Source organism: Streptacidiphilus sp. ASG 303, assembly GCF_020991365.1.
GTDB lineage: Bacteria > Actinomycetota > Actinomycetes > Streptomycetales > Streptomycetaceae > Peterkaempfera.
Genome location: NZ_JAJLRA010000001.1, coordinates 347,369 through 404,375, shown reverse-complemented (window position 1 = coordinate 404,375; position 57,007 = coordinate 347,369). Strand labels below are relative to the sequence as shown.

At 77.2% G+C, this 57,007-nt stretch carries 49 protein-coding genes and 1 riboswitch (2 of these 50 cut by a window edge); of the genes, 30 read left to right on the top strand and 19 right to left on the bottom strand.

Annotated features, from left to right (window positions below; translation table 11 throughout):
* Positions 1-705, top strand: the 3' portion of a protein-coding gene (locus tag LO771_RS01800) for an ABC transporter substrate-binding protein (RefSeq protein ID WP_374228029.1). 246 nt of this gene lie to the left of the window's left edge; 705 of the gene's 951 nt are visible here — the last part of the coding sequence; its start codon lies off the left edge, out of view; the stop codon is at positions 703-705.
* 70 nt (positions 706-775) lie between these two features.
* On the opposite strand, the gene LO771_RS01795 is transcribed toward LO771_RS01800, so the two are convergent.
* A complete protein-coding gene (locus LO771_RS01795; RefSeq protein ID WP_230647595.1) occupies positions 776-1,765 on the bottom strand; it encodes an aldo/keto reductase in 990 nt (329 codons plus the stop codon).
* Positions 1,766-1,975: 210 nt separating this feature from the next.
* On the opposite strand from LO771_RS01795, the gene rpe reads away from it, so the two are divergent.
* Entirely contained in the window at positions 1,976-2,641 is a 666-nt protein-coding gene (rpe, locus tag LO771_RS01790) for a ribulose-phosphate 3-epimerase (protein ID WP_230647593.1), read from the top strand.
* Positions 2,642-2,914: 273 nt separating this feature from the next.
* Complete coding sequence (locus LO771_RS01785) at positions 2,915-4,354, top strand: GuaB1 family IMP dehydrogenase-related protein (protein ID WP_230647591.1); 1,440 nt, start codon at positions 2,915-2,917, stop codon at positions 4,352-4,354.
* Positions 4,355-4,380: 26 nt separating this feature from the next.
* Here LO771_RS01785 and LO771_RS01780 read toward each other — a convergent pair whose 3' ends face one another.
* Positions 4,381-5,052 (bottom strand): DUF5995 family protein, encoded by a 672-nt coding sequence (locus LO771_RS01780; RefSeq protein ID WP_230647935.1) that lies wholly within the window; start codon positions 5,050-5,052, stop codon positions 4,381-4,383.
* Positions 5,053-5,542: 490 nt separating this feature from the next.
* Here LO771_RS01780 and LO771_RS01775 point away from each other — a divergent pair, with 490 nt between their 5' ends.
* Together LO771_RS01775 and LO771_RS01770 are read left to right on the top strand one after the other, a co-directional pair.
* Positions 5,543-8,113 (top strand): ATP-dependent Clp protease ATP-binding subunit, encoded by a 2,571-nt coding sequence (locus LO771_RS01775; protein ID WP_255743583.1) that lies wholly within the window; start codon positions 5,543-5,545, stop codon positions 8,111-8,113.
* A 175-nt stretch (positions 8,114-8,288) separates the two neighbouring features.
* Positions 8,289-9,497 carry a phosphatidylserine/phosphatidylglycerophosphate/cardiolipin synthase family protein gene (locus LO771_RS01770; RefSeq protein ID WP_230647933.1) on the top strand — a complete coding sequence of 403 codons (1,209 nt, stop codon included), beginning with the start codon at positions 8,289-8,291 and terminating at the stop codon, positions 9,495-9,497.
* Between the two features lie 90 nt (positions 9,498-9,587).
* Here the strand turns inward: LO771_RS01770 and LO771_RS01765 are convergent, their stop codons facing one another.
* A complete protein-coding gene (locus LO771_RS01765) occupies positions 9,588-10,091 on the bottom strand; it encodes a MarR family winged helix-turn-helix transcriptional regulator (RefSeq protein ID WP_230647589.1) in 504 nt (167 codons plus the stop codon).
* Positions 10,092-10,443: 352 nt separating this feature from the next.
* Positions 10,444-10,574, top strand: a riboswitch (FMN riboswitch).
* A gap of 170 nt (positions 10,575-10,744) precedes the next feature.
* Here LO771_RS01765 and ribD point away from each other — a divergent pair.
* The 10 genes from ribD (at position 10,745) to LO771_RS01715 (ending at position 20,000) form a co-directional block, all read left to right on the top strand.
* On the top strand, positions 10,745-11,917 hold the full coding sequence (gene ribD / locus LO771_RS01760; RefSeq protein WP_230647932.1) for a bifunctional diaminohydroxyphosphoribosylaminopyrimidine deaminase/5-amino-6-(5-phosphoribosylamino)uracil reductase RibD: 1,173 nt from the start codon (positions 10,745-10,747) through the stop codon (positions 11,915-11,917).
* A gap of 3 nt (positions 11,918-11,920) precedes the next feature.
* Positions 11,921-12,625: a riboflavin synthase gene (locus LO771_RS01755; RefSeq protein ID WP_230647587.1), complete on the top strand. Its 705-nt coding sequence runs from the start codon at positions 11,921-11,923 to the stop codon at positions 12,623-12,625.
* Positions 12,622-13,269 (top strand): nicotinamide mononucleotide transporter family protein, encoded by a 648-nt coding sequence (locus tag LO771_RS01750; RefSeq protein WP_230647585.1) that lies wholly within the window; start codon positions 12,622-12,624, stop codon positions 13,267-13,269. Before LO771_RS01755 ends, LO771_RS01750 begins: the two co-directional genes overlap by 4 nt.
* Positions 13,266-14,636 (top strand): bifunctional 3,4-dihydroxy-2-butanone-4-phosphate synthase/GTP cyclohydrolase II, encoded by a 1,371-nt coding sequence (locus tag LO771_RS01745; protein ID WP_230647583.1) that lies wholly within the window; start codon positions 13,266-13,268, stop codon positions 14,634-14,636. The genes LO771_RS01750 and LO771_RS01745 overlap by 4 nt, the downstream gene beginning before the upstream one ends.
* 126 nt (positions 14,637-14,762) lie before the next feature.
* Positions 14,763-15,254, top strand: a complete 492-nt coding sequence (gene ribH, locus LO771_RS01740; protein WP_230647581.1) for a 6,7-dimethyl-8-ribityllumazine synthase — start codon at positions 14,763-14,765, stop codon at positions 15,252-15,254.
* Between the two features lie 145 nt (positions 15,255-15,399).
* Complete coding sequence (locus tag LO771_RS01735; protein ID WP_230647579.1) at positions 15,400-15,672, top strand: phosphoribosyl-ATP diphosphatase; 273 nt, start codon at positions 15,400-15,402, stop codon at positions 15,670-15,672.
* Between the two features lie 82 nt (positions 15,673-15,754).
* Complete coding sequence (gene hisG, locus LO771_RS01730; RefSeq protein ID WP_230647577.1) at positions 15,755-16,600, top strand: ATP phosphoribosyltransferase; 846 nt, start codon at positions 15,755-15,757, stop codon at positions 16,598-16,600.
* A 64-nt stretch (positions 16,601-16,664) separates the two neighbouring features.
* Positions 16,665-17,186 carry a PH domain-containing protein gene (locus LO771_RS01725; protein WP_230647575.1) on the top strand — a complete coding sequence of 174 codons (522 nt, stop codon included), beginning with the start codon at positions 16,665-16,667 and terminating at the stop codon, positions 17,184-17,186.
* A gap of 364 nt (positions 17,187-17,550) precedes the next feature.
* The gene (locus LO771_RS01720) at positions 17,551-18,948 is read left to right on the top strand and encodes a hemolysin family protein (protein ID WP_230647573.1); all 1,398 of its coding nucleotides are present in this window, start codon (positions 17,551-17,553) and stop codon (positions 18,946-18,948) included.
* On the top strand, positions 18,945-20,000 hold the full coding sequence (locus LO771_RS01715; protein WP_230647571.1) for a hemolysin family protein: 1,056 nt from the start codon (positions 18,945-18,947) through the stop codon (positions 19,998-20,000). Before LO771_RS01720 ends, LO771_RS01715 begins: the two co-directional genes overlap by 4 nt.
* A gap of 114 nt (positions 20,001-20,114) precedes the next feature.
* On the opposite strand, the gene LO771_RS01710 is transcribed toward LO771_RS01715, so the two are convergent.
* Both LO771_RS01710 and LO771_RS01705 read right to left on the bottom strand, forming a co-directional pair.
* Positions 20,115-22,043, bottom strand: coding sequence for an AAA family ATPase (locus LO771_RS01710; RefSeq protein ID WP_230647931.1), 1,929 nt, complete (start codon positions 22,041-22,043; stop codon positions 20,115-20,117).
* 579 nt (positions 22,044-22,622) lie between these two features.
* A complete protein-coding gene (locus tag LO771_RS01705) occupies positions 22,623-25,646 on the bottom strand; it encodes an AfsR/SARP family transcriptional regulator (protein ID WP_304944747.1) in 3,024 nt (1,007 codons plus the stop codon).
* An 844-nt stretch (positions 25,647-26,490) separates the two neighbouring features.
* Between LO771_RS01705 and LO771_RS01700 the strand changes: the two genes are divergently transcribed.
* Positions 26,491-27,663, top strand: a complete 1,173-nt coding sequence (locus LO771_RS01700) for an acyl-CoA dehydrogenase family protein (RefSeq protein WP_230647569.1) — start codon at positions 26,491-26,493, stop codon at positions 27,661-27,663.
* Positions 27,664-27,820: 157 nt separating this feature from the next.
* On the opposite strand, the gene LO771_RS01695 is transcribed toward LO771_RS01700, so the two are convergent.
* A complete protein-coding gene (locus LO771_RS01695) occupies positions 27,821-28,261 on the bottom strand; it encodes a hypothetical protein (protein WP_230647567.1) in 441 nt (146 codons plus the stop codon).
* Positions 28,262-28,514: 253 nt separating this feature from the next.
* A complete protein-coding gene (locus tag LO771_RS01690; protein ID WP_230647565.1) occupies positions 28,515-29,495 on the bottom strand; it encodes a site-specific integrase in 981 nt (326 codons plus the stop codon).
* Between the two features lie 176 nt (positions 29,496-29,671).
* Between LO771_RS01690 and LO771_RS01685 the strand changes: the two genes are divergently transcribed.
* From LO771_RS01685 to fxsA, 5 genes are all read left to right on the top strand, one after another.
* Positions 29,672-30,112, top strand: coding sequence for an Lrp/AsnC family transcriptional regulator (locus LO771_RS01685; RefSeq protein WP_230647563.1), 441 nt, complete (start codon positions 29,672-29,674; stop codon positions 30,110-30,112).
* Positions 30,113-30,214: 102 nt separating this feature from the next.
* The gene (locus tag LO771_RS01680) at positions 30,215-31,879 is read left to right on the top strand and encodes an amidohydrolase (protein WP_230647561.1); all 1,665 of its coding nucleotides are present in this window, start codon (positions 30,215-30,217) and stop codon (positions 31,877-31,879) included.
* 977 nt (positions 31,880-32,856) lie between these two features.
* The gene (gene lnt / locus LO771_RS01675; RefSeq protein WP_374228045.1) at positions 32,857-34,665 is read left to right on the top strand and encodes an apolipoprotein N-acyltransferase; all 1,809 of its coding nucleotides are present in this window, start codon (positions 32,857-32,859) and stop codon (positions 34,663-34,665) included.
* A 172-nt stretch (positions 34,666-34,837) separates the two neighbouring features.
* Positions 34,838-35,677, top strand: coding sequence for a polyprenol monophosphomannose synthase (locus LO771_RS01670; RefSeq protein ID WP_230647559.1), 840 nt, complete (start codon positions 34,838-34,840; stop codon positions 35,675-35,677).
* 168 nt (positions 35,678-35,845) lie between these two features.
* Entirely contained in the window at positions 35,846-36,460 is a 615-nt protein-coding gene (gene fxsA, locus LO771_RS01665; RefSeq protein ID WP_230647557.1) for an FxsA family membrane protein, read from the top strand.
* A gap of 197 nt (positions 36,461-36,657) precedes the next feature.
* Here fxsA and LO771_RS01660 read toward each other — a convergent pair whose 3' ends face one another.
* On the bottom strand, positions 36,658-37,032 hold the full coding sequence (locus tag LO771_RS01660) for an RNA polymerase-binding protein RbpA (protein ID WP_055585521.1): 375 nt from the start codon (positions 37,030-37,032) through the stop codon (positions 36,658-36,660).
* Positions 37,033-37,348: 316 nt separating this feature from the next.
* Positions 37,349-38,041, bottom strand: coding sequence for a YitT family protein (locus LO771_RS01655; RefSeq protein WP_230647555.1), 693 nt, complete (start codon positions 38,039-38,041; stop codon positions 37,349-37,351).
* Positions 38,042-38,166: 125 nt separating this feature from the next.
* On the opposite strand from LO771_RS01655, the gene LO771_RS01650 reads away from it, so the two are divergent.
* Positions 38,167-39,693 carry a PLP-dependent aminotransferase family protein gene (locus LO771_RS01650; RefSeq protein ID WP_230647553.1) on the top strand — a complete coding sequence of 509 codons (1,527 nt, stop codon included), beginning with the start codon at positions 38,167-38,169 and terminating at the stop codon, positions 39,691-39,693.
* A gap of 365 nt (positions 39,694-40,058) precedes the next feature.
* On the opposite strand, the gene LO771_RS01645 is transcribed toward LO771_RS01650, so the two are convergent.
* Both LO771_RS01645 and LO771_RS01640 read right to left on the bottom strand, forming a co-directional pair.
* Entirely contained in the window at positions 40,059-41,603 is a 1,545-nt protein-coding gene (locus LO771_RS01645) for a hypothetical protein (protein WP_230647552.1), read from the bottom strand.
* Positions 41,604-41,796: 193 nt separating this feature from the next.
* Positions 41,797-41,991: a hypothetical protein gene (locus LO771_RS01640; protein WP_230647550.1), complete on the bottom strand. Its 195-nt coding sequence runs from the start codon at positions 41,989-41,991 to the stop codon at positions 41,797-41,799.
* A gap of 316 nt (positions 41,992-42,307) precedes the next feature.
* Here LO771_RS01640 and LO771_RS01635 point away from each other — a divergent pair, with 316 nt between their 5' ends.
* From LO771_RS01635 to LO771_RS31205, 4 genes are all read left to right on the top strand, one after another.
* On the top strand, positions 42,308-42,649 hold the full coding sequence (locus LO771_RS01635; RefSeq protein ID WP_230647929.1) for an ankyrin repeat domain-containing protein: 342 nt from the start codon (positions 42,308-42,310) through the stop codon (positions 42,647-42,649).
* A gap of 33 nt (positions 42,650-42,682) precedes the next feature.
* A complete protein-coding gene (locus LO771_RS01630; RefSeq protein WP_230647548.1) occupies positions 42,683-43,228 on the top strand; it encodes a GNAT family N-acetyltransferase in 546 nt (181 codons plus the stop codon).
* Between the two features lie 207 nt (positions 43,229-43,435).
* Entirely contained in the window at positions 43,436-44,326 is an 891-nt protein-coding gene (locus LO771_RS01625; protein WP_230647546.1) for a universal stress protein, read from the top strand.
* 226 nt (positions 44,327-44,552) lie between these two features.
* Entirely contained in the window at positions 44,553-45,104 is a 552-nt protein-coding gene (locus LO771_RS31205; protein WP_308188805.1) for a hypothetical protein, read from the top strand.
* 161 nt (positions 45,105-45,265) lie between these two features.
* Here LO771_RS31205 and LO771_RS01615 read toward each other — a convergent pair whose 3' ends face one another.
* The 7 genes from LO771_RS01615 to LO771_RS01585 all read right to left on the bottom strand — a co-directional run bounded on the left by LO771_RS01615 (position 45,266) and on the right by LO771_RS01585 (position 51,434).
* Positions 45,266-46,468 (bottom strand): aromatic acid exporter family protein, encoded by a 1,203-nt coding sequence (locus tag LO771_RS01615; RefSeq protein ID WP_230647544.1) that lies wholly within the window; start codon positions 46,466-46,468, stop codon positions 45,266-45,268.
* A 160-nt stretch (positions 46,469-46,628) separates the two neighbouring features.
* Complete coding sequence (locus LO771_RS01610) at positions 46,629-47,426, bottom strand: exodeoxyribonuclease III (RefSeq protein WP_230647542.1); 798 nt, start codon at positions 47,424-47,426, stop codon at positions 46,629-46,631.
* A gap of 206 nt (positions 47,427-47,632) precedes the next feature.
* The gene (locus LO771_RS01605) at positions 47,633-48,091 is read right to left on the bottom strand and encodes an SPW repeat protein (RefSeq protein ID WP_230647928.1); all 459 of its coding nucleotides are present in this window, start codon (positions 48,089-48,091) and stop codon (positions 47,633-47,635) included.
* Between the two features lie 328 nt (positions 48,092-48,419).
* On the bottom strand, positions 48,420-49,757 hold the full coding sequence (paaK, locus tag LO771_RS01600; protein ID WP_230647540.1) for a phenylacetate--CoA ligase PaaK: 1,338 nt from the start codon (positions 49,755-49,757) through the stop codon (positions 48,420-48,422).
* A gap of 806 nt (positions 49,758-50,563) precedes the next feature.
* Positions 50,564-50,803 (bottom strand): DUF6296 family protein, encoded by a 240-nt coding sequence (locus tag LO771_RS01595; RefSeq protein ID WP_230647538.1) that lies wholly within the window; start codon positions 50,801-50,803, stop codon positions 50,564-50,566.
* A gap of 116 nt (positions 50,804-50,919) precedes the next feature.
* Positions 50,920-51,246: a hypothetical protein gene (locus LO771_RS01590; RefSeq protein WP_230647536.1), complete on the bottom strand. Its 327-nt coding sequence runs from the start codon at positions 51,244-51,246 to the stop codon at positions 50,920-50,922.
* A 29-nt stretch (positions 51,247-51,275) separates the two neighbouring features.
* Positions 51,276-51,434, bottom strand: coding sequence for a hypothetical protein (locus LO771_RS01585; RefSeq protein ID WP_230647534.1), 159 nt, complete (start codon positions 51,432-51,434; stop codon positions 51,276-51,278).
* A 117-nt stretch (positions 51,435-51,551) separates the two neighbouring features.
* Here LO771_RS01585 and LO771_RS01580 point away from each other — a divergent pair, with 117 nt between their 5' ends.
* Positions 51,552-52,181 carry a TetR family transcriptional regulator gene (locus LO771_RS01580; RefSeq protein WP_230647532.1) on the top strand — a complete coding sequence of 210 codons (630 nt, stop codon included), beginning with the start codon at positions 51,552-51,554 and terminating at the stop codon, positions 52,179-52,181.
* A 154-nt stretch (positions 52,182-52,335) separates the two neighbouring features.
* Here LO771_RS01580 and LO771_RS01575 read toward each other — a convergent pair whose 3' ends face one another.
* Positions 52,336-53,967, bottom strand: coding sequence for an FAD-dependent monooxygenase (locus LO771_RS01575; protein WP_230647927.1), 1,632 nt, complete (start codon positions 53,965-53,967; stop codon positions 52,336-52,338).
* Positions 53,968-54,199: 232 nt separating this feature from the next.
* On the opposite strand from LO771_RS01575, the gene LO771_RS01570 reads away from it, so the two are divergent.
* From LO771_RS01570 to LO771_RS01560, 3 genes are all read left to right on the top strand, one after another.
* Positions 54,200-55,471, top strand: a complete 1,272-nt coding sequence (locus LO771_RS01570) for a SchA/CurD-like domain-containing protein (protein ID WP_230647530.1) — start codon at positions 54,200-54,202, stop codon at positions 55,469-55,471.
* 91 nt (positions 55,472-55,562) lie between these two features.
* Positions 55,563-56,003, top strand: coding sequence for a cupin domain-containing protein (locus LO771_RS01565; protein WP_230647528.1), 441 nt, complete (start codon positions 55,563-55,565; stop codon positions 56,001-56,003).
* Positions 56,000-57,007, top strand: partial view of a beta-ketoacyl synthase gene (locus LO771_RS01560; protein WP_230647526.1) — the 5' portion only. 291 nt of this gene lie beyond the right edge of the window; only the first 1,008 of its 1,299 coding nucleotides appear in the window; it begins with the start codon at positions 56,000-56,002; its stop codon lies beyond the right edge, outside the window. Before LO771_RS01565 ends, LO771_RS01560 begins: the two co-directional genes overlap by 4 nt.

Here is a 57,007-nt window from a genome sequence, read left to right as displayed (position 1 = left end):
AACATCGGCAGCCGGGAGACCACCTACGGCTTCGTCAAGAACGGCACGCTCACCGTGCTGCCCGAGTACAACGGCGCGCTCCTCGCCTACCTCGACGCCAAGGCCGCGCCGACGTCGGCGGACGCGACCGACTCCGCCGCCGCCGCGAAGCTCGCCCCCGGGCTCGAGCTGCTGCGGCACGCGGCCGCCGAGGACAAGGACGCCCTGGTCCTCAACGCGAAGACCGCCGCGAAGCTCGGGCTGACCGGCGACTCCTCCATCGGCGACCTGGCGAAGGCCGCCCCGGGCCTCGTGATCGGCGGCTCCCCGGAGTTCCAGACCCGCCAGCAGGGCCTCAAGGGCCTGGAGTCGGTCTACGGGCTGCACTTCAAGTCCTTCAAGGCGCTCGACGCCGGCGGCCAGCTCTCCGAGGCGGCGCTGAAGAACGACGACGTGCAGGCCGCCGACCTGTTCACCACCGACCCCACCATCGCCAAGGAGAAGTTCGTCACCCTGAAGGACCCGAAGAACCTCTTCGGCTTCCAGAACGTGGTGCCGCTGGTCCGCTCCGCCGACCTGCCGAAGGAGGGCGCGGCCGCGCTCGACGCGGTCTCGGCCAAGCTCGACACCGCCACCCTGCTCTCCCTGGACACGAAGGTCCAGACGGAGAAGAAGGACCCGATGGACGTCGCCACCGAGTGGCTGAAGTCGGTCGGGCTGTCCTGACCCGGCCCGGCCCCGCGGCCCCCGCTCCTCCCCGCGGGGAGGACCGGGGGCCGCGGTCACCCGGCGGGCCTCACCAGGCGAACGCCTCGGGCGACGGCCCCGGACCGGGGAAGACCTCGTCCAGTGCGGCCAGCAGCTCGTCGTCCAGCTCCAGCTCCACCGCGCGCAGCGCGCCCCGGAGCTGCTCCGGCGTGCGGGGCCCGACGATCGGCCCGGTCACGCCGGGCCGGGTGAGCAGCCAGGCGAGCGCCGTCTCGCCCGGCTCCAGCCCGTGCTTGTCCAGCAGGTCCTCGTAGGCCTGGACCCGGTCGCGCATGGCGGTGTCGGCGAGGGCGTCGACGGTGCGGCCGCTCGCCCGCCGCCCGCCCTCGGCCTGCTTCCTGATCACGCCGCCGAGCAGTCCGCCGTGCAGCGGCGACCACGGGATCACCCCGAGGCCGTACTCCTGGGCGGCCGGGATCACCTCCATCTCGGCGCGGCGCTCGGCGAGGTTGTAGAGGCACTGCTCGGAGACCAGCCCGACCATGCCCTGCCGGGCGGCGGTCTCGTTGGCCTGCGCGATCTTGTAGCCGGGGAAGTTCGACGACCCGGCGTACAGGATCTTGCCCTGCCGGATCAGCACGTCGACCGCCTGCCAGATCTCCTCGAACGGGGTCCGGCGGTCGACGTGGTGGAACTGGTAGACATCGATGTGGTCCGTGCCGAGCCGCTTCAGCGACGCCTCCACGGCGCGGCGGATGTTCAGCGCCGACAGGCGGTCGTGGTTGGGCCACGCCTCCCCGTCCGGGCCCATGTTCCCGTAGACCTTCGTCGCCAGGACCGTGCGGTCCCGGCGGTCGCCGCCCTTGGCGAACCAGGAGCCGATGATCTCCTCGGTGCGGCCCTTGTTCTCGCCCCACCCGTAGACGTTGGCCGTGTCGAAGAAGTTCAGGCCCGCGTCGAGGGCGGCGTCCATGATCGCGTGACTGGTGGGTTCGTCCGTCTCCGGTCCGAAGTTCATCGTGCCCAGCACGATGCGGCTGACCGTGAGTCCTGTGCGTCCCAGCTGCGTGTACTCCATGGGGCCCAGCCAACGCCCCCGCGTCCGCTCCGCGCAAGAGGACACCGCGCCGGCTCCGCCGTACGGGCCCGGCCGCGCCCCGGCCGCCCCCTCCCGGCGCGCCGCACCCTCCCGCCGCGGCAGGCGGACTGACGGCGCGTCATCCCGGCCCGCCGCCCGCCGCACCCGGGCGGCCTCCTCGGCCGCCGCCCGCCGCGACATACTGAACCCATGGCCGTGCAGATCAATCCGAGCATCCTCTCCGCCGACTTCGCCCGCCTCGCCGACGAGGCCGAGGCGGTGCGCGGCGCCGACTGGCTCCACGTCGACGTCATGGACAACCACTTCGTGCCCAACCTCACCCTGGGCGTCCCGGTGGTGGAGTCCCTGCGCAAGGCGACGGACACGCCCCTCGACTGCCACCTCATGATCGAGGACCCCGACCGCTGGGCCCCCCAGTACGTCGAGGCCGGGGCGGGCTCGGTGACCTTCCACGTGGAGGCCGCCTCCGCGCCCGTGCGGCTCGCCCGCGAGATCCGCGCCAAGGGCGCCCGGGCCTCCATGGCCCTGCGGCCCGCGACCCCGATCGAGCCCTACGAGGACCTGCTGCCCGAGCTCGACATGGTCCTGATCATGACCGTGGAGCCGGGCTTCGGCGGGCAGGCGTTCCTGGACGTCATGCTGCCCAAGATCCGCCGCACCCGGCAGCTCATCGACCGGCACGGCCTGCAGATGTGGCTCCAGGTCGACGGCGGCGTCTCGGCCGCCACCATCGAGCGGTGCGCGGAGGCCGGCGCGGACGTCTTCGTGGCGGGGTCCGCCGTCTACGGCGCGGCCGACCCGGCCGAGGCCGTCCGCGGCCTGCGCAAGCAGGCGTCGGAGGCCTGCCGCCACTGACGCGCCCGGGCCGCCGCCCCGGCCCCGGCCGGAGGGCGGCGGTCGGAAGGCGGCGGCCGTAGGGCGGCCGCCGCCGTTTGGAGGATCGTACGAGCGGCCGCCCGGCGCACGGGCGGCCGCTTGTGTGCTTCCTCCGGACATCGCACGGGGATTGGCGCCGTCCGGTGCGGTACCGGATGATGGACGTTCGGGTGCGGGGCGCCCGAGTGCGCCCGGCCGCAGGCCCGACCGCACCCCAGCTGTATCCCCTTCCAGCCGGAGAGCCCCGTTTCCATGCGCTTCCTGAACGACATCAAGCCGGCCTACGACCTCACGTACGACGACGTGTTCATGGTCCCCAGCCGCTCCGCGGTGGGATCCCGGCAGGGCGTGGACCTCTCCAGCCACGACGGCACCGGCACCACCATCCCGCTGGTCGTCGCCAACATGACCGCGGTCGCCGGCCGCCGGATGGCCGAGACCGTCGCCCGCCGCGGCGGCCTGGTCGCCATCCCGCAGGACATCCCGATCGAGGTCGTCTCCGAGGTCGTCTCGTGGGTCAAGGCCCGCCACCTCGTGCACGACACCGCGCTCACCCTCCCGCCGACCGCCACCGTCGCCGAGGCGCTGTCGCTGCTGCCCAAGCGCTCCCACGGCGCCCTCGTCGTGGTCCAGGACGGCCGGCCGGTCGGCGTGGTCGCCGACGTCGACTGCCAGGGCGTGGACCGCTTCACCCAGCTCTCCGAGGTCATGTCCCGCGACCTGCTGCTGCTGGAGGAGGACATCGACCCGCGCGCCGCCTTCGAGCGGCTCAACGACGCCCACCGCAAGCTGGCCCCCGTCGTCGGCGCCGACGGCCGCCTGGTCGGCGTCCTCACCCGCAGGAACGCCCTGCGCGCCACCCTCTACACGCCTGCCGTGGACGCGGCCGGCCGCCTGCGGATCGCCGCCACCGTCGGCATCAACGGCGACGTCGCCGGCCGGGCCAAGGCGCTGCTGGAGGCGGGCGCCGACGTCCTGGTGGTCGACACCGCCCACGGCCACCAGGAGTCGATGATCAGCGCGCTGCGCGCCGTCCGCGGCCTGGACCCGCAGGTCCCCGTCGTCGCGGGCAACGTCGTCTCCGCGGCGGGCGTGCGCGACCTGGTCGAGGCGGGCGCCGACATCCTCAAGGTCGGCGTCGGACCGGGCGCCATGTGCACCACCCGCATGATGACCGGCGTCGGCCGGCCGCAGTTCTCCGCCGTGCTGGAGTGCGCCGCCGAGGCCCGCCGCCTCGGGAGGCACGTCTGGGCCGACGGCGGCGTGCGGCACCCCCGCGACGTCGCCATGGCGCTGGCCGCCGGCGCCTCCAACGTCATGATCGGCTCCTGGTTCGCGGGCACCCACGAGTCGCCCGGCGACATGCAGACCGCCGCCGACGGCCGCCAGTACAAGGAGAGCTTCGGCATGGCCTCCGCCCGCGCCGTGCGCAACCGCACCGCGGAGGAGTCCGCCTACGACCGGGCCCGCAAGGCGCTCTTCGAGGAGGGCATCTCCACCTCGCGGATGTTCGTCGACCCGGCGCGCCCCGGCGTCGAGGACCTGATCGACTCGATCGTCGCGGGCGTCCGCTCCTCCTGCACCTACGCGGGCGCCGCCTCGCTGGAGGAGTTCCACGAGAAGGCCATCGTGGGCATCCAGAGCGCCGCCGGCTACGCCGAGGGCAAGCCGCTGCACTCCAGCTGGGCCTGACCCGTCCGCGCCGCGGTGCCCGGCCCTCAGCGGCCGGGCGCCGCGGCGCCCAGCGGCACCAGCAGCCGCCCGCCGACCCGGCCGACCGCCTCGTCCAGGCCGGCGGCCAGCGCCGCGTACGCCGGGGGCAGGGCGCGCACCGCCCACAGCGCCCGCGCGCCCGCCCAGGCCGCGTCGCGGGCCCGGCCGACGCCCCAGGCGCCCGCCAGGTGGGCCAGCGGGCCGGTGGCGTCGAGCAGGTCCGGGCCCGGCAGCAGCATCTCCCGGACCCGCTCCTCCAGCCCGGCGAGGACGCCGTCCACCCGGTCGTAGTCGGCGGCCACGTCCTGCGGCGAGCAGCCGCGGCGACGGCAGGTCTCCACCACGGCCAGCGGCAGGTCGTGCCCGATGTGGGCGGTGATCCCGGCGAGCGCGAACTGCACCGGGTGGAGGCCGGGGTGCGCCCGCAGCGCGAACAGCGGCCGCCAGCAGGCCGGGGGCCGCCGCCCGGCGAGGTCGTCGGCGACCGCCGCCAGGTAGCGGGCGGCGAAGACCGCGTCCAGCTCGGCCACCGCCGCCGGGTCGCCGAAGCACGGTCCGGCCAGGCGGTCGCGCACCTCCTCGGTGACCGCCAGGTACACGCGGTTGAAGACCGCCACGCCGTCGCGGGCGGGCAGCAGCGCGTCCAGCTCCCGCAGCCGCGCCACGACGCCGTCCACGGCCGTGCGGCCGCCCGGCCCGTCGCACCCGCCGGCCCCCGCCCGGCCGTCCGCCCCCGCCCGGCCGCCGGCCCCCGTGCTGCCGTCGGCCCCCGCGCGGCCGCCCGTACCGGCGTGCCCGGGCGCCCCGGTCCACGTCTCCACCGCCGCCTCCCGCGCGCCGGCCGCCGGACCCGCTCCGGAGGCCGCGGACCACCCTCGCAGCCCGCCCCCGCGCCCGGCCGCACCCCACGCGGTCCGGCGGCCGCCCGTCACCCGGACGCCGCCGCCCCCGGCCCCGCCCCGCACCCCCGCCCCACCAGCCCCTCCCGCCCCGTCCCGCCCCGTCCGGAACGGCGCCCCGCCGGCATATCGGGTAGTTTCGCCACAAAGGGTCCTCAAGGGGCCGACACAGGTGTATCCACACCCGGGTCGGGCACCCGCGCCCAGGTACGAGCACGCCTACCAGCACAGCGTGTCCCGGTCCGCCGGGACGCCGGAACGGACGGCTATGAGCAGCGGGTTCATGGGTCCGGAGGGCTACGGCCCGGACCCGTTCACCGAGTTCCTCGCACGCTTCTTCGGCGCCGGGCCCGGCGCGCCGCAGCCGGGCCCCCGGCGGATCGACATCGGCCGCCTGATGAGCGAGCCCACCCGCAACCTGGTCGCCGGCGCCGCCGAGTACGCGGCCGAGCACGGCAGCACCGACCTCGACACCGAGCACCTGCTGCGCGCCGCCCTCACCGTCGAACCGACCCGCAACATGCTCAGCCAGGCGGGCGCCGACCCCGACGCGCTGGCCGCGCAGATCGACCAGCAGGCCGGCGAGCCGGTCGTCCAGGACGCCGAACGGCCCCCGCTGACCTCGCTGGCCGTCACCCCCGCCGTCAAGCGGGCCCTGCTGGACGCCCACGAGCTGGCCCGCGCCACCGGCGCCTCCTACATCGGCCCCGAGCACGTGCTGGCCGCCCTCGCCGCCAACAGCGACTCCGCCGCCGGCCACATCCTCAGCGCCGCCCACTTCGACCCGGGAGCCGTCCCCCCGGGCGGAGGGCAGCCGCGCCCGCCCGCCCCCTCCGGCGCCGACCACCGCGCCCCCGACCGGCACGGCACGCCCAACCTGGACAAGTTCGGCCGCGACCTCACCGAGCTCGCCCGCGAGGACCGCATCGACCCCGTGATCGGCCGCGACCAGGAGATCGAGCAGACCGTCGAGGTCCTCTCCCGCCGCGGCAAGAACAACCCGGTGCTCATCGGCGACGCGGGCGTCGGCAAGACCGCCATCGTGGAGGGGCTCGCGCAGCGCATCGCCGACGGCGACGTCCCCGGCACCCTGCTCGGGCGGCGCGTCGTCCAGCTCGACATCCCCGGCATGGTCGCCGGCACCCGCTTCCGCGGCGACTTCGAGGAGCGGCTCACCGGCGTCATCGACGAGATCCGCGCCCACTCCGACGAGCTCGTCGTCTTCATCGACGAGCTGCACACCGTCGTCGGCGCCGGCAGCGGCGCCGAGGGCGGCGGCATGGACGCCGGCAACATGCTCAAGCCCGCCCTGGCCCGCGGCGAGCTCCACGTCATCGGCGCCACCACGCTGGAGGAGTACCGCCGCTACATCGAGAAGGACGCGGCCCTCGCCCGCCGCTTCCAGCCCGTCCTCGTCCCCGAGCCCAGCCCCGAGGACGCCCTGCAGATCCTGCGCGGCCTGTGCGACCGCTACGAGGCGCACCACCAGGTCCGGTACACCAAGGAGGCGCTGCTGGCCGCCGTCGAGCTCTCCGACCGGTACATCACCGACCGGTTCCTGCCCGACAAGGCCATCGACCTCATGGATCAGGCGGGCGCCCGCGTCCGGCTGCGCTGCGTCACCAAGACCACCGACGTGCGTGCCATGGAGCGCGAGGCCGAGCAGCTCACCCGGGACAAGGACCAGGCCGTCGCCGACGAGCAGTACGAGCGCGCCACCGAGCTGCGCGACCGGATCGCCGACCTCCAGCGCCGCATCGCGGACGTCCGCGACCGGCCCCGCGACAGCCAGGTCCACGACCGCGTCGCCAAGGTCACCGCCGAGGACGTCGCCGACATCGTCTCCCGGCGCACCGGCATCCCCGTCAGCAGCCTCACCCAGGAGGAGAAGGACCGCCTGCTCGGCCTGGAGGCCCACCTCCACAAGCGGGTCATCGGGCAGGACGAGGCCGTCACCGCCGTCTCGGAGGCGGTGCTGCGCTCCCGGGCCGGCCTCGCCGACCCCGGCCGGCCGATCGGCAGCTTCCTCTTCCTCGGCCCCACCGGCGTCGGCAAGACCGAGCTGGCCCGGGCGCTCGCCGAGGCGCTGTTCGGCAGCGAGGACCGCATGATCCGGCTCGACATGAGCGAGTTCCAGGAGAAGCACACCGTCAGCCGCCTGGTCGGCGCGCCCCCCGGCTACGTCGGCCACGAGGAGGCCGGGCAGCTCACCGAGGCCGTGCGCCGCCACCCGTACTCGCTGCTCCTCCTCGACGAGGTGGAGAAGGCCCACCCCGACGTCTTCAACGTGCTCCTCCAGGTCCTCGACGACGGGCGGCTCACCGACTCCCAGGGCCGCACGGTGGACTTCAAGAACACCGTCATCGTCATGACCAGCAACCTCGGCTCCGAGGCCCTCGGCGGACGCGGCTCGGTGCTCGGCTTCGGCAGCGCCGAGGCCGGGACCGACGAGGAGGCGCGCCGCGAGCGGGTCCTGCGGCCGCTGCGCGACCACTTCCGGCCCGAGTTCCTCAACCGCATCGACGAGATCGTCATCTTCCGCCGCCTCGCCGACGACCAGCTGCGGCAGATCACCGACCTGCTGCTGGAGGAGACCCGCCGCCGGCTGCGCGCCCAGGACGTCACCGTCGACTTCTCCCCGGCCGCCGTCGACTGGCTCGCCCGCCGCGGCCACCAGCCCGAGTACGGCGCCCGGCCGCTGCGCCGCACCATCCAGCGCGAGGTCGACAACCACCTCTCCCGGCTGCTCCTGGACGGACGGCTCACCTCCGGGGACCACGTCCGCGTCGAGGTCGAGGGCGACGCCCTGTCCTTCGCCGCCGCCCCCCGGACCGCCTGATCCCCCCGGACCGCCTCCGCCCGCCGGGCCCCGGACCCGGCGGGCGGCCGGGAACGGGGCCGAGCGGCCGGGAACGGGGCAGGCATGCGATCCGGCGTGTCGGGGCAGACGGGTTGCGACAACGCCCGGGCCGCCCCACGGCCCGGCCAGACGCACGCGAGGTGACCCCGTGACCCTGCCGCTGCCCGCCCGCACCGCACCCGGCGTGCCCGGCCCCGGCCCGGCCGCCGACCGGAAGCAGCTGCTGCGCCGCCGGCTGGAGCGGCTCATCGGCATCGCGGCCACCGAGGGCAACGCGGTGCGCCCGCTGCGCAACGGGGACCAGATCTTCCCCGCCATGCTCGACGCCGTCCGCGGCGCCCGGCGCACCGTCGACATGATGACCTTCGTCTACTGGCGCGGCGACATCGCCCGGCAGTTCGCCCAGGAGCTCGCCGCCAAGGCCCGCGAGGGCCTGCGCGTGCGGCTGCTCCTCGACGGCTTCGGCGGCCGCCTCATCGAGCGCGACCTGCTGGAGCTGATGGAGGGGTCCGGCGTCCGGGTCGCCTGGTTCCGCAAGCCGCTGTGGCTCTCCCCGTTCAAGCAGAACCACCGCTGCCACCGCAAGGTCCTGGTCGTCGACGAGCGGGTCGCCTTCACCGGCGGGGTCGGCATCGCCGAGGAGTGGTGCGGCGACGCCCGCAACGAGAACGAGTGGCGGGACACCCACGTCGAGGTCCGCGGCCCCTCCGTCGACGGCATCGCCGCCGCCTTCGCCCAGAACTGGGCCGAGTGCTGCGACGACGAGCTCTACGACGCCTGCGACCGCTTCACCGAGCACGAGCCGGCCGGCGACGCCGTCGTCCAGGTGGTGCGCGGCTCCGCCAGCATCGGCTGGCAGGACATGCAGACCCTGCTGCGCGTCGCCATCACCGGCGCCGAGCGCCGCATCCGGGTCGCCTCCGCCTACTTCGCCCCGGACGCCTACTTCGTCGGCCTGCTGTGCGAGGCGGCCGCCCGCGGCGTCGAGGTGGAGATCCTGCTCCCGGGCAGCCACACCGACAAGCGGGTCTGCCGGCTCGCGGGGCAGCACCACTACGCGCAGCTGATGGAGTGCGGCGTGAAGCTGTGGGAGTACGCGCCGACGATGATGCACGCCAAGGTGCTCACCGTCGACGGCGTGCTCTCGCTCGTCGGCTCCACCAACTTCAACCGGCGCTCGCTGGAGCACGACGAGGAGGTCATGCTCGCCGTCCTCGACGAGGAGCTGACGGCCCGGCTCGACGAGGACTTCGACACCGACCTGCGGCGCAGCGACCCGGTCGACCCGCACCGCTGGCGGCGCCGCGGGACCGGCCAGCGGCTGCGCGAGCTGTCCGTGCTGCCGATCCGGCGCTTCCTGTAGTCCCGCGGCCCCGGCGGGCGCCGTCCGGGGCCCGTCCCGCCCGGGAGGCCGCCCGCAGCCGGCCTGCCCACCGGCCGGCCTGCCGGCCGGTCAGCCCGGGAGGCCGCCCAGCCGCCCCTCCAGCAGGACCAGCAGCTCGCCGAGGCCCTCGGCGAGCTGCCGCCTGCGCTCCTCCGGCAGCCCCTCCAGCAGCGCGCCCTCGTGGCCGACCTGGGCGGGCAGCAGCCGGTCCACCAGCTCCCGGCCCCGGACGGTGAGCGACAGGTGCGCCACCCGGCGGTCGCGCCCGTCGGCGCGGCGCACCACCAGCCCCCGCTCCTCCAGCTGCCGGACCCGCTTGGTGACCGCCGCCCCGGAGGCGAACGTCTCCCGGGCCAGCCGGCCTGGGGTCAGCTCCCCGCCGACCCGGCGCAGCGCGGCGAGCACCTCGTACTCCGGGCGGCTGATCCCCGCCCCGGCCAGCGGCGCGTCGGCCGCCTGCTGCAGCAGGGCCGCACAGCGCCCCAGGCGCCCGACCAGGGCGACCGGCGCCAGGTCCAGTCCGGGGAACAGCTGCTGCCACTGGCGCAGCACCACCGCGACGGCGTCCTCCACGTGCGCTGTCCCCTCTCCGGGAGATGTCCCCTCCGGCGGCCGTCCCGTCTCCGGCGGCCGTCCGGGCCCCCGCGCCGGCCGGTGCGGGATCGTCCCGCAGGGGCTGCGCCGGGGGTGGGGCGACCGATGGTACCCAGGGGTGCGCCCCGCGGGTACGGCCGAGCGGGCGGCGCCCGCGCTCCCGCGCACGCCCCCGGCCGTCGGCGGCCGTCGGCGGCCGTCGGCGGACGCCTGCGGGTGTCCGTACGCGCCGCGCGCCGGCCCCGGTCGGGAACGTGAGCGATTCCACAGTGCCCCCGCCTCCCCGCGGGGCGGCCGGGCATGGCACACTCTGATCCAGTACCAGTGACGTTTGCGCACTCCGGGGTCGGTGTAATTCCGAACCGGCGGTTACAGTCCGCGACCCGTCCGCAGCCAGCGGCCGGTTGACCAGGTGAAATTCCTGGACCGACGGTGAAAGTCCGGATGGGAGGCAGTGCGCGGCGGACGTCCGGCCGTACCCGCGCCGTCGGCGCGCCCCCTGCGGGGCGTCCGCCCACGGCCGTGCCCGGCTTCTCCTCGTCCGCGTCCTCTCCCCACGCCCCGGAGCCCGCGCACCAAGCGCGAGGAGGACTCCGGTGGCCCCCCTGACGGAAAGCCGCACCGCCGAGGCGATGCGCCGCGCCGTCGCCCTCGCGGCCCTCGGCCTCGGCCGTACCAGCCCCAACCCCGTCGTCGGGTGCGTCGTCCTCGACGCCGACGGCGAGGTGGCGGGGGAGGGGTACCACCGGCAGGCCGGCGGCCCCCACGCCGAGGTCCACGCCCTGCGCGCCGCCGGCGACCGCGCCCGCGGCGGCACCGCCGTCGTCACCCTCGAGCCCTGCAGCCACACCGGCCGCACCGGCCCCTGCGCGCAGGCGCTGGTCGACGCCGGGGTGGCCCGCGTCGTGTACGCCGTGGCGGACCCCACCGACCAGGCCGCCGGCGGAGCCGAGGCGCTGCGCGCCGCCGGGGTCGCCGTCGAGGCCGGGCTCCTCGCCGCGGAGGCGGAGCGCGGCAACGAGGCGTGGCTGGCCTCCGTGCGCCTCGGACGCCCGTTCGTGCTCTGGAAGTACGCGGCCACCCTCGACGGCCGCTCCGCCGCCGCCGACGGCACCAGCCGCTGGATCACCGGCCCCGAGGCCCGCGCCGACGTGCACCGGCTGCGCGCCGAGGCGGACGCCGTCCTCGTCGGCTCCGGCACCCTGCGCGCCGACGACCCCCACCTGGCGGTCCGCCACGGCGCGGACGGGGACGTCCGCCAGCCGCTGCGGGTCGTCGCCGACACCGCCGCCGCCACCCCGCCCGGGGCCCGGGTCCTCGACGGCGCCGCCCCCACGCTGCTGGCCGTCGCACCCGGCGCCGACACCTCCCGCCTCGCCGACGCCGTCCGCGCCGGACGGGCCGAGGTCGCCGAGGTGCCGCGCGCCGCGGACGGCCGCGGCCTGGACCCCCGGGCCCTGCTCGCCGAACTGCACGCGCGCGGCGTGCGTTCGGTCCTGCTGGAGGGCGGCCCCACGCTGGCCGGCGCCTTCTGGGCCGCCGGACTCGTCGACAAGGCCGTCGGCTACCTGGCCCCCGCCCTGCTCGGCGCCGGACCCGCGGCGCTGCTGGACGCGGGAATCGACACGGTCGGCGACGCGTTGCGGCTCGACGTCGACGACGTCGTCCGCGTCGGGGCGGACCTCCGCCTCACCGCCTACCCCCGGCGCCCGGCCGCCGCCGGACGCGCCTCCGCCCGGAGCGCCGCCCCCGGGAACAGCACCACCGAACGGCCCGTCACCGTGCCCGCCACCGAGGAGAGCTGAGCTGTGTTCACCGGAATCGTCGAAGAGCTGGGCGAGGTCGTCTCCGTCGAGGACCTCGGGGACTCCTCCCGCATCCGCCTGCGCGGACCCCTCGTCACGCAGGGCGCCCGCCACGGCGACTCCATCGCCGTGAACGGCGTCTGCCTCACCGTCGTGGACACCGCCGAGGAACTGGCCGCCGGCACCGGCGCCTTCTCCGCCGACGTCATGGCCGAGACGCTGAAGCGCTCCAGCCTCGGCGTCCTCGCGCCCGGCTCGCGCGTCAACCTGGAGCGGGCGATGGCGCTCGGCGACCGGCTGGGCGGCCACCTCGTCCAGGGCCACGTCGACGCCACCGCCACCCTGCTCTCCCGCACGCCCGGCGAGGCGGGCGCCGACGGCAGGCCGCAGTGGGAGGTGCTGCGCTTCTCGCTGCCGGCCGGCATCTCCCGGTACCTGGTCGAGAAGGGCTCGATCACCGTCGACGGCGTCAGCCTCACCGTGGTCGAGGCAGGGGCGGACTTCTTCACCGTCAGCCTCATCCCGGCCACCCTCGCCCTCACCACCCTCGGCCTCCGGCGGCCCGGAGAGCCGGTCAACCTGGAGGTCGACGTCCTCGCCAAGTACGTCGAGCGGCTGCTCGCCGACCGCGCCGCGCCGCTCCTCCCCGCCGGCACCGCGACCGCCGGGTCCGGCGCCCCCGCCGCGACCGCCGGAGACCTGCGATGAGCTGGCTCAACAGCACCGCCTTCACCGCCTTCGGGCAGACCGTCATCTGGTCCGACATGGTCGGCAACCTGCTCGGCCTGGCGGCCCTCGCCCTCGGCTGGCGCCGCTCCCTGGCCGCCTGGCCGGTCCAGCTCCTCTCCGGCGCCGTCCTCGTCTCCGCCTACTGGTCCGCCCACCTCAGCGGCGGCGTCGGCAAGCAGCTCCTGGTGATCGGGGTCGCCCTCTGGGGCTGGGACCGGTGGCGGCGCGGCCGCGGCGACGACGGCGAGCTGCAGGTCCGCTTCGCCACCTGGCGCGAGCGCGGCCTGCTGGCGGCCGGCACCGCCCTGGGCACCCTCGCCGTCGGCGGCCTGTTCACCGCCGTCCCCGCGCTCTCCTGGAACCCCTGGCCGGACGCCTACATCTTCACCGGCACCCTCGCCGCGATGGTCGCCCAGGCCCGCGGCTGGGTGGAGTTCTGGTTCGCCTGGCTCGCCGTCGACCTGGTCGGCGTGCCGCTCGCCTTCTCCGGCGGGCTGGCCTTCTCCGGCCTCGTCTACGTCGTCTACTTCGTCCTCGTCCTGCTCGGCCTGCGCGCCTGGTGGCTGCGCACCCGCACCGTCCGTCCCCGGCAGCAGTCCGCACTGGAAGGAGCAGTGGCATGACCGCCCTGCACGAGCTCGCCGCCCCCGCCCCGCACGACCACGCGCCCGCCCCCGAGGCCCCGGACGCCCGCGAGGACCTCACCCTCGACACCGTCGAGCGCGCGATCGCCGAGATCGCGGCCGGCCGCGCCGTCGTCGTCGTGGACGACGAGGACCGCGAGAACGAGGGCGACCTGGTCTTCGCCGCCTCCGCCGCCACGCCGGAGCTGATGGCCTTCACCGTCCGGCACACCTCCGGCGTCGTCTGCGTCCCCATGACCGGGGCCGAGCTGGACCGCCTCGCGCTGCCGCCCATGACGCAGGTCAACGAGGACCGCAAGGGCACCGCCTACGCGGTCTCCGTCGACGCCCGCGACGGGGTCTCCACCGGCATCTCCGCCGCCGACCGCGCCCGGACCGTGCGGCTGCTCGCCGGGTCCACCACCACCGCCGCCGACCTGACCCGGCCCGGCCACGTCTTCCCGCTGCGCGCGGTCGAGGGCGGCGTCCTGGCCCGCCCCGGGCACACCGAGGCCGCCGTCGACCTGGCCCGGCTCGCGGGCCTGCCGCCGGCCGGCGCCATCGCCGAGGTCGTCAACGACGACGGCACCATGGCCCGCCTCCCCGACCTGGTGCCCTTCGCCCGCCGCCACGGCCTGGCGATCATCTCCATCGCCGACCTGATCGCGTACCTGCGCCGCACCGAGAGCCTGGTCGAGCGGGCCGCCGTCACCGGCCTGCCGACCGAGCACGGCATGTTCACCGCCGTCGGCTACCGCACCGCGGACGGCACCGAGCACATCGCCCTGGTCGCCGGCGGCCTGGACGCCGACGGCCGCGTCCCCGGCGGCGAGGACGTGCTGGTCCGGGTGCACTCCGAGTGCCTCACCGGCGACATCCTCGCCTCGCTGCGCTGCGACTGCGGCCCCCAGCTGCACGCCTCGCTGGACCGGATCGCCGCCGCCGGGCGCGGCGTGCTGCTGTACCTGCGCGGCCACGAGGGCCGCGGGATCGGCCTGGTCCACAAGCTGCGCGCGTACCAGCTCCAGGAGGCCGGGCGCGACACCGTCGACGCCAACCTCGACCTCGGCCTGCCCGCCGACGCCCGCGACTACGGCACCGCGGCGCGGATGCTCGCCGACCTCGGCGTGCGCTCGGTGCGGCTGCTCACCAACAACCCCGAGAAGATCACCGCGCTGACCGCCCTCGGGATCGAGGTGGCCGGCCGCGAGCCGCTGCCCGTCCAGGCCGGCGAGCACAACCTGCGGTACCTGCTCACCAAGCGGGACCGCATGGGCCACGACCTGCCGTGGCTCGACGCGGCCGAGGCGCCCGCCTCGCTCGCCGCGCCCGTGGTCGAGCCGCGCGCCGCCGACGGTACGCGCTGAGCCCGCCCCGCACGCCCCACCCACCCACGCCCCACCCACCCACGCCCCACCCCCCGGCCCGAGCACGACCCGGGCGGGGACGAGACCGACCGGTACGACGGACCGGTACGACGGAGAGGAACGCCCGTGAGCGGCAAGGGAGCCCCCGAGCTGACGCTGACCGCCAGGAACTGCCGCGACCTGCGGGTCGCGGTCGTGGCCGCCCAGTGGCACGAGCAGATCATGCAGGGGCTGCTCGACGGCGCCGTGCGCGCCCTGCACGAGCTCGGCATCGACGAGCCGACCGTGCTGCGGGTGCCGGGGGCCTTCGAGCTCCCGGTGGCGGCCAAGCAGCTCGCCGACCGCGGCTACGACGCGGTGGTGGCGCTGGGCGTGGTCATCCGGGGCGGCACGCCGCACTTCGACTACGTCTGCCAGGCGGCCACCATGGGCCTGACCCAGGTGGCGGCCTCCACCGGAGTCCCGGTCGGCTTCGGCGTCCTGACCTGCGACGACGAGGCCCAGGCGCTGGACCGCGCGGGGCTGCCCGGCTCCCACGAGGACAAGGGCCACGAGGCGGTCACCGCCGCCGTCGCCACCGTCGCCGCGCTGCGCGCCGTCTCGGAGCCCTGGCGCTGAGCCCTTGCGCTGAACCCCGGCGCTGAACCCCGGCCCGCCGGGACCGTCCCGCGGTCCCGGCGGCCGTCCCGCGTCGCGGACACGGGTGTCCGCGCCGCGGACCGTCCCCCGGCGTCCCGCCCCCAGGCCGTAGGGTGTCCCCATCATGGCGCTGAAGACATTCGAGGAGCTCTTCACCGAGCTCCAGCAGAAGGCCGCCTCCGGCGACCCCGGTTCCTCCCGCACCGCGCAGCTCGTCCAGCAGGGCGTGCACGCCATCGGCAAGAAGGTGGTGGAGGAGGCCGCCGAGGTCTGGATGGCCGCCGAGCACGAGTCGGACGAGCGGACGGCCGAGGAGATCTCCCAGCTGCTCTACCACCTCCAGGTGATGATGGTCGCCCGCGGCCTGTCCCTCGAGGACGTATACGCTCATCTGTGACCCGCCGCAGGGGCGCGTGCCGCCCCCCGCGCGACCACGTCCGCAACCGCACATCCGCGAACAAGTGAAGGACCTGCCTCCCATGCTGCGCATCGCCGTACCCAACAAGGGTTCTCTCTCGGGTCCCGCGGCGGAGATGCTCCATGAGGCCGGCTACCGCCAGCGCAAGGACTCGAAGGAGCTCGTCCTCGTCGACGCCGACAACAGCGTCGAGTTCTTCTTCCTGCGCCCGCGGGACATCGCGATCTACGTCGGCTCCGGCCGCCTGGACATCGGCGTCACCGGCCGCGACCTGCTGCTGGACTCCGGCGCCGAGGCCGAGGAAGTGCTCGCGCTCGGCTTCGCCGGCTCCACCTTCCGCTTCGCCGGGCCGGTCGGCACCGCCAAGGACGTCCAGGGCCTCCAGGGCCTGCGGATCGCGACCTCCTACCCCGGCCTGGTCCGCCGCCACCTCGCCGATCACGGCGTCGAGGCCTCCGTCACCCGCCTCGACGGCGCCGTCGAGACCGCCATCCAGCTCGGCGTCGCCGACGTGATCGCCGACGTCGTGGAGACCGGCACCACGCTGCGCAACGCGGGCCTGGAGGTCTTCGGCGACCCGATCCTGGAGTCGGACGCCGTCGTCGTCCGGCCCCGGGGCGCGGGCGAGGACCCGCGGGTCGAGCAGTTCCTGCGCCGTCTCCAGGGCGTCCTGGTGGCCCGCCGCTACGTGATGATGGACTACGACATCCGCGCCGAGCGGGTCGGCGACGCCGTCGCCCTCACCCCCGGCCTGGAGTCGCCGACCGTCTCGCCGCTGCACAGCGAGGGCTGGGTGGCCGTCCGCTCCATGGTGCTCCGCAAGGAGGCCCAGCGGATCATGGACGACCTGTGGGCCATCGGCGCCCGCGCCATCCTGGTCACCAACATCCACGCCTGCCGCCTCTGACCCCGCCGGGGCGGGGACGGCACCGGCCGTCCCCGCCCCGCACCCTCCCGTGGAGCCCGCCGCCATGCCCGCCACCCCGCCGCCCGCCGACCACGACCGGGGCGCCGGCCACGACCGGGGGACCGGCCGCGACCGGACCGCGGGACCCCCCGCGCTGCCGGTGACCTGGCGGGCCTCCCGCACCCGCGCCGTCCTGCTGCCGACCGCCGCCCTGCTGGTGGTGATGTTCGCCGCCATGGCGGCGGCGCTGCCCTCCAACTGGCACGCCTACGACCGCGGCGCCCTGGTCGTCACCGGCCTGCTCTTCGCGGCGGCCCTGGTGATGCTCTCCCGGCCCCGGGTCACCGCCGACCCCGCCGGGGTCACCGTGGTCAACTTCGTCCGCAGCCGCCGACTGGCCTGGGCCGAGATCGTCCGCGTCAACCTCCGCCAGGGCGACCCCTGGGCCGTCCTGGACCTGGCCGACGGCACCACCCTGGCCACCGTCGGCATCCAGCCCGCCGCCGGCCGGGAGCAGGCCGTCGCCGCCGCCCGCGCGCTGCGCGACCTCGTCGACGCGCACGGCGCCGCCGCCCCCGGCCGCTGAGCCCGGCGCCCCGGGTCCGGCCCCGGCCCCTGGGCCGGGCCCGCTCCCGCACCGGCCGCCGCCAGGCCCCCCGGCCGGCCCGCGCCAGGCCCCCGGACCGGTCCGCACCGGCGTCCCCGGGAGCCCTGCCCCCCCCCCGCCCGCCCGTCGTTTACGCTGGTAAAGGCGGGGCAAACACCCCGCAGGCCACGGCGCGTCCGGTCCCTTCGGGGGCCGCTCCACCGGCGAGCACGCGCCCCCACCCCCGACCAGAGGAGTGACACCTCCCCTCGATGGACGATCCGTCCGGCAGTACGAACGCCGTCCCGTCCCCTGAGCCTCCGCACCGCCCGGCCGCGCGTGCGGCCCGCGGGGAGGCGGTACGGTGACCACCGCCTGGATCCTGCTGATCGCGGCGTTCGCCCTCATCCTCGCCAACGGCCTCTTCGTGGCCGCCGAGTTCTCCCTCGTCACCGTCGAACGCGGCGCGGTCGAGCGTGCGGCCGCCGCCGGCGACCGCCGCGCCGAGGGCGTCGCCCAGGCTCTGCGCCGCCTCTCCTTCGAGCTCTCCGGCGCCCAGCTCGGCATCACCGTCACCTCCCTGGTGGTCGGCATGCTCGCCGAGCCCGCCCTCTCCGAGCTGCTCGGCCCGCTCCTCGCCGCCGTCGGCGTCCCCGAGTCCGCCTCCCGCGGCCTGGCCGTCGCCGTCGGCATGGTGCTGGCGACCGTCCTCCAGATGGTCATCGGCGAGCTGGTGCCCAAGAACTGGGCCATCGCCCAGCCCCTGCGCGTCGCCCGCGCCGTGGCCGGACCGCACCGCGCCTTCTCGGCCGCCTGCCGCCCGGTCATCGCCTTCCTCAACGGCTCCGCCAACCGCGCCGTGCGCGCGCTAGGCATGGAGCCCGCCGAGGAGCTCGCCCACGCCCGCACCCCCTCCGAACTGGTGGCGCTCGCCCAGCACTCGGCCAAGGCGGGAGCCATCGAGGAGGAGACCGCGGACCTCTTCGTCCGCACCCTCGGCCTCACCGGGCTCACCGCCCAGAGCGTGATGACCCCCCGGGTCGACGTCTCCGCCCTCCACGGCGCCGCCACCGCCGCCGACGTGCTCAACCTGACCCGGGCCACCGGCCTGTCCCGCTTCCCCGTCTACACCGACACCCTGGACGACGTCACCGGCTTCGTCTCCCTCAAGGAGGCCCTCGCCGTGCCCGCCGGCCGCCGCTCCGTCGTACCGGTCTCGCAGATCAAGGTCCCCCCGCTGCTGGTGCCCGAGACCCTCCCGGCGGGCCGCCTCCTGGAGGTGCTGCGCCGCAGCCAGCAGATGGCCGTGGTCGTCGACGAGTACGGCGGCACCGCGGGCGTCGTCACCCTGGAGGACATCATCGAGGAGATGGTCGGCGAGGTCGTCGACGAGCACGACCCCGAGGACCTCCCCGACCTGGTCGCCCTCGCCCCCGTCGGCGGCATGCCCGCCTGGGACGCCGACGGGCGCACCCGCGTCGACCAGCTGGAGGCCGTCGGCCTCCGCGCGCCCGAGGGCCCCTACGAGACCCTGGGCGGCCTGGTCGCCCACCTCCTGGGCCGGATCCCCGCACCCGGCGACACGGCCCGGCTGCCCGGCTGGCGGCTGACCGTCCTGGACACCGACCGGCACCGCACCTCCCGGGTGCGCCTGGAGCGCACCGGCCGGCTGCCCGGCGGCCCCGCCGCGGCGGACGGCCCCGGGGACGACGGCAGGGGCAACGGCAGGGGAGCCGACGGCAACGGGGGGCGGGCCCGATGACCGTCCTGCAGATCCTCGCCTCCCTCCTGCTCCTCCTCGGCAACGCCTTCTTCGTCGGCGCCGAGTTCGCGGTCATCTCGGTCCGGCGCAGCCAGGTCGAGCCGCTCGCCGCGGCCGGCAACCGCCGCGCCCGCACCGTGCTGCACGCGCTGGAGAACGTCTCCTCCATGCTCGCCGCGGCGCAGCTCGGCATCACCGTCTGCTCGCTGCTCCTCGGCGCCCTCGCCGAGCCCACCATCGCGCACCTGCTGCACGGCCCGTTCCAGGCCCTCGGCGTGCCGGACGCGGCCACGCACCTGGCCTCGTACGTCATCGCGCTGGCCGTGGTGGTCTTCCTCCACATGGTGGTCGGCGAGATGGTCCCCAAGAACATCGCCCTGGCGAGCCCGGAGCGGGCCGTCCTGTGGCTCGGACCGCCGCTGGACACCCTGGCCCGGCTGCTGGGCCCGTTCATCCGCTTCCTCAACGCCTTCGCCAACCTGGTGCTGCGCGCCTTCCGCGTGGAGCCCAAGGACGAGGTGGAGTCCGTCTTCACCAGCGAGCAGCTGGCCCACCTGGTGGAGGACTCCCGTGAGGCCGGCCTGCTGGCCCCGCGCGAGCAGGAGCGGCTGGAGGACGCCCTGGAGCTCGGCCGCCGCCCCGTCACCGACGTGCTGCTGCCGACCGCGAAGCTCGTCACCGTGGACGCCTCCGTCACCCCGGCGCGGCTGGAGGAGCTCGCCGTCTCCACCGGCTTCTCCCGCTTCCCGGTCACCGGCCCGGACGGCGGCTTCCTCGGGTACCTGCACGTCAAGGACGTCCTCGACCTGGACGACCGCACCGCGCCGGTGCCCCGCCAGACGTGGCGGCGGATGACCTCGGTGCGCGACCGCACCGCGCTGGACGACGCCCTCGGCGCGATGCGCCGCGCCGCCGCCCACCTGGCGGCCGTCGTCGACCGGGAGGGCCGCACGCTGGGCCTGGTCACCCTGGAGGACGTGCTGGAGGAGCTGGTGGGGGAGGTCCACGACCCGGACCACCGGCGGGCCGCGGCCGTCCGCGGCCGGGCCTGAGCCGCGGCGGGCGGGCCCGGGGCGCACCGCCCCGGGCCCGCCCGCCGTCCCCGTTCCTGCTCCGGACCGCCCCCGTTCCTGCTCCCGCCCGCCCCGTCCGTCCCGCCCGTCCGGTCAGCCGCGCCCGTCGATCAGCTCGCCGTACGCCTGCATCAGGTCCGGCAGCCGGAGCGTTGCCAGGTCCTCCCGGCCGGGCGCCGCGGCCAGCACCGACAGGCGCAGGTCCCGGTAGGCGCACGACTTCTCGTACAGGGTGCGCATGAAGCGGCCGTTCCCCAGTTCGTCGATCCAGCCCTCGCCCACCACGTGGGCGCAGATGCTGTGCAGCTCCTCCAGGGCGTCCGCGTCCCAGCCGTCGCCGTCGCGGGCGGCCAGCGCCTGCCCGATCGCGGTGAGCTCGGACGGGCGGTAGCTGGGGAAGTCGACCCGGGTGGTGAAGCGCGAGGCGAGCCCGGGGTTGGCGGCCAGCAGCCGGTTCATGCCCTCCGGGTAGCCGGCGAGTATCACGACCAGCCGGTCCCGGTTGTCCTCCGCGCGCTTCAGCAGCACCTGCAGCGCCTCGTCGCCGTACGCGTCGCCCTTGCTGTAGCCGGAGTTGGCCAGCGAGTACGCCTCGTCGATGAAGAGCACGCCGTCCAGCGCCGAGTCGATCAGCTCGTTGGCCTTCACCGCCGTCTGCCCCAGGAACTCGCCCACCAGGTCGGCGCGCTGCGCCTCCACCAGGTGGTCGCCGGAGAGCAGCCCCAGGGCGTAGAACACCCGGCCCAGGATCCGCGCCACCGTGGTCTTGCCCGTCCCGGACGGCCCGGAGAAGACGAAGTGCCGCTTGGGCGGCTGCACGGGCAGGCCCTGGCCGGCCCGCAGCCGCGCCATCCGCAGCTGCGCCGACAGCGCCAGCACCTGCCGCTTCACCGGTCCCATGCCGACCATCCGGTCCAGCTCGGCCAGGGCCGCGTCCAGCTGCCCGCGGTCCGGTCCGCCCGCCCCGGCGGCCGCGCCGGACGCCGGCCGCGGCTGGACCGGCAGCACCACCCGGTCGCGCAGGGAGGCGTCGGAGCCCCCGCCGTCCGCGCCTCCCGCGTCGGGGCTCGCCGTGCCGCCGGGACCGCCCGCCCCCGCGGTGCCCCCGGCGGACTCGGCCCGGTCGGCCGCGGTCGCCGCCACCGGGTCCGCGGCCTCGGCCGCGGGCCCGGTGCCCCCCGCCGTCCCGCCGCCGCCCGCGGTCCCGGCCGCGCCGAAGCCGCCGTCCTCGCCCCCGGCGGCGGACTGCGCCGCCCCGGTGCCCGCGGCCCCGGCCGCGCCGTCCAGCTCGGCCTCCAGCAGCTCCGGGTCGACCCCGTCCTCCGACATGATCGCCGCGAGCCGGGCGGCGGTGTCCATGAACGCCGGGTCGGCCCGGTGCACCGCCCGGTACAGCGGCAGCGCCGCGGCGCTGCGGCCCGCGCCCTCGTACGCCCGCGCCAGCCAGTAGCGCAGCTCCTTGCGCTGCGGCTGCTCGGAGCGGCAGCGCGCGAGCGAGGCCGCCAGCGGGGCCTCCGCCTGCGGGCACATGTCGAGCCGGACCCGGGCCATCCCGCTGAAGAGGCCGGCCTCGATGCCCAGCAGGGGGTCGTCCAGCAGGCCGTCGGTGTCGCGGATCAGCTGCTCCCAGTCCTTGACCAGGTAGGAGCGGCAGGCGTGCAGGAACCGCACCGAGGGGTCCTCCCCGGCGGGCGGGCAGAGGTCCAGGGCCCGGTCCAGCTCGGGCAGGTGGCGGCCGTCGAGCCAGTGCGAGGCGTGCGCCAGCGCCAGGTCGCGCCGGTCCTCCAGCACCGGCTGCACCCACCAGCCGAGCCAGTACCAGGAGCTCAGCGGCCTGCGGTGGCGGCCCCGCTGCTCGCCGAACCGGTCGCGGTGGCGGTGCATGGCCAGCAGCGCCCCGGAGGTGTCGGACCGCAGGGCGTGCAGCCCCAGCCAGGCGTCCGCCATGCCGGGGTCCAGCTGCACCGCCGTGCGGAACTCCTCCTCGGCCCGGGAGTAGGCCCCCGCCGTGTACGCGTCCATGGCCCGCAGCCACGCCCGGTCGGCGAGCCCCGCCGTCCCGGCGCCGCCCGGGTCCTCGGCCCCGCCCACTCAGGCCCCCCGCCGTGGGTCCCGCCGCGTGCCTGCCGCCGCTCCCGCACCCATGAGCACCGCCCCCTCGTGCCGCCCGCCGCACCGCGGGCCAGGCCGTCCGGCCACCATGATGACCCTGCGGGGGCCGACGCGGAACGCGGCCGTCCCCGCAGACTCCGCGGGGCCCGGGGGAGTGGCGGAGAGCCCTTCGCCGCCCCCGGCCCGCACCACCCCGTGCGCCGCTCCTCCCGGCATCGTACCGGCGCCCCGCAGATCCGGAAGGGCGCCGCGCCGCCGCGGCCCCGGGCACGGCGGATCCCCCGGCCGGGGCGGTGCCGGTCCCGCCCGGGACAGGACGAAGCCCCTCGGCCACGGGGGAACGGCCGAGGGGCTTCGCGTCTGTTGTTGCGGGATCAACCAATCTCGCGACGGGGACAAGGTAGGACCTGGCCCCGGCCCAGGTCAAGCCGCCGTCCGGCGCGAAGCGCAGCGCGCCGGCGGCGGCACGCACCGTCACCGGTCCGGGGCTCAGGGGGAGGCCTGCACCGCCGCCGCCGTCCGGTCGCCCGCCTGCCGCAGGAGGTCCCCGACCTCCTCGGCCTCCGGCACCCCCAGCCGGCCGAACACCGCGGCCGCGCCCTCCAGGGCCGCCCGGCCCCGCTCGGCGTGCCCCAGCCGGACCAGGGCGCGCCCGCGGGCCGCGTGGGCCAGCCCCTCGCAATACGCGTCGTCGATCTCCACCGCCACCGCCAGCGCCTGCTCCGCCGTCAGCGCCGCGTCCGCGTCCCGGTCCAGGGCGAGCAGGCACTCCGCCAGCCGCGCCAGGACCAGGCCCTCCCAGCTCCGGCGCCCCTGCTCGCGGAAGAGCCGCAGGGCGTGGTGCAGGTGGACGGCGGCGGGCTCCGGCTCGCCGGACTGGCGCATCACCACGCTCGCGGCGTACCGCGTCTCGGCCACCGTGGAGTCGTTGCCGGAGGACTCGGCGGCCGCCAGCGCCGCCTCCGCCATGGCCCGGGCCTCCGCCGCGCGGCCGAGGTCCATCAGCGACCGGGCCGTGTTGCCCATGATCAGTGCCGAGACGCTGGTGTTCCCCAGCAGCTCGCACTGCTCCAGGGCCTCGTGCAGGTACGGCAGCGCCTCCACCGAGCGGCCGGTGCCGCCCGTGACGACGCCCAGCAGGTTCGCCGCGCTGAAGTGCGCCACGCCGTCCCCGCAGGCGCGGGCGAGCTCCAGGGCGGTTCGCAGCTCCTCCTCGGCCGCCTCGTACCGGTCGCAGGAGTACAGCAGGAACGCGCGGACGCAGCGGGCGCGCGACTCCGCGACCCGGTCGCCGGCGCGGTGGGCGGTGGCCACCACCGGCCGCAGGACCCGCTCGATCTGCCGCTGGTGGACCACGCCGTCGATCAGCCACACCCAGGCCATCAGCAGGTCGACCAGCGTCCGCAGGGCGCCCTCGCGGTCCTCGCCGGCCCGCTGCGAGACGACCGCGAAGAGCGTCGCCTGCTCGGAGCGGAGCCAGGTGCGGGCGGCCTCGGTGTCCCGCAGGGGCGCCGCCTGCGCCTGCGGCGGCCGCAGGTGGTCCGTCAGGACGTCGCCCGGCTCCAGCAGCCGGGACGCCGCCGAGACGCTGGCGAAGAGGAAGTCCAGCAGCCGGCCGGAGGCCAGGTCCCGCTCCCCGGCCGTGTCGGCCCGCCCGCTCCGCCGCCGCGCGAAGAGCCGCAGCAGGTCGTGGTGGCGGTAGCGGCCGGGGGCGGGGGACTCCAGCATCCCGGCGTCGACCAGCGCCTCCGCCAGGTCCTCCGCGTCCTGCACCTGCAGCCCCAGCACGGCCGCGGCGGAGGCCAGCGAGAGGTCCGGGCTGTCCGGGAGCGCCAGCAGCCTGAACGCCCGGGCCAGGGCGGGGGAGAGCTGCCGGTAGCCCAGCTCGAACGTGGCCTCCACGCCGAGCCGCCCGGTCTGCAGCTCGTCCAGGCGGCGCTGCTCGTCGGCGAGGCGCTCGGCCAGCACCGACACCGTCCAGGAGCGGCGCGCCGCCAGCCGGGACGCCACGATCCGCACCGCGAGCGGCAGGAAGCTGCAGGCGGACACGACGTCCAGGGCCGCCTCCCGCTCGGCCTCCACCCGCTCGGTCCCGGCGATGGCGGCGAACAGCCGCACGGCCTCCTGCGGGTCCAGGACGTCCAGGTCGACGTGGCGGGCCCCGGTCAGGTCGGTGAGCCGGGCCCGGCTGGTGACCACCACGGCGCACCCGGGGCCGCCGGGCAGCAGCGGCAGGACCTGGGCGGTGTCCAGGGCGTTGTCCAGCACGACCAGGACCCGGCGGTCGGCCAGCAGGGAGCGGTAGAGCCGCGCCCGCTGCTCCAGGCCCTCCGGGACGCCGTCCGGATCCTGGCCCAGGGCGGTGAGGAAGTCGCCGAGCACGGCCTCCGGGTCGGCGGGGCCGTCCCCGGCGCCGCGCAGGTCCACGTGGAGCTGGCCGTCGGGGAACTCCGCGCGGACCCGGTGCCCGGCGTGCACGGCCAGCGTCGTCTTGCCGACCCCGCCGATGCCCGACACCGCGCAGAGGCGGACGCCGCCGTCCCCGCCCCGACCGCCCCGACCGCCCTGACCGCCGTCCCCGCCGCGGAGCACCGCCTCCAGCTCCCGGGTCATCGCCTCCCGGCCGGTGAAGTCGGCCGGGTCCGCGGGGAGCTGCGCGGGGACCGCCGCGGCCGGCCGCTCCCCGGGGCCGCGGGACACCGCGACCGGGGGCGCGGGCCGCAGCAGGGAGGCGTCCGAGGCCAGGATGCGCGCGTGCAGCTCGCCGAGTTCGGGCCCCGGCTCCACGCCGAGCTCGGCGACCAGCAGGCGGCGGGCGTCGGCGTAGGCGGCGAGCGCCTCGGCCTGCCGCCCCCCGCGGTACAGCGCCAGCATCAGCAGGGCCCGGAACCGCTCCCGCAGCGGGTGCTCCACGACCAGGTCCGCCAGCTCCGCGACGGCCTCCTGGGCCCGGCCGAGGTCGATCCCGGCGCCGAGGCGCAGCTCCAGCGCGGTGCAGCGCAGCTCCTCCAGCCGCCTGCGCCAGGCGTCGGCCGAGGGGCCCGGCAGGCCCGGGAGCGGGGCGGCCCGCCACAGGGCGAGCGCCGCAGCCGCCGCCGCGTGGCAGCCCTCGGCGTCCCCGGCGGCCAGCGCCCGGCCCGCCCGGCTGACGTCCTGCTCGAACCGGTCGGCGTCGACGGCCCCCGGCGGCAGGCGCAGGGCGTAGCCGTCCGCGACCGAGACGAGGGTGTCCGCGGCCGTCCTGGACCTGCGGTCGGGCTCCAGGGAGCGGCGCAGCCGGGAGACGTACGTGCGGACGGCGGCCACGGCGTTCGGGGGCGGGTCCTCGCCCCAGACCCCCTCGACCGCCTCCCGGAGCCCGGTGGGCCGGCCCGCCCGCCGGAGCAGCACGGCCAGCAGCGCGCGCTGCTGCGGCGGTCCCAGCTCGACCTCCCGGGAGGAGCGCCACGCCTGCAGCGGGCCCAGGACCTCGAAGTGCAGATTCGGCTGTGCGGCGTCCGCGTCGGTCTGCAAGGCTGCGCGCCCCCCGGCTTCCCCGATGCCCGCCCCGACCGGCTCGGAGCGGCTCTCCCCCTGCGGTGCGCTGCGTCCCACGGCACCGCAGGTGCTGTTTATCAGATGTTTATCGGCCTTCGCCATGCTTGCTCCGGTCGTTCTCCCCAGGCCTCCCCGCGCGGAGGCCCGCCGGGGGAGCGGCCGGACCCCGGGGCCCGCCGGACGGGCCGCCAGACCACCACCGAGGAGCAACGACATGAGCACGCCGCCGGAGGAGCCCACCCCCGACACGCCGGACACCGGGACGGACACCGGGACGGGCACCGGCACCGAGTCGCCCACCGGCAACGGCGCCACCCGCAAGTAGCGCCCGCAGCGCATGAGCTTCCGCCGCCCGGGGGGACGGCGGACACCGCCTCCGCGCCCTGGGCGGAGGCGGTCCCCGGAGGGGAGCCGGGGACGGGGGGACAGGGGGGAGGGCCGGTCGCGCCGGCACAGCAGCACGGGGGGCTGCTGCGCCGGGTGCGGCCGGCCCTCCGCATGCCCGCGGCCGGACCGGCCGCCGGCCCGGCCGGGCGGCCCCGCCCCGGCCGCGCCGCCGCCGCGCAGCCCCGGCCGTCCGGGTGCCGCCCGGCCGCCGCGCCCGGCCCGCACCCGCCCCGGCCGCCCCCCCCGCGCTACCCCTCGCCGCCGCCCGCCGGGCCCTCGCGGTGACGGACGCCCCGGGATCGGGCATACTCACTTCGCCGCGTCGGTTAATGGCCGTTCACTGCGAACCGGTGGGACCGCCTCCGACGAGGCACGACGACCCCGCCGGGCCCCCACCACGGGCCCGGGGTGCGACCGAGGAGGCGACCCCGCCATGAGCATCTCCCCGAGCAAGCCGGTGGAACGCCAGCTGCCCACCGAGGAGGCCCGCGACCTGCTGGCCCTCACCCGCGAGCTGGTCGACCACGAGCTGCTGCCCCGGGCCGCCGACGACGAGGCCGAGGGGCGCTTCCCGCGGGAGGTCCTCCGCACCCTCGGCGAGTCCGGGCTGCTGGGCCTGCCCTACCCCGAGGAGTACGGCGGCGGCGGCCAGCCGTACGAGGTCTACCTGCAGGTCCTGGAGGAGCTGTCGGCCGGCTGGCTCGCCGTCGGCCTCGGCGTCAGCGTCCACACCCTCTCCTGCCACGCCCTCGCCACCTTCGGCAGCGACGACCAGCGGCGCCGGTTCCTGCCGGACATGCTGGGCGGCTCCCTGCTGGGCGCGTACTGCCTCTCGGAGCCGCAGTCCGGCTCCGACGCCGCCGCGCTGCGCACCTCCGCCGTCCGCGACGGCGGGACCTACACGGTCAACGGGACCAAGGCCTGGATCACCCACGGCGGCGCCGCCGACTTCTACAGCGCCCTGGTCCGCACCGGCGGCGAGGGCCCCGGCGGCATCAGCGCCCTGCTGGTCGCGGCCGACACCCCCGGTCTGAGCGCCGCCCCGCCGGAGCGCAAGATGGGCCTGAGGAGCTCGCCCACCGCCCAGATCCACTTCGACGGCGCGCGGGTGCCCGCCGACCGCCTGATCGGGGAGGAGGGCCAGGGCTTCTCCATAGCGCTGTCCGCCCTCGACTCCGGCCGCCTCGGCATCGCGGCCTGCGCGGTCGGCGTCGCCCAGGCCGCCCTGGACCACGCCGTGGAGTACGCCCGGGACCGCCGCCAGTTCGGCCGGCCGATCGCCGACTTCCAGGGCCTGTCGTTCATGCTCGCCGACATGGCCACCCAGGTCGAGGCCGGCCGCGCCCTGTACCTGTCGGCGGCCCGCCGCCGCGACGCGGGCCTCTCCTTCACCAAGGAGGCGGCCATGGCGAAGCTGTTCTGCACCGACGCGGCCATGCGGGTGACCACCGACGCCGTCCAGGTCCTCGGCGGCTACGGCTACACCCAGGACTACCCGGTCGAGCGCTACATGCGGGAGGCCAAGGTGCTCCAGATCGTCGAGGGCACCAACCAGATCCAGCGCATGGTGATCGGCCGCCGCCTCACGGGCGGCGCCGGCCGCTGAGACGCGCGGCGGCCGCCGCGCGCCCGACCCGTACGACGACCCCGCCGGGCAGTGCCCGGCGGGGTCCGTGCTGTTCCGTGCTGTTCAGTGCGGCCGGTGCGGTCGGCGACCGGCGCCGGGCGGGGCGGCCCCGCCCGTGCGCCCGGCCGGCGGCGGGTCAGCTCCGGGCGGGGCGCAGCTCCTGCCGCGGGACGCGCACCGGCCGGGAGCCGGGGCCGCCGACGTGCGAGAACGGCTGGGTCCGCCAGTCCAGCTCCGGCGGCAGCGTCAGCAGGGCCTCCAGGGCCGGCCCGGCGTCGAGGGCGGGGTCCTCGTCGAAGTCGGCGGCGTCGTCCACCGGCTGGCCGGATCCGGGGCAGACCACCGAGGCGAACGGGTTCCACGCGCTGCGCAGGACCGCGTGCTGGGGGAGGCGCTCCTCGTCCTCGAGCAGGGCGATGGGGCGGTCGCACTCGGGGCAGCGGAGCCGGAGGATCTCCCAGGTCTCGCCGTCGCCGGGGTCGGCGCCCGGGAAGGGCGCCCGGGTTTCGCAGGGCTCGGGCTCGTCGGCGCGCAGCTCCGCCTCGGTGTCGCGGGTGCGCCGGTCAAGTACAGGCATGTTCATCCCCCTCGGGTGGGCCAGGCCGCCACGGCCGTGACCACAAGCAGCAATTCCCTCCACCTGCCCCACATAACCCTGCGGACCGACGCACTGTCATGCGCCCGGTGTGTCCTTGGTCACACGGGGCCCCGCGGAGCGCCCTCCGCGCTCCGGCACGCGCCCCCGGCACGTCCCGGCAGCGCCCCCCGGCGGGGCCCTCCGGCCGGGGTCCGCCGGTCCGGGGCCTGCCGGCCGCCGCCCCCGCGCCGGGTCAGCCGCCGGCCGCCTCCAGCTCCGCCGCCACCGCCCGGCGCAGCTGCTCCAGCCGCCGGGGCAGCGGCTCCCACCCGGGGGTGCCGGCCAGCTCCACGTTCAGCTCGGCCACGGTCCGGGTGTAGGCGCGCGCCAGCCCCCGGGGCATCAGCGGCATCCCCGGCGGCCGCCGACGCACCCGGCCGTCCGCGTCCGGCAGGCCCGCGTGGTTGCCGCGCACCGACACCCACAGCGCGTGCACCGGACCCTGCGCGGCCGCGACCAGCTCCTCCCGGACCGGCAGCCACCGCCGCAGGGCCGCCCGCGTCGGCCCGGACAGCGGCAGCACCTCGGTGTGCGGCGGGCTCACCGACCTGGCCTGCGGCCGCCGGACCAGCCGCACCTCGCCGAGGTCCCCGCTCGGGCCGCCGCCGCTGCCCCCGCCCAGGTCGCCCGTCCGCAGGGCGCACAGCTCCCCGGCCCGCGCCCCCGTGTCCAGGACCACGCCCACGAGCGCCAGCAGCCGGACCCGCCCCGGGTCCGCCCGCGCGTACCGCTCGGCCCCGTCCGCCAGGTACCGCAGCAGCAGGCCGCGGCGGCGCGGGTCCACCACCGGCTTCGGCTCGGGCACCAGCGGGCGCTCCGGCACCTCCAGCGCCACCCCGGCGCGCCGGGCCACGATCACCAGGCAGTCGGCGCGCACCCGCATGCTGGCGTCCGACGACCGGCCCGGGTCGGGCACCGCGCGGCGCCGCAGCTCGCCGCGGGCCGCCAGCTCCAGGTACGACTCCACGGCGGCGGGCTCCAGCAGGCCGCCCAGCGACGCGCCGGCCCCCGGCGGCAGCCCGCCGCGCTCGACCGCCCGGGCCAGCTCGCCGGCGACCCAGCGCAGCTGCCGCGCCCGGGCGCCGCTCACGCCGGGCTCCGCGGCCAGCTCCTCGACCACCCGCTCCAGCGCGGCCACTCCCGGCGCCGGCGTTCTCCCCTGCGACTCGGACATGCGGCCACCCTAGGAGCCGTCACCGACAGCGCCCCGACAGCGCCCCGGCAGCGCCCCGGCGGGGCCCCGCCGCCGCCATCCCCGCCGCCGCTGCCGCCCGTCCCCGGCGCCCCCGGGCGCGCCGGGGGTCCGGCCGGGTCGGCAGGGACGCGCCGCGCCCAGTAGGTTGGCCCCTTGTGGAGGATCTCGACCGTCAGATCGTGCAGCTGCTCGTCCAGGACGGGCGGATGAGTTACACCGACCTGGGGAAGGCCACCGGCCTCTCCACCTCGGCGGTGCACCAGCGGGTGCGCCGCCTGGAGCAGCGCGGCGTGATCCGCGGCTACGCCGCGGTCGTCGACCCCGACGCGGCGGGCCTGCCGCTCACCGCGTTCATCTCGGTCAAGCCGTTCGACCCCAGCGCGCCCGACGACGTGCCCGACCGCCTCGCCGGGATCGACGAGATCGAGGCGTGCCACAGTGTCGCGGGCGACGAGAACTACATCCTCAAGGTCCGGGTGGCCGGTCCCGGCGACCTGGAGCACCTGCTGGCGCGCATCCGCTCCGCCGCCGGCGTCTCCACCCGCACCACCGTCGTGCTCAGCACCCCGTACGAGGCCCGCCCGCCCAGGATCTGACCCCGTGTCCGGGCCCGCGGCCCCGGCCCGCCCCGGCCCGCGGCCCCGGGCCCGGTGCCACCCCGCTGCGCCGCGTCCGGGGGTGCCCGGCAGACTGGCCCCATGACCGATCGCACCACCGGCACCGTGCTCCTGCGCGGCGGCGCCGTCTACAGCCCCGCCGACCCCTTCGCCACCGCCATGGTGGTCCAGGACGGCACCGTCGCCTGGATCGGCTCGGAGGGCGCGGCGGACGCGTACGTCGACGGGGCCGACCGGGTGGTCGACCTCGCCGGGGCGCTGGTCACCCCGGCCTTCGTCGACGCCCACGTGCACGCCACCGCGACCGGCCTGGCCCTCACCGGCCTCGACCTCACCGGCTGCCCCTCCCTCGCCGAGGCCCTGGCCCGGCTGGAGCGCCACGTCCGGCAGGAGCGGTCCCGCGGCCGCCTCGCCGCCGGCGGGGGCGGCGACGGCGTCGTGGTCGGCCACGGCTGGGACGAGACGGGCTGGCCCGAGAACCGCGCGCCCACCCGCGAGGAGCTGGACACCGCCGCGGACGGCGCCGCCGTCTACCTCTCCCGCACCGACGTGCACTCCGCCGTCGCCTCCACCGCGCTGCGCGCCCGCGCCGACCGGTCCGGCGCCCTCTCCGGCCTCGCCGGGCACCACCCCGACGGCCCCCTCACCCGCGACGCCCACCACGCCGTGCGCCGCACCGCCCTCGACGGCATCTCCGCCGGCCAGCGGCGCGACGCCCAGCAGGCGGCCCTGAGCCGTGCCGCCTCCCTCGGCATCGGCTCCGTCCACGAGTGCGGCGGCCCCGACATCTCCTCCGAGGAGGACTTCACCGGCCTGCTCGCCCTGGCCGCCGAGGGCGGCGGGCCGCGGGTGTTCGGCTACTGGGGGGAGCTCGGCGCCGTCGGGACCGCCCGGCGCCTGGGCGCGGTCGGCGCGGGCGGCGACCTCTTCGTGGACGGCGCGATCGGCTCCCGGACCGCCTGCCTGCACGCCCCCTACGCGGACGCCGACGACGCCGGGGCCCCCGGCTCCACCGGCGCCGCCTACCTCACCGCCGCCGAGGTCGCCGACCACGTCGCCGCCTGCACGGAGGCGGGCCTCCAGGCGGGCTTCCACGCCATCGGGGACGCCGCCCTGGCCGCCGTCCTGGACGGCGTGCGGGCCGCCGCCGGGCGGCTGGGCGCCGGGCGGGTGCGGGCGCTGCGCCACCGGGTGGAGCACGCGGAGCTGCTGGACGATGCGGCGGTGGCCGCCTTCGCCGAGTTCGGCCTGGTCGCCTCCGTCCAGCCCGCCTTCGACGCCGCCTGGGGAGGCGAGGACGGCATGTACGCCCGCCGGCTGGGCGCCGAGCGGGCCCGGGCGCTCAACCCGTTCGCACAGCTCCTGCGGGCCGGGGTCCCGCTGGCCTTCGGCTCCGACGCGCCGGTGACCCCGCTGGACCCGTGGGGCACCGTGCGGGCCGCGGCGTTCCACCGGAACCCCGCGCACCGCGTCTCCGTGCGCGCCGCCTTCACCGCCCACACCCGGGGCGGCTGGCGGGCGCTCGGCCGCGACGACGCGGGCGTGCTGGTGCCGGGCGCCCCGGCGGACTTCGCGGTCTGGCAGGCGGGGGACCTGGTGGTGCAGGCCCCGGACTCGCGGGTGGCGGGCTGGTCCACCGACCCCCGCTCCGGCACCCCCGGCCTGCCCGACCTGACGCCGGGCGCGCCGCTGCCGGTCTGCCTGGCGACCGCGGTGCGCGGCCGGGTGGTGCACGGGTCCCTCTGACGGGGGACGGCGTCCGACGGGCGGCGTCCTCCGAGGGCGGCGTCCTCCGAGGGCGGCGTCCTCCGAGCAGGGCGTCGGCGGTCGGAGGAGTGTCGGGAGGGGCGCCCGGTGGCGCCGGAGGGCGCCCGGCCGCGGTTCCGGCGCGTCCCGGTCCGGGCGCGCCCGGCGCGCCGCACGCCGCGGCGGCGGCCGCCCGGGGGAGTGCGCGCCGGGCGCCGCGAAGATCGCCTGCGGCCGATCGGGTGGAGCCAGGTCCCCCCTCCGGGACGCGCCGCGGCGGACTCCTCACGCCGGAAGACCGCTCCGACCTGCGGTTCTGCTCCGTCCGCACAGGTCGGGCCGCAGTTGACAGACGGCGGTCGGCTACCAGTAGGTTCGACGCCGTCCACCTCCGGGGGGAACTCCCCCCGCAGGCCGCCCGACCGGGAACCTCCACGCCAAACCCGTGGCAGGCACTGGGCCGACGGACGGCGCCCCAGCGGCGCCGCCGACAGGCAGCCAGGTCCAGCCGCCGCGGCACGGGGCGCGTGGCAGCCGGCAGGCCAACCGGGGCCCGCCGGGCAGGTGCGACCCGGGCGGGGACCGGACGCTCAGTAGACAACGGCTCTCGGCCGATCCGCAGCCGGCGGGTCCCGGGTCGGACCGAAGGGCGTCCGGTCCCCGGTCCGCCGCACCCGCGCCCCCCTCGGCCACCCCTCCCGCGCCCGGCCCCCGCCGGGATGCCCGGACCGCGCCCCGGCACCCCCCGCGCCCCGGCTCGTCCTGCCGCCCGCGCCCCGGCACCCCCCGCGCCCCGGCTCGTCCTGCCGCCCGCGCCCCGGACCCGGCCGCTCCCGCCCCTCCCGACCCGGTCCCCTGATCCGGCCCTCCCCGTCGCGCGTTGTACCGTCGTCGCACGTCGCGTCACCCGTCCGGACGGCGCGCGCACGGAACCACCGACCAGAGAGGCGGCGCGCGTGGCAGTGCCCGTAGACCCCGTGCTCCGCGGGCAGACCGACGCGGCGGACCCCGTCCCCGGCCCGCCCGACGGCCGCCCGGCCCCCGCCGACCCGACGGCCGCGCCGCAGACCGGTGCCGCCGCCCCCGAGCCGCCCGGCGGCACGCCGGCCGCCCCCGCACCGGCCCGGGCCGACGGCCGCCCGCCACGCCGCGAGCGGCTGCGGCGCGGACTGCCCCGCACCGCCGCCGCGGCGCTCTTCGGCCTGATGCTGGCCGCCGCCTTCCCGCCGTACGACCTGTGGCCGCTGTCGGTGGCCGCCGTCGCCGGCCTCTCGCTGCTCACCCGCGGCCGCACGGCCCGGCAGGGCGCCTGGACGGGCTTCGCCTTCGGCGTGCCCTTCCTGCTCTGGCTGCTCGACTGGCTGCGGGTGATCGGCTCCGACGCCTGGATCGCGCTCTCGCTGGTCGAGGCGCTCTTCCTGGCCGCCATGGGCGCCGGCCTGGCCGTCACCTCCCGGCTGCGGGCGTGGCCGCTGTGGACGGCCTGCCTCTGGGTCGCCCAGGAGTGGGCCCGCGACCGCCTGCCGCTCGGCGGCTTCCCCTGGGGCAGGCTGGCGTTCGCCAACACGGCGACCCCGTACACGCCGCTCGCCGCGCTGGGGGGCGCGCCCCTGGTCACCTTCGCCGTCGCGCTGACCGGCGCCCTGCTGGCCGCGGCCGCCCTGCCCCTGCTGCGGCACGCACCGGCGGCGCTGCGCCGCCGCCTCCCGGTCCCGCCCCTCCCCGACGCCCCCGCGGCCCCCGACGCCCCGCCCGCCCCCCGGCGGACGCTGCGGCTCGCCGCCGTACCGGCCGTCGCCGCCGTCGCCGCGGCCCTCGCCGGCCAGGCCGTCCCCGTCCCCGTCCCCACCGCGCCGGACGACACCGCGGAGGTCGCCGTCGTCCAGGGCAACGTGCCCCACCCCGGCATGGACTTCCTGGGCCGCCCGATGGCGGTGCTCAACAACCACGTGAGCGCCACCGAGCGCCTCGCCGCGGACGTCGCCGCCGGCCGCAGCCCCCGCCCCGACGCCGTGATCTGGCCGGAGAACTCCTCCGACCTCGACCCCTTCCGCAACCCCGAGGCGTACGCCGCCGTCGACCGCGCGGTGAAGGCGGTCGGCGTGCCCGTGCTGGTCGGCACCCTCGTCGACGGCCCGGACCGGCAGCACGTCCGCAACGAGGGCATCGTCTGGGACCCGGCCACCGGCCCCGGCGCCTCGTACACCAAGCAGCACCCGGTGCCGTTCGGCGAGTACGTGCCGTTCCGCTCCCTGCTGTCCAAGGTCGTCACCCGGCTCGACCGGGTGGCCCGCGACTTCTACCCCGGCACCACCACGGGCGTCCTCCAGGTGGGGAAGGTCCGCGTCGGCGACGTGATCTGCTTCGAGATCGCCTACGACGGGATCGTCCGCGACGCCGTCGACGCCGGCGGCCGGGTGCTGGTCGTCCAGACCAACAACGCCACCTACGCCCGCAGCGGCCAGCCCGAGCAGCAGCTGGCCATGTCGCGGCTGCGCGCGGTCGAGCACGGCCGCGCCGTGCTGATCGCCGCGACCAGCGGGATCAGCGCGGTGGTCGGGCCGGACGGCACGGTCCGGCAGCGCACGGCCGAGCTGACCGCGGCCCGGCTGACGGCGGCGGTCCCCCTGCGCGACGGAACGACACCCGCCGACCGTCTCGGTGCCTGGCCCGAGTGGGCGGTCGCTATTGTTGGGCTGTCCTCCTGCGCGGCGGCCGTCCTGCGGACCAGGTCCCGCCGCGGTACCGGGCCTGTCCCGCCGACCGTCGGGACCGCCGGCGACTGACGGGTGCACCGCGCGGGAGTGCAGCCGAACAGGGGGGACGGCACCGGGGGGCCGACAGGCCGGCGGGGACGCGGCGCGTCCGCGCCTGCCTCGCACGCCCCGTCCCCGCACCGCCGCGGGGACGCCTCCGCCGCACCACACCGCCCGCCGCAAGGGAGAGAAAGGCCGGTCCGTGACCGACAAGCACGTCGAAGAGCCCCATGACTTCGCCGAACTCGGCAAAATCCTGGTCATCATTCCGACCTACAACGAGGCCGAGAACGTCACCCGCATCACCGCCCGCGTCCGCGCCGCGGTGCCCGAGGCGCACATCCTCGTCGCGGACGACAACAGCCCCGACGGCACCGGGGAGATCGCCGACGGGCTCGCCGCCGACGACGACCACCTCCACGTGATGCACCGCAAGGGCAAGGAGGGCCTGGGCGCCGCCTACCTGGCCGGGTTCCGCTGGGGTCTCGACAACGGCTACGACGTGCTGGTCGAGATGGACGCCGACGGCTCCCACCAGCCGGAGCAGCTGCCCCGGCTGCTGACCGCGCTGCGCGGCGCCGACCTGGTGCTGGGCTCCCGCTGGGTGCCCGGCGGCAGCGTCGTCAACTGGCCCAAGCACCGCGAGTTCCTCTCCCGCGGCGGCAGCCTCTACTCGCGCCTCATGCTCGGCGCGCAGCTCCGCGACATCACCGGCGGCTACCGCGCCTTCCGCAAGGGGACGCTCCTCGGCCTCGGCATGGACGAGGTCGCCTCGCAGGGCTACTGCTTCCAGGTCGACCTCGCCTGGCGCGCCGTCCGCGCCGGCTTCCGGGTGGTCGAGGTCCCGATCACCTTCGTCGAGCGGGAGCTCGGCGCCAGCAAGATGAGCCGCGGCATCGTCGTCGAGGCGCTGATGCGCGTCACCGCCTGGGGCGTGCAGAACCGCCTCGGCAGGCTGCCCGCCCCGCGGCCGGCCGACCGGAACACCCCCGTCGCCCCGGACGTTGAGTCGAAGGCGGGGGCGGGCGGCACCGTCCGCTGACGCCCGGCACGGCGACCGCGGCGGCACCGCCGCCGGGCACGGCCGGCCGGCCCGGTCCGCACCCCCCGCAGGGCCGAGCGCCCCGCCCCCGGCACCCGGGAGGCGGGGCGGCCCGGCAGGCCGGCGTCCCGCCCGGGGGCGCCCGCGGAGCGAGGAGTGGAACCCGCCGTGACCGACCCCCGTCCGACCGCCCGCGCCTCCGCCGCCCCGGCGGGGCGCGGCGGACGGCTGCGCACCCTGCTGCCGCTCGCCGTCGCGGCCTGGCTGGTCCTGGAGATCTGGCTGGCCCTGGAGGTCGCCTCGGTCCTCGGCGGCCTCGCGGTGGCGGCGCTGTTCCTGGCGGGTGCCCTCGTCGGGGGCTGGACCGTCAAACGCGCCGGCCTGCGCGCCCTGCGCTCCGCGGCCCGCTCCGTGGAGCAGGGCCGCGAGCCCGAGGCGGGGGAGTCCCACACCGCCCTCACGATCACCGGCGGCGTGCTGCTGATCCTGCCCGGCTTCCTCTCCGACCTGCTCGGCCTCGCCTGCCTCTTCCCGCCGACCAGGGCGCTGCTGCGCCGCGTCCCGGTCCGTCTGGCCCGTGCGGCGGTCCGCCGCGGCCGGGCCGGCGACCCGCTGGCCGAGGCGCTGCGGCTGCAGGAGCAGCTGCGGGTCCACCGGCCCGGGGGCAGGGTCGTCCCGGGCGAGGTCGTGGACCGCGACGGCGGCCCCGGCGGCGCGTCCCGGGACGACGCCCGTCCGCCGCGCACCGTCCGGATCCTGCCGCCGGAGCAGCCGCCGCGCTGACGCCTGACGCCTGACGCGCGGGTGCGGGAGGCGGGGCGGGCCGGGTCCCCCCGGTCCGCCCCCGGTCCGTCCCGGACGGGGGCGCGCCACGGCGGGCCGCGGGGGTCCCGGCACGACGAAGGCCCTGGCGCCGGCAGATCGCTCTGCCGGCGCCAGGGCCTTCGCCTCCCCGCCGCTCACCGGGGGAGACGGTCGTCTCAGGCGCTCTTGCGGTTGTCCCGCGGGTGGACGGCCAGGTTCATCCCGCCGGAGCGGAGCACGGCCAGGCGCTCGGCCAGCACCTCCTCCAGCTCCTCCCTGGTGCGGCGCTCCATCAGCATGTCCCAATGGGTGCGCGCCGGCTTCACCTTCTTCTCCTCCGGCTCGTCCCCGTCGAGAAGGAGGGCCTCCGTACCGCAGAAGCGGCACTCCCACACGGGCGGGATCTCGGCCTCCACGGAGAACGGGACCTCGAAGCGGTGTCCGTTCTGACATGCGTACTCCACGGTCTGGCGCGGGGCCAGATCGATGCCGCGGTCGGTCTCGTAGCTGGTGGCCCCGAGTCGCGTGCCGCGGAGAGCTCGCTCACTCATGAATCGTGCCTCCCGGGCTTGTGGCCCACAGGACTGGTGGTCGCTGTCTAGGTGGTCGCTGTCTTCGTCGTTCCGGTCAACGCTCGGCCGCTGTCGAAGATTCCCGTCCCCAGACGCGCGTCGTCCGTCGTGCCGCCCCCGTTGTACCCATCCGCGCCCCTTTTGTCACATCTGGCGTGCGATGTCACCCTGGGTTTTCACGATTTTGCACGCAGTGACCGATCCCGACAGCCGCCGTCGGCGTACACTTCGCGCCTGCCCGCCCCGGCCCCGCCCATGCCCCCGGTCCGTGCCCCGGTCCGTCCGCGGCCCCCGCTCAGTACGCGCCCTCCGCCGCCGGGGCCGCCGTCGCCGGGGCCACGGCCGCCGGGTCCGCCGCCGGTGCGGCCGGGTCCGCCGCCGCAGGCGCCCCGCCGGTCCGCACGGCCCCTGCCGCGGGCCGCGAGAACCACCGCAGGAAGACCTGCGCCGCCGGCCCGATCGCCAGGGCGTACACCACCGTCCCCACGCCCACCGTGCCGCCCAGCAGCCAGCCCGCCGCCAGCACCGCCACCTCGATGCCGGTCCGCACCAGCCGGACCGAGCGCCCGGTCCGCCGGTGCAGCCCCGTCATCAGCCCGTCGCGCGGGCCCGGCCCGTACCCGGCCCCGATGTACAGGCCGGTCGCGGCCCCGTTGAGCAGGACGGCCGCCGCCAGGAGCAGCACCCGCAGGGGCAGCGGGCCGGGGGCGGGCACCGCCCACAGCGTCGCGTCCATGGAGGTGCCCACCACGACCACGTTGCTGACCGTGCCCAGGCCCGGCCGCTGCCGCAGCGGGATCCAGAGCAGCAGCACGGCCGCTCCGACCACGCAGGAGACCGTGCCGATCGTCCAGCCCGTGCGGAGCGCGACCCCCTGGTGGAAGACGTCCCAGGGGTCCAGCCCCAGGCCGGTCCGCACGAGCAGGCCGGAGCTGGCCCCGTACAGCACCAGTCCGGTGTACAGCTGCGTGAGACGTCGTGCGTGCATGGCCCCTCTGCTCCCTTGCGCGGACGCGGTCGGCGCCGGTGGCGCCGGTGGACCCGTCCGTGCCACTCTGGCCCGCAACCGGCCTGCACATCCACGGCCAATCCGAAGGAAGTGGACCGATCCGCATGCACGCGTGGACGACCGCCCTGGGCGCGGCCCGGCTCGCCCGGCTCCTCGGCGGCGCGGGCTTCCCCCCGGCGGACCGCACCCCGGCCTACCGCGGCCTCGCCGCCTCCGTCCGGCTGCTCCTCCTGGAGGGGCGCCTCGGCGTCGGGGTGCGGCTGCCCGCCGAGCGGGAGCTCGCCGCCGCCCTCGGCGTCAGCCGCACCACCGTGGCCGCCGGCTACCAGCAGCTGCGCGACTGGGGCTACCTGGCGAGCCGCCGCGGCTCGGGCAGCTGGACGGTCCTCCCCGACGGCCACCCGGTGCCCACCGGAGCCCTCGCACCCCTGCCCCCGGACCGCGCCGGAGCCGTCCTCGACCTGGGGTGCGCCGCCCTGCCCGCCCCCGAGCCCTGGCTCACCGCCGCCTTCACCGCGGCCCTCCAGGACCTCCCCGCGCACACCCGCACCCACGGCGACCACCCGGCCGGCCTGCCGGTCCTCCGGGAGGCCCTCGCCGACCGCTTCACCGCGCGCGGCCTGCCCACCACGCCCGAGCAGGTCATGGTGACCACCGGCGCGATGGGCGCCCTCGACGCCGTCCGGCGGCTGCTGGCCCGCTCCGGCGACCGGGTCGCCGTGGAGGCGCCCAGCTACGCGAACGTGCTGCAGATGCTGCGCCGCGACGGCCTGCGGCTCGTCCCGGTCGCCCTGGGGGAGGCCCTCTCCGGGTGGGACCCGGGGGAGTGGCGGCGGGTGCTGCGCGACGCGGCCCCGCGCGCCGCGTACGTCATCCCCGACTTCCACAACCCCACCGGGACGCTCGTCCCCGACGACCAGCGCGCCGCCCTCGCCGCCGCGGCGCGGGCGGCGGGCACCGTCCTGGTCGCGGACGAGACCATGGCCGAGCTCTCCTTCCCCGACGTCGACGGCGACGGCGACGGCGAGGGCAGCGGCAGGGGCGGCGGCGCGGCCCCCCGGCCGCGGCCGCTGGCCGCCCACGACCCCGGCGGCACGGTGGTGACCGTCGGCTCGGCCAGCAAGGCGGTGTGGGCCGGGCTGCGCATCGGCTGGGTGCGGGCGGCCCCCGCCGTCGTCCGCCGCCTGGTGGCGGACCGCGCCTACGCCGACCTGGGCTCACCCGTCCTGGAGCAGCTGGCCGTGGCCCGGCTGCTCCGCGACGGCGGCTGGGACGCGGCCCTGGCCGAGCGCCGCCTGCGCCTGCGCGCCCACCGCGACGCCTTCGCCGCCGCCCTGCGGGACGAGCGGCCCGAGTGGTCCTTCGACCTGCCGCCGGGCGGCCTCACGCTCTGGGTCCGCACGGCGGGCCTCTCCGGGGCGGCGCTGGCGGCCGAGGGCGACCGGCACGGCGTCCGGGTGGCCGCAGGTCCGCGCTTCGGCCTCGACGGCGCCTTCGAGCACTACCTCCGCCTGCCGCTCACCGTCGGCGGGGACACGGTACGCGAGGCCGTCCGCCGCCTCTCCCGCGCCGCCGACGCGGTGGCGGCGGGTGCCGGGGCCGACCGGCCCGGGGAGGTCTTCGTCGCCTGATCCGCGCGGCGCGCGGCGCACGCCGGCCTCCGCCCCGACGGAGGCCGGTACGGGACGGCCGCCGGTCCGCCCGCCCCCGGGCCCGGGCGCCGCCGGAGAGCGGCCCGGCGGCCCGGCGCCGGAGCGCCCCCTACCCGAGAGGCCGGGTCCGGGTCGCGGGTCCGGGCCGCGGGTCCGGGGTGCCGCGGTCGCTGTCCCCGTCCGGCGGACCGGCACGCGGCAGCCGACGCCCGCCCGGTCCTCCTGCCGCCCCGCTGCCGCTGGCGCCGCCGCCCCGGCCCGCGGGCCCGCGGCGCGCCGCGGAGGCCCGGCCGCGATGGGCCGGGCCCCCGCGGGAGGCCGTGTCCGGGGCGGGGGAGGCCCGCTCAGGACGCCGGGCCGGGCCGGACCGGGGACTTGACCAGGCTGGCCGCCGGGGCGGGCGCCTCGCCGCGGGGCTCCACGCGGGGCAGCAGGGCGGTCACCGCGTCCCGCCGGTCGGCGGGCACGTCCTCGTCCAGCGGGTCGGGCGCGGCGGGCACCTGCAGCCGCACCGGGGCCGCGCCGCCGAGCCGCGCGTAGCCGCGCCCGGCGGGCATCCGGGCCGCCGGGGCGATGTCCAGCGGCGCGCCCAGGGCGGCCTCCGCCTGCTCCGGCGTCGGGGCGCCCAGCACCACCCGCGCCCGCGCGGAGGCCCGGACCACGGGCCGGATCCGCTCCAGCGAGGCGAGGTGCTCGGCCACCACCACGGACACCCGCGCCGCGCGGCCCTGCCGCAGCGGCACCTCCAGCAGGTCCTGCGGGTCGGGACGGCCCTCGGCGTGCGCCAGTTCGCTCAGCTCGACGGGGTGGTCCACCAGGATCCAGAGCGGCCGGGTGGCGTGCCGCGGCGGGGCCGAGCCGACCAGCCGCGCGCGGTCGAGCGCCGCGAGCCGCCGGGTGGTCTCGCCCGCCGCCCACTGGAGCGCGGCGACCGCGCCCTGCACGCCGGTCTCCACGCGCCGCACCCCGGGCCGTCCCGCCAGGCAGCCGTACTCGCCGGTGCCCGCACCGTCGACGAGCACGACGTCGCCGTGCGGCAGCGCCTGGAGGGCGAGGCCGCGGAGCAGCGTGGAGGTGCCGGAGCGGGGGGTGCCGAGGGCCAGCAGGTGCGCGTCGGCCGACCGCGCCGCGGTGCGCCACACCACGGGGGGCTGGTGGTCCCGGCCGCCGCTGCGGTCCAGGGGGATGGTGCGGTCGCTGTCCCCGGGGTCGGTGACGCCGAGGACGAGCTCGCCCGGCCCGGCCACGAAGCGCTGCACCGCGATGTCGTCGGGCAGCGCCGGGAGCGCCTCCATGCGCAGCCGGTTGCCCTCCTCGTCCCAGTGGAAGCGGTACTCGCGGGTGCGGCCCGCCTTCCCCTGCAGCACCTGCTCGACGCGCGCCCGCGCGGCGGCCTCGCTGTCCGGGAAGTACGCCGGGTAGACGAGGTCCAGGAGGGCGAGGCGCCCGTCGGCGTCGAACTCCCACGCGGGGAAGGCGGCCCGGTGGTCGCCGTCGTGCACGTAGAGCGGCTTGGGGTCCTCGGGCCGCGCCAGGTAGGGCGTGAGCGCCGCGTACACGGCCTGCAGCTTGAGCTGGACCGGGTCGGGCGCCGGAGCCGCGGCCGGGGCCCGGTCGCGGCCCGCCCACGCGGCGCTCGCGAGGAGGCAGGCCCCGGCCAGCACCAGCCCGTAGGGGAGGACGGCCAGGGACGCGGCCACCGCGGCGACGAGCAGCAGCGCGGGGCCGCGGCGGTCGCCGGGGGTGCGCTGCCACCAGGCGCGCGCCCAGGCGGCGTGGTGGCGGAGCCCGCGGACGACCAGCATCAGCGGTCCGAGCACGTCGGCGGCGTGGTCCCCGGCGGTGCGCGCCAGGTCGCGGCCGCGGACGAGGGTGCGGTTGAGGGACATCGGCTCTCCCCGAGCGGTGCAGCGGCGGTTGCGGACGGAAGGCGGAGGGGCGGAGGGCGGAGGGCGGAGGTGCGGACGCGGAGATCGGGGGACGGGCGGGGCGGGGGCGTGCGGCGGGCGGCGGACGGAAGGAGGCCCGGGGCGGTGGGGGCCGCGCCCGGGCCTTCTCGAAGGGTGGAGCCGGAGCTCCGGGTCAGAACTTGAGGCCGCCGAGCAGGCCGGCCACGCTCTGGCTTCCGGCGTGGATGCTGGGCGCGATGGCTGTACTCGCCAGGTAGAACCCGAACAGGGCGCAGACCAGGGCGTGGGCGAGCTTCAGTCCGCATTTCCGGGAGAGGAGGAAGACGATCACGCCGAGGAAGACGACGCCGGAAAACGAGAGGATCATGGGGGTGCTCCTCGAGAGGGGGACAGCATTCCGCGAGGGAGCTACGGAATGTGCCCTCATCGTGACAAAAAGTAATAGATGAGGAAAGCGGCAAACGGGTGGTTGTGCGGAGAGTGACCGCCGCCGCACGGGAACCGTGTCCCGGACCCCCGCCCGTACCGCCCCGCCGCCGGAAGGGACCCCGATGACCGAGCCGACCACCCCGCCCGGACCCGCCCCCGAACCGGATCCCGCCCGGGAGCCCGACCCGGAACCCGACCCGGAACCCGACCCGGAGCCCGACCCGGAGGTCGTCGCCCTGGCCGGGAGGATCTTCATGATGGCCAGGACCGGCGACGCCGCGGCCCTCGCCGCCTACGTCGACGCCGGCGTGCCCGCCGACCTCTGCAACGACCGCGGCGACACCCTGCTGATGCTCGCCGCCTACCACGGCCACGCCCCCGCCGTCCGCGCCCTCCTGGAGCGCGGCGCCGACCCCGACCGCCCCAACGACCGCGGCCAGACCCCCCTCGCCGGCGCGGTCTTCAAGGGCGAGGACGAGGTCGTCCGCGCCCTGGTCGGTGCGGGCGCCGACCCCCGCGCCGGGCGGCCCTCCGCCCTGGACGCCGCCCGCATGTTCGGCAAGGACGCCCTGGTGGCGCTGCTCGACCGCCCCTGAGGCCCGTCCGGCCGCCGGGTAGGCTTGCCCGCCGTGGAGATACGCACGGTGGGCTACGACCACCCGGACGCCGTCCGGCTGGTCGCCGAGGTCCAGCAGGAGTACGTCGCCCGGTACGGCGGCGCGGACGACACACCCGTCGACCCCCGCCAGTTCGACCTGCCGGGCGGCCTCTTCGCCGTCGCCTACCTCGGCGGCGCCCCCGTGGCCTGCGGAGGCTGGCGGGCCAGGGACGCCGACCCGTACGGCCTGTGCGACGGCGACGCGGAGCTCAAGCGCATGTACGTCGTCCCCGGCGCCCGCGGCCGCGGGCTGGCCCGGGCCCTGCTGCGCCACCTGGAGGCGGCCGCCGTCGCGGCGGGCCGCTCCCGGATGGTCCTGGAGACGGGCACCGAGCAGCCCGAGGCGGTCGCCCTCTACACCGCCGAGGGCTACGCGCCGATCACCAAGTTCGGCCTGTACCGCGACGAGCCGAGCAGCATCTGCATGGGCAAGCACCTGGACCCGGCCGGCCCCGCCGCCGTCCCCGGACCGGCCGCCGCGCCGCGGCCGGGGGAACGGGACGCCAGCCCGGTCTGACCCGCGCCCCGTCCGACCCGGGCCCGTCCTGCCCTGCCCGACCCGGGCCCCGCCCCGCCCGCGCGCCGTCCGACCGCGCCCGGCGCGGGCCCGGCGCGCCGGTCACGCGTCACCCGGGCGGCCGGGCCCGGCCGCAGGCCCGCCCCGGCCGGGCCATCCTGGAGGCCGGGGCGCCGAAGGGCGGCCGCCACCGGCGAGGAGTCCGAGATGGACAGCAGCCAGCAGATCCACGAGGTCGTGGTCGGCGTCGACGCACTGCCGGAGTCGGGTCCGGCCCTGGAGTGGGCCGCGACCGAGGCGGAGCGCCTCGGCTGCCCGCTGCGCATGGTGCACGCCGTCGACACCGGGACGGCCACCCTCTCCTGCCGGGCCTCGGCCGGCGCCACCGAGCTGATCATGCAGGCCGGCCGCGACCTGCTGGCCGAGGCGGCGGCGCAGGTGGCCTCCGCCCACCCGGGGCTCGACGCCGCCGCCGCCGTCACCGCCGCCGACCCCGCCGCAGCGATCCTGGACGCGTCCGGCCCGCACACCCTGGCCGTGGTCGGCTCCCGCGGCCGGGGCGGCTTCGCCTCGCTGCTGCTCGGCTCGGTCAGCCTGCGGGTGGCCGCCCACGCCGAGTGCCCGGTCGTCGTGGTGCACGCCCCGTCGCAGCCCGGTGAGGGGCTGGGCGTCCTGGTGGGCGTGCTGGGCGAGGAGGACGTGCCCGTCGTCCGGTTCGCCCTGGAGGCCGCGGTGCGCCGCGGTGCGCCCGTCCGCGCGCTGCACGCCTGGTCGGCGGTGTCCGACGCCGGTCACATGGTGCCCATGGTCGACAGCCTCGACGAGGAGGAGCGGGAGCACGCCCGGCTGCTGCACCGCACCGTCGCGGCCGCCCGTGAGGGGCTCCCGGAGGATCTCCCGGGAGGCAGGGTCGCCGCCGACGTGGTGAGCGGGACGGCCGCCGCCGCCCTCGTCGAGGCGTCCGCCCACGCCTCCCTGCTCGTCGTCGGAGCCCCCCGCCGGGCGCGCGTCGGCCGCCTGGGGCAGCACCTGGGCAGCGTGGTCCACGCCGTCCTGCACCACGCGCACTGCCCGGTGGCGGTCGTCCCGGTCGGCTGAGGCCGCCGCCCGCCGCCCGCCGCCCGCCGCCCGCAGGCCGCAGGCCAGGCCGGGCCGGGCCGGGCCCGATGTGCGCGGCCCGCGGCCCGCGGCCCGCCGCCCGCGGGCCGTGGGCCGTACGCCGTTCCGGGGTGAACCGCCCGGGGCCGCCGTCCGTATGACCCGTCGTGCCCGGCACCGCCTCCCCGCCGGAGGCGGTGTGCCCCCACGACCGTGAGGACCGCCCATGACCGACCAGAGCAGCGCGTCCCTGCTGGCCCTCCCCGAGGGCGGCGCCGAAGTCAGGCTCGTGGTCCACCTCCGCTGGGAGGACGTCGCCGCCCTGGGCGAGGAGGCGGGGCGGCTCGCCGTCCAGCTCCAGCGCCCGGTCACCCTGGACGAGGCTGCCGGCCGCCTCCTGAGCGCCCGCCCCGGCCCGCCCTCCCCGAAGGAGCGCATGGCGTCCGCCCCCGCCGCGCTCCCCGTGCGCTCGCCCGTGGAGCAGGCCCGCCAGGCCATCGAGCAGGCCGGTGCGGCGGCCCCCGACCCGGCGGCGTCCGGTGCGGCGGCGCAGGCCGCCTCCTCCACGGCCCGGCACGCCTCCTCCGCCGCCACGGCGATCGGTGCGCCGTCCGGTTCCCCGAGCGGGGCTTCGGCCGGACTGCCGGCCGGGTCGGCGGGTGGCTCCTCCACGATCGGCTCCTCCACGACCGGATCCTCGGCGATCGGCGCGCGGTGGTCCGGCGCGGCGGCCGACTCCGGCACCCGTGCCACGGAGGCCCTCCGCCGCGCGGAGTGACGCGGGGGGTGCGGAGGCCGCCCGGGCGGCCTCCGCACCCGCGCCGCAGAGGCCGGAGCCCCCGGGCGGGCGCGGACCCCGGGCCCCGGCCGCCGCCGGTCCGGGGGACCACCGTGCCTCCGCCCCGGGCTCCCCGGGCCGGGAACCCCGGGCCGCCCGGGTCAGGCCCCGCGGATGCGGTGCCAGAGCGCCTGCGGCTGCTGCCGCCGCTCCCGGCGCCGCTCCTGGTACCGGTCGAGCGACTCCGCCAGCATCTGCGACCGCCGCTCGACGTCCAGCTCGTCCAGCAGCCGGTCGATGTTGGCCAGCAGCGCGCCCTGCAGCTGCCACCGGTCCGGCCGCCGCCGCATCTCCTCCACCAGCAGCCGGGCGATCCGCTCCCGGGCCGCCCGCCCGTCCAGCAGGGCCTGCGCCAGCTCCTCCTCGGCCCGCTCGGCGCTGGCCGACACCTGGGCCGTGATGAGCCGCCCGAAGCCGTCGACGGCCCGTGCCACGTCGTTCAGCAGCTCGCAGAGCGGGGCGGCCACCTCGTCCGGGTAGACGCCGCCCTCCTCGCCCTCCCTCTCGATCGCCAGGTCGGCCAGCGACCGGCACAGGGTCCGCAGCACCACCGCGCAGATCTCCAGGGTGTCCAGCCCGCTGCGCAGGACCAGCCGGGCCAGTTCGCCCTGCCGGACCCGCGGGTTGAGGCGGGTGCTCTCCTCGGCCCGGGACAGCTCCCCGTCGATCCGGACGATGTCCTGGTCCAGCCGCCGGGCCTCGTGCAGCCACCCCACCGCCTCCTGCCGGTTCACCTGCGCGGTCCGGCAGCTGATGTCGGTGAGGAGCCTGTGCATGCGCCCGGCCAGGTCCTCGATGGCGGCGCTCGCGGGCTGCACGAAGACGGGCGGCGCGAGGACGAGGTTCAGCACGGTGCCGACCACCGCGCCGATCACGGTCTCCGCCACCCGGACGTAGGCGGTCTCGGTCACGTGCGTCACGCCCAGCACGAGCATGCCGCTGATCGCGACCTCGGGGACGTACTCCTCGACCCGCAGCACCCGGCCCAGCACCAGCGACGCCAGGATCAGCAGCCCCAGGCTCCACCAGGTCAGGCCCACCAGCTCGCTGAACGCCACCGCGATCAGCACGCCCGCGACCACGCTGACCACCCGGCGCATGCCGTTGGTCAGCGTCGCGTACAGGGTGACCTGGACGACCAGCAGGGCGGTGAGCGGGGCCAGCAGCGGGGCCGGGTCGCTGGTCAGGCGCAGCGCCGCCACGTAGGCCAGCACCGCCGCCACCGTGGAGCGGAAGGTCTGCACGACCACCGGGTCGTTGCGCCGCCGCAGGACGTGCGTCATGCGCTCGGGGACTTCGGGCACCTGGACCTGTCTCCGTCGGTTCCGGGGGGTTCGGGGGGACGCGGCCTGCCGGCGTCGGCGGTACTCATTCCCGCCGCGCCCCCCGGTACACGCCCCGCGCCCCGCTGCACGCCCGCCGGTGCACGGGCGCAGGGGTGCACGGGCGCATCCCCGCAGCAGGTCAGTCCGCGTAGACGACGGTCACCGGGGCGTGGTCCGACCAGCGCTCGCCGTGCACGGCGGCGCGCTCGACCCGTGCGGAGAGCGCCCGCGCCGCCAGTCCCGGGGTGGCGACCTGGTAGTCGATGCGCCAGCCCGCGTCGTTGTCGAAGGCCCTGCCCCGGTAGGACCACCACGAGTACGGCCCGGGCGTGTCGGGGTGCAGGCGGCGGACCGTGTCCACGTACCCGGCCTCGTCGAACACCCGGGTCAGCCAGGCGCGCTCCTCGGGGAGGAAGCCGGAGGACTTCTGGTTGGCCCGCCAGTTCTTCAGGTCGGCCTCCCGGTGGGCGATGTTCCAGTCGCCGGCCACCAGGACCTCGCGGCCGTCCGCCTCCGCCTTCGCCCGCAGGTCGACCAGGTGGACCAGGAACTCCGCCATGAAGCGCTCCTTCTCCTCCTGGCGCTCGGTGCCGACCTCGCCCGAGGGCAGGTAGAGGCTGGCGACGGTCAGCCCGGGCAGGTCGATCTCGGCGTAGCGGCCCGAGGCGTCGAACTCGGCGGAGCCGAAGCCGGTCCGCCGCCGCTCCGGCTCCTGCCGGGAGAGCAGCGCGACGCCAGCCCGCCCCTTGGCGGAGGAGGGCGCCCACAGCGTGTGCCAGCCCTCGGGCTCGCGGACGGCGGCCGGCAGCTGGCCGGGTTCGGCGCGGACCTCCTGGAGGCAGACGACGTCCGCCTCGGTGGCGGCCAGCCACTCGGTGAAACCCTTGCCCGCGGCGGCGCGCAGGCCGTTGACGTTGACGGTGGAGACGACGGTCACCGCCGCAGGCTATCCGGCGCGGGACGGCCCGGGCGAACCGCCGCGGCCGGGCGCACCCCGCGCGGCCCGGCCGCAGGGCGCGCCCGGCCTGCGGGCGCGCCCCCCGGGAACGGCCGCACGCCCCCGGACGGCCGGCCCTCCGGCAGCCCGGTGCCCCGGCCGCCGCTTCCGCGGCCGGGGCACCCGGTGCGCATGCGCCCCCTCTCTCAGACCCGGGTCTCCGGGTGGGCGGGCCGGTGGCGCATCGACCCGGCGCGGCCGGAGCCCCGGCGCCCGCCGGCCAGGACGCCCGAGGCCAGGGCGAGCAGCAGGGCCACCGCGCCCGTGACGACGTTGTTCACGATCGTCTTGGTGGTGTCGACGTTGCCCGACACCACCCACGGGGAGATGATCGTCCAGACGCCGATCAGCGCGGCGCCCCACGCCATGCCGTGGGTGCGCTCGAAGGCGGGCCCGAAGCCGCACATCAGCAGGGCGTAGGCGATGCCGGCGACCAGGTTGCAGACGGTCAGCGTGGTGAGGCCGTTGAAGCCCGTGATCCACGGCGAGAGCGCCAGGTACAGGCCTGTGACCAGGCCGAGGGCCTCGATCCCCTGGGCGCGCGGCGTGCTCGCCGCCTGCTCGTACCGGGCGCGCATCTCCATGATGTCCGGGTGGTGCTCCATGCTCGACGGGGAGGACACCACGACCACCTCCTGAGGGGGAAGACAAAGGGTCGTGCGGGCGTGCCGCCGTCCCGGGAGCCCCCGGAGCCGCACGGCTGCGCCCCCGTCATGCTGAAAGCGTATGCCTGTCTGTTTTGCGGATGAATAAGGCTTTGGTCTCGATTGGGCGGCGATCGGTCCGACCGGGTGGGCCATAGGTCCCGGTCCGGTGTCCGCCCCGCGCCCACCCGCCCGTCCCGCACCTGCCGGCCGCCTTCCGGGCCCGGCCGCCGCCCGTGCGGAACGGCGGCCCGCCTGCCCGCCCGTCCCGCACCGGCCGCCCGCCGGGTCAGCGGCCGCGGTCGTCGACGATCCGGCGGATCTTGCCGACCGACCGCTCCAGCGACTCCGGCTCCACCACGGCCACCTCCACGGTCACCCCCACCCCGTCCTTGACCTGCCGGGCGATGGCCGCGGCGGCGGCCGCGCGCTGCTCCGGCCCGGTGCCGGGCCGGGCCTCGGCCCGCACGGTCAGCCGGTCCATCCTGCCCTCGCGGGTCAGGTGGAGCTGGAAGTGCGGCGCCACGCCCGGGGTGCGCAGCACGATCTCCTCGATCTGGGTGGGGAAGAGGTTCACCCCGCGCAGGATGACCATGTCGTCGCAGCGGCCGGTCACCCGCTCGATCCGGCGGAAGGCGCGGGCGGTGCCGGGCAGCAGCCGGGTGAGGTCGCGGGTGCGGTACCGGACGACCGGCATCGCCTCCTTGGTGAGGGAGGTGAACACCAGCTCGCCGCTGCTCCCCTCGGGCAGCACCTCGTCGGTGACGGGGTCCACGACCTCCGGGTAGAAGTGGTCCTCCCAGACGTGGAGCCCGTCCTTGGTCTCCACGCACTCGCTCGCCACGCCCGGCCCCATGACCTCGGAGAGGCCGTAGATGTCGACGGCGTGGAGGTCCATGCGCTCCTCGATCTCGCGGCGCATCTCCTCGGTCCACGGCTCCGCCCCGAAGACGCCGATCCGCAGCGAGGTGGAGCGGGGGTCCACGCCCTGCCGCTCGAACTCGTCGAGCAGGGTCAGCATGTACGAGGGGGTCACCATGACGACCTCGGGCTCGAAGTCCCGGATGATCTGCACCTGGCGGGCGGTCATCCCGCCGGAGGCGGGGATGACGGTGCAGCCCAGGCGCTCGGCGCCGTAGTGGGCGCCCAGGCCGCCGGTGAACAGGCCGTACCCGTAGGCGACGTGCACCTTGTGCCCCGGGCGGACGCCGGCCGCCCGCAGCGAGCGGGCGACGACGTCGGCCCAGGTGGAGAGGTCGCGCTCGGTGTAGCCGACGACGGTGGGGCGGCCGGTGGTGCCGCTGGAGGCGTGGACGCGGCGCACGTCGGCCATCGGCACGGCGAACATGCCGAAGGGGTACGAGTCGCGCAGGTCGGCCTTGGTGGTGAAGGGGAAGCGGGCGAGGTCGGCCGGACTGCGGCAGTCCTCGGGGTGCACGCCCGCCGCGTCGAAGGCGCGCCGGTAGTGCGGCACGTTCGTGTAGGCGTGCCGCAGCGTCCATCGGAGGCGGTCCAGCTGGAGGGCGGCCAGCTCCTCCGGGGACAGCCGTTCGCCCGCGTCCAGCAGCGCCCGTTCGGGGGCCCGGCCGAGCCGGCGGGGGGACGCGGCCGTGGGGGCACCGCTCACCGTGGGTCCTTCCCGGTCCGGGCGGCTCCGCCGCCGTCCGCCGGGCCGGATTCCGCACCGACCGAATGGTAGGTCGGTTGATGCGGTCGAGTAATCCAGCATCGGCGGCCCCTGTCAAGGGGTGCCGCGTCCCCGGCCGGGGAGGCCGGGCGCGTCAGTGCGCCGGGTGGGCGGCGGCGCCCCCGCTCCAGGGCGGGGGCCGCCGCGACGGGGCGGCGGCCGGGGTCGCGGCGGGCGGGTCCGCGGGGCAGAGGCGGACGGTCCCGCAGTTGCCGCAGGCCCATCCGCCCGTGGGGCCCTGGCGCATCATCGAACCGCAGTTGGGGCAGGTCATCGGGTGCACGGCGCCGCCCCCGGTCCGGGCGGCGCCTCCCTCCTTCGGTGGGGAAGCGGCCGCCGTCCCGTCGGCCGGTGGGGGCCGGGGGGACGGCGGTGCCGAAGTTCGGTGTGCACGGGTAGACGGTTCGTGCGCCCCTGCGGTTCGACCGTGCCGCCCGCCTGTTCGCGCGAGGGGGCGTATGCGCGGCCCCGCGGGCCCCGGGCCGGGCCTTGCCGTCCCCGCCCGGCGCACGGCGCGCCCCCGGACCCCGTCCGGGAGGCGCCCCCGGTCGCGGCGCCGCGCCGCAGGCGGCCGGCTGCGGCCCGGGACGAGGCCGGTCCTCCGCCCCGCGGTGGACCGCGCCGGGTCCCCTCCCCGCCCGCCGACGGGCGAAAAGGGGCCCGTGCGCGCCTGACCGACGCGCCCGGTCGGGCGTGGCCCGGCGCGCGTCGGGCCGGGCCCCGCCGAGGGGCCCGGCCCGGGGCGGTCAGCTCAGCTGGCGGGTCGCCGTGGGCCGCCGCAGCGCCTGGTGGCCGCCGGACGCGAGCATCCGCACCTCGCCGCCGCCGCTGATCTCGGCCAGGACGATCCCCGTGTCGTCGGAGTACACCGGATGGCCGCCCGGTCCGGTGGAGCTCGTGCGGTGGACCACCACGATGTCGTCCTCCGACGGGTCCTCGCCCGGTCCGGCGTGCTGGAAGATCAACTCATAGCGTTCGGTCTCCACGGCGCCTCCTCCTCGGGACTGTCGGGACAGAATCGGACGAAGTGCTCATACCCTGCATCGCGCCGCGGACCCGCACCGCTTTCCGCGGGCCGGGATCCGGCTCCCCCGGAGGGGGCTCAGGCGCCGAAACCCCAGGAGACGCCGCCGTGCGCGGCCACCAGGACGGCCAGGACCGCCAGGTCGGCCACGCCGAGCGCCAGGCCGAGCAGGGCCCGGCCGCGCCGGGCGGTTCCGCGCAGCAGGGCCGCGGCCGCCAGGGCCACGGCGAAGGGGCCGAGCACCAGGTTGAAGAAGAAGAGTCCGAGCAGTCCCAGGACGAAGGAGGCGACGGCGGCGCCGTCCGCGTCGCGGCGCCGGGCGCCGGGGGAGGGGGCCGCCGGGGAGGGGGCCGCAGGCGGGGCGTCCGCGGGGGAGGGGGCGGGGCGGTGGGCGAGGTCTTCCATCGTTCGGCCTTCCTGGATCTGGAGGCGGTTCACCGGTGGCGCCTGCGGGCGGCGCGCTCCCGTGCCGCGAAGACGGCGAGCCACACCCCGATCAGGGCCCCCGCGATCAGGACGACGGGGGTGGTGGCGTAGCCGGCGGCGCCGATCAGCAGGCCGGTGAGGACGACGAGGACGGCGAGGAGGGTCATGGGAGGCCTTTCCCGTGAGACGGCCTGACGGTCCGGTGGGGAATTCGGACAACACTTGTTCACCGAGTTTCCAGCGTACACTCGGCCCCATGGGCAAACAGTCGTTCACCGCATGAGATGGGCCACACCCCGGGGGTCAGACAGGCCCGCAAGGAGCAGACCCGCCGCGCCCTGATGGGCGCCGCGCTGCGGCTGCTGGAGCACCAGGGCCTCAGCGGCCTCGGCCTGCGCGAGGTCACCCGCGAGGCGGGCATGTCGCCGGCCGCCTTCTACCGGCACTTCCCCAGCGTCGAGGAGCTCGGCGCCGCCCTGGTGGAGGAGGCGTTCGGCAGCCTCCACGCCATGCTGCGCGCCACCCGCGCCGAGCAGGCGGGGACGGACGAGGTCATCCGGCGGTCCGTGGAGGTCACCGTCCGCTACGTGGGCCTGCACCGCGCCCACTTCCGCTTCCTGGCGCGGGAGCGGTACGGCGGGGTGCGGGCCGTCCGGGAGGCCGTCGCCGTCGGCTTCCGCCTCTTCTCCGACGAGCTCGCCGCCGACCTCGCCGCCCAGCCGGAGTCCGCCGGCTGGGCCGAGGCCGACGTCCGGATGCTCGCCGACCTCTTCGTCGACCTCATGGTGGCCACCGCCGCCGCCCTGCTGGAGGTCCCGCCGGGCGACCGCGCCGCCGAGGAGCTCGTCGCCGACACCGCCCGCCGCCGCCTGCGGCTGATCAGCCTCGGCCGCCGCCACTGGCTGGAGGCCTGACGGACCCTCACCCCCCGTCTCCCGCCGCTCCGCCCCCGCCGCCGCCGTCCGCACCCGCGCCCGCCCGTCCGCCCGGACGCGTCCGGCCCCGCCCGCACGTGCGGCGGGCCGCCGCCCGGACCCCCGGCCCGGACGGCGGCCCGCCGCCACCCGCTCAGCCCAGCGCGAGCACCGAGCGGAGCGCCGCCCCCAGCTCCCGCCCGGGGTCGGCCGCCGCCGACGGCGCCCGCCAGGCCACGAACCCGTCCGGCCGCACCAGCACCGCGCCGTCCGGCCCCGTCCCGTACAGCTCCGCCCAGTCCGCGCCCGGCTCCGGCGCCAGGTCGTGCTCGGCGCCGCCGCCCACCCGGTACCGGTCCAGCGGCACCCCGGCGGCCTCGGCCGCCCGCTCCCCGGCCTCGTGCCACGCCTGCCCCTGCGGCCCGCTGAGCAGCACCATCGACCGCTCGAACAGGTCCAGCAGGGACACCCGGGTCCCGTACCGGTGGCACCACAGGTGCGGCGCCCGGGTGCCCGGCTCGCCGGTCGGCGCGAACCGCTCCGGCAGCACCGGCGCCGCCGGGTCCGCGCCCGCGAGCGCGCCCTCGGTGTACCGGTAGCCCAGCACCACGCTCAGCACGTTGGCGCGCCGGCCCCCGGCGCTCGGGTTCACGTCGTACCCGGGGTGCTGGTGCTCGGCCGACCGCGCCGAGGCCCGGGCGGCGGTGGCCCGCGCCACCGGCCGCCGCTCGGCCCCGTAGCTGTCCAGCAGTCCCGGACCGGCCCAGCCGTCCAGCACGGCGGCCAGCTTCCACGCCAGGTTGTGGGCGTCCTGGATGCCCGTGTTGGAGCCGAACGCGCCCGTCGGTGACATCTCGTGGGCCGAGTCGCCGGCCAGGAAGACCCGCCCCTCGGAGTACCGCTCGGCCACCCGCTCGGCCGCGTGCCAGGGCGCCCGGCCGGTGATCTCCACCTCCATGTCGGGGATGCCCGCCGCCGCCCGGATGTGCCGCACGACCCGCTCGTCGGTGAAGGCCTCCAGCGTCTCGCCCCGCTCCGGGTGCCAGGGGAGGTGGAACACCCACTCGGCCTCGTTGTCGACCGGCAGCAGCGCCCCCTCGCCCTCCGGGTCCGTCAGGTAGCAGACGATGAAGTGCCGTCCGGCGACCGCGTCCGCCATCCGCTTGGCGCGGAAGGTCACCGACACGTTGTGGAAGAGGTCGCCGGGCCCCTCGTGCCCGATGCCGAGCCGCTCGCGCACGGGGCTGCGCGGGCCGTCCGCCGCCACCAGGTACCGGGCCCGCACCGTGCGGCGCTCCCCGGTCGCCCGGTCGAGCAGCTCCGCCGTCACCCCTTCGGGGTCCTGCTCGAAGCCGGTCAGCTCGGTGGAGAAGCGCAGGTCGCCGCCGAGCTCGCGGGCGCGGCGCAGCAGCACCGGCTCCACGTCGTTCTGGCTGCACAGGCACCAGCGGCTGGGGGAGAAGCGGGCCAGGCCGCCGCCCGGGTCGATCTCCCGGAACAGCCACTCCTCCGGACCGCCGGTCAGCGTGCCCGCCTGGAGGATGCCGTGGTTCTCCTCCAGGACGGAAGCCGCCTCGCGGACCGCCGGCTCGACGCCCGCCGTGCGGAGCAGCTCCATCGTGCGGACGTTGTTGCCGCGTCCGCGGGGGTGCACCGAGGTGCCGGCGTGCCGCTCCACCAACAGGTGCCGCACCCCCAGCCGCCCCAGGAAGAGGGACGCGGACAGCCCCACCAGGGAGCCCCCCACGACCAGGACGGGAACCTCTTCGTCGACCTTTGCCTTCATCATCTCTCCAGCGCGCGTGCGGATGTCCGGGGAACCGCGGCGCCGCCGGGCCCGGAACGCACCGCCGCCGTCGGCGGCGCCTGGCCTTCTCCATGCCCGTTTCCCGACGGTCGGTCACGGTGTTCGCCCATATGGACCGTGGACGTGCCGCATCCGCGACGCGGGGTGACCATCGAACTCGGGCCGCGCCACGAACCGCTGCGCGACCGGCCTCCCCGAAGGGAATGCCCACATGACCGCCCTGTCCGAATCCTCCGCCCCGCCCGCACCCGCGGACCGCGACTCCGCCCGGCTGCGGGTCGTCCTCTTCTGCGACATCAACGAGGGTCAGCAGCAGCGCTTCCTCGACGCGTACGAGCACATGCGCCACGAGGTCGCCGCCGTCCCCGGCCACATCAGCGACCAGCTCTGCCAGTCGATCGACGAGCCCACCAAGTGGCTCATCACCAGCGAGTGGGAGAACGCCGCCAGCTTCCTCGACTGGGTCGACAGCCCCGACCACATCGAGATGGTCAAGCCGCTGCACGGCTGCGTCCGCGACACCCGGTCGCTGCGCTTCACCGTCGCCCACCAGACCGGCTCGCCCTGCACCGCGGAGTCCGGCTGCCGGCTCGGCGGCCGGGCGGCGGCGGCCCTCTCCGACCGGGGCGGGCAGGCCGGGGGCGCCGCGGGTGCGGGCACCGGCCTGCAGGAGCGCCCCGCCGGCGCCGGCCGGCCGCAGGGCGGCCCCCAGCGCGGCGGCCCCCAGCACGGCGGAGCGGCCCAGCACGGCGGAGCGGCCCGCCACGGCGGTGTGGTGCGCCACGCGCTGACCTTCACCGTGAAGCCCGGCACCGAGCAGGCCGTCGCGGGCATCCTCGCCGGCTACCGCTCGCCGCAGGCCCGCGTCGACGAGGACACCCGCCTGCTGCGCACCTCCCTCTTCATGCACGGCAACCGGGTCGTGCGCGCCGTCGAGGTCGAGGGCGACCTCGCCGCCGCGCTGCGCCACGTCTCCCAGCAGCCCGAGGTGCGCGCCGTCGAGGAGGCGATCAACCCCCACCTGGAGCAGCCCCGCGACTTCGCCGACCCGGCGTCCGTCCGGTCCTTCTTCGCCCGCGCCGCCCTGCCCGCCGCCCACCACGCCGAGGCCCCCGACGCCGACCGCGCCGAGGTCCGCCGCCGCGCCCTGCTCTACCCGGTGCGCCGCGGCTGCGCTCAGGTCGCGGCGAAGCTGCTGGCCGGCCACGACGAGCAGGCCGTGCGGAACCCGGACGGGCCGCTGGTCCGCTCCACGGTCTTCCAGCGCGACGACCTCGTCGTCCGGGTGGTCGACGTCCGGGCGAACGCCCCCGAGGACCCGGCCGCCGTCGCCGGCGTGGGCCGCGGCCCGGCCGCCGCCGAGCTCACCCACCTGCTGGAGCCCGGCGAGGACCTGCTGCTGTCCACCGCCGAGGGCCTGCGACGCTTCCTCGCCGCCTACGACCTCGCCCTCGTCACCGACCGCGCCTCGCAGGGCTCCTGACCCCGTGCGGGCGCCCCTCCCCCCTCCCTTCCCCCTCCTCTTCCTTCCCCCCACGGATCCCGCTGCGGATCCCCTCACGGAGGCAACGGCCATGACCGCCACCCCCCCTCGGATCGTCGACCTGCACGAGATCGAGCCCAACACCCGGCGCGGCGGCGACCTGCGCGCCATGCTCACCCCCACCACCGTCGGAGCGACCAGCGGCTTCATGGGCGTCGCCCTGGTGCAGCCCGGTGACCGCATCGGCGAGCACTACCACCCCTACTCCGAGGAGTTCGTCCACGTCGTCTGCGGCGCCCTGGAGGTCGACCTGGACGGCGTCACCTACGCCCTCGCCCCGGACCAGGGCCTGATGATCCCCCGCAACATGCGCCACCGGTTCCGCAACGTCGGCCGCGTGGAGGCCCGCATGGTCTTCCACCTCGGCCCGCTGGCGCCGCGCCCCGAGCTCGGGCACGTCGACACCGAGGACGAGGCCGGGCAGGACCGGCAGCAGGCCGACCGGGCGCAGTCCGTCGAGGCCCGCGCGTGAACCGGCGGGTTGCGGTCACCGGATTGGGCGTCGTCGCACCCGGGGGCGTGGGGGTGCCGGCGTTCTGGGACCTGCTCACCGCCGGCCGTACCGCGACCCGCGGTATCACGCTCTTCGACCCGGAGGGGTTCCGCTCCCGCATCGCCGCCGAGTGCGACTTCGACGCGGCGGCGTGCGGGGTGGACCCGCGCCGGGCCGGGCGCGCCGACCGGTACGTGCAGTTCGCGCTGGCCGCCGCGGGCGAGGCCCTGCGCGACTCCGGCCTGGACACCTCCCGCGAGGACCCCTGGCGGATCGGCGTCTCGCTGGGCACGGCCGTCGGCGGCACCACCCGCCTGGAGCACGACTACGTCGCCGTCTCCGGGTCGGGCCAGCGCTGGGCGGTGGACCACCTGCGGGCCGGCCCCCACCTGCACCGGGCGTTCTCGCCCAGCGCGCTGGCCTCCGAGGTCGCCGAGGACGTCGGCGCCCACGGGCCGGTCCAGACCGTCTCCACCGGCTGCACCTCCGGTCTGGACGCCGTCGGCTACGCCTTCCACGCCATCGAGGAGGGCAAGGCCGACGTGGTGGTGGCCGGCGCCTCCGACTCGCCCATCTCGCCGATCACGGTGGCGTGCTTCGACGCCATCAAGGCCACCTCCACCCGCAACGACGACCCGGCGCACGCCTCGCGCCCGTTCGACGCGGACCGGGACGGCTTCGTGCTCGGCGAGGGAGCGGCGGTGCTGGTGCTGGAGGAGCTGGAGCACGCGCGGCGCCGCGGCGCCCGCGTCCTGTGCGAGATCCGCGGCTTCGCCACCTTCGGCAACGCGTACCACATGACCGGGCTCACCCGGGAGGGCCTGGAGATGTCGCACGCCATCGACACCGCGCTCGACCACGCGCGGATCGACCCCGGCGAGGTCGACTACGTCAACGCCCACGGCTCGGGCACCCAGCAGAACGACCGCCACGAGACCGCCGCGGTCAAGCGGTCGCTCGGCGCGCACGCCTACGAGACCCCC

Bases quoted from the DNA above. Each gene is read 5' to 3' on its own strand.
- LO771_RS01795 (WP_230647595.1), bottom strand. From the start codon at position 1,765: ATGGAGTACACGCAGCTGGGACGCACAGGACTCACGGTCAGCCGCATC.
- rpe (WP_230647593.1), top strand. From the start codon at position 1,976: ATGGCCGTGCAGATCAATCCGAGCATCCTCTCCGCCGACTTCGCCCGC.
- LO771_RS01785 (WP_230647591.1), top strand. From the start codon at position 2,915: ATGCGCTTCCTGAACGACATCAAGCCGGCCTACGACCTCACGTACGAC.
- LO771_RS01775 (WP_255743583.1), top strand. From the start codon at position 5,543: ATGAGCAGCGGGTTCATGGGTCCGGAGGGCTACGGCCCGGACCCGTTC.
- ribD (WP_230647932.1), top strand. From the start codon at position 10,745: ATGCGCCGCGCCGTCGCCCTCGCGGCCCTCGGCCTCGGCCGTACCAGC.
- LO771_RS01750 (WP_230647585.1), top strand. From the start codon at position 12,622: ATGAGCTGGCTCAACAGCACCGCCTTCACCGCCTTCGGGCAGACCGTC.
- LO771_RS01745 (WP_230647583.1), top strand. From the start codon at position 13,266: ATGACCGCCCTGCACGAGCTCGCCGCCCCCGCCCCGCACGACCACGCG.
- LO771_RS01735 (WP_230647579.1), top strand. From the start codon at position 15,400: ATGGCGCTGAAGACATTCGAGGAGCTCTTCACCGAGCTCCAGCAGAAG.
- hisG (WP_230647577.1), top strand. From the start codon at position 15,755: ATGCTGCGCATCGCCGTACCCAACAAGGGTTCTCTCTCGGGTCCCGCG.
- LO771_RS01725 (WP_230647575.1), top strand. From the start codon at position 16,665: ATGCCCGCCACCCCGCCGCCCGCCGACCACGACCGGGGCGCCGGCCAC.
- LO771_RS01715 (WP_230647571.1), top strand. From the start codon at position 18,945: ATGACCGTCCTGCAGATCCTCGCCTCCCTCCTGCTCCTCCTCGGCAAC.
- LO771_RS01710 (WP_230647931.1), bottom strand. From the start codon at position 22,043: ATGGACGCGTACACGGCGGGGGCCTACTCCCGGGCCGAGGAGGAGTTC.
- LO771_RS01700 (WP_230647569.1), top strand. From the start codon at position 26,491: ATGAGCATCTCCCCGAGCAAGCCGGTGGAACGCCAGCTGCCCACCGAG.
- LO771_RS01695 (WP_230647567.1), bottom strand. From the start codon at position 28,261: ATGCCTGTACTTGACCGGCGCACCCGCGACACCGAGGCGGAGCTGCGC.
- LO771_RS01690 (WP_230647565.1), bottom strand. From the start codon at position 29,495: ATGTCCGAGTCGCAGGGGAGAACGCCGGCGCCGGGAGTGGCCGCGCTG.
- LO771_RS01680 (WP_230647561.1), top strand. From the start codon at position 30,215: ATGACCGATCGCACCACCGGCACCGTGCTCCTGCGCGGCGGCGCCGTC.
- LO771_RS01660 (WP_055585521.1), bottom strand. From the start codon at position 37,032: ATGAGTGAGCGAGCTCTCCGCGGCACGCGACTCGGGGCCACCAGCTAC.
- LO771_RS01655 (WP_230647555.1), bottom strand. From the start codon at position 38,041: ATGCACGCACGACGTCTCACGCAGCTGTACACCGGACTGGTGCTGTAC.
- LO771_RS01650 (WP_230647553.1), top strand. From the start codon at position 38,167: ATGCACGCGTGGACGACCGCCCTGGGCGCGGCCCGGCTCGCCCGGCTC.
- LO771_RS01645 (WP_230647552.1), bottom strand. From the start codon at position 41,603: ATGTCCCTCAACCGCACCCTCGTCCGCGGCCGCGACCTGGCGCGCACC.
- LO771_RS01640 (WP_230647550.1), bottom strand. From the start codon at position 41,991: ATGATCCTCTCGTTTTCCGGCGTCGTCTTCCTCGGCGTGATCGTCTTC.
- LO771_RS01635 (WP_230647929.1), top strand. From the start codon at position 42,308: ATGATGGCCAGGACCGGCGACGCCGCGGCCCTCGCCGCCTACGTCGAC.
- LO771_RS01625 (WP_230647546.1), top strand. From the start codon at position 43,436: ATGGACAGCAGCCAGCAGATCCACGAGGTCGTGGTCGGCGTCGACGCA.
- LO771_RS31205 (WP_308188805.1), top strand. From the start codon at position 44,553: ATGACCGACCAGAGCAGCGCGTCCCTGCTGGCCCTCCCCGAGGGCGGC.
- LO771_RS01605 (WP_230647928.1), bottom strand. From the start codon at position 48,091: ATGGAGCACCACCCGGACATCATGGAGATGCGCGCCCGGTACGAGCAG.
- LO771_RS01590 (WP_230647536.1), bottom strand. From the start codon at position 51,246: ATGGAAGACCTCGCCCACCGCCCCGCCCCCTCCCCCGCGGACGCCCCG.
- LO771_RS01585 (WP_230647534.1), bottom strand. From the start codon at position 51,434: ATGACCCTCCTCGCCGTCCTCGTCGTCCTCACCGGCCTGCTGATCGGC.
- LO771_RS01580 (WP_230647532.1), top strand. From the start codon at position 51,552: ATGGGCCACACCCCGGGGGTCAGACAGGCCCGCAAGGAGCAGACCCGC.
- LO771_RS01575 (WP_230647927.1), bottom strand. From the start codon at position 53,967: ATGAAGGCAAAGGTCGACGAAGAGGTTCCCGTCCTGGTCGTGGGGGGC.
- LO771_RS01570 (WP_230647530.1), top strand. From the start codon at position 54,200: ATGACCGCCCTGTCCGAATCCTCCGCCCCGCCCGCACCCGCGGACCGC.
- LO771_RS01565 (WP_230647528.1), top strand. From the start codon at position 55,563: ATGACCGCCACCCCCCCTCGGATCGTCGACCTGCACGAGATCGAGCCC.